This window comes from Kineococcus sp. NPDC059986 (genome assembly GCF_040702905.1).
GTDB lineage: Bacteria > Actinomycetota > Actinomycetes > Actinomycetales > Kineococcaceae > Kineococcus.
On record NZ_JBFBND010000036.1, the window covers coordinates 1 to 45,560 of the forward strand.

Annotated in this window: 45 protein-coding genes, 1 tRNA gene, 1 rRNA gene and 1 pseudogene; 5 read left to right on the forward strand and 43 right to left on the reverse strand. The window is 74.6% G+C overall.

Translation table 11 applies throughout. The features are described from left to right. Positions 1–521: 521 nt before the first annotated feature. A complete protein-coding gene (locus AB0637_RS20495) occupies positions 522–1,673 on the forward strand; it encodes an AAA family ATPase (protein ID WP_366174542.1) in 1,152 nt (383 codons plus the stop codon). A gap of 43 nt (positions 1,674–1,716) precedes the next feature. Here the strand turns inward: AB0637_RS20495 and AB0637_RS20500 are convergent, their stop codons facing one another. The 4 genes from AB0637_RS20500 to AB0637_RS20515 form a co-directional block, all read right to left on the reverse strand. Continuing rightward, positions 1,717–2,094, reverse strand: coding sequence for a hypothetical protein (locus AB0637_RS20500; RefSeq protein WP_366174543.1), 378 nt, complete (start codon positions 2,092–2,094; stop codon positions 1,717–1,719). Between the two features lie 9 nt (positions 2,095–2,103). Beyond that, positions 2,104–2,406, reverse strand: coding sequence for an AAA family ATPase (locus AB0637_RS20505; RefSeq protein ID WP_366174580.1), 303 nt, complete (start codon positions 2,404–2,406; stop codon positions 2,104–2,106). Next, positions 2,346–3,326, reverse strand: a complete 981-nt coding sequence (locus tag AB0637_RS20510; RefSeq protein WP_366174544.1) for an AAA family ATPase — start codon at positions 3,324–3,326, stop codon at positions 2,346–2,348. The genes AB0637_RS20505 and AB0637_RS20510 overlap by 61 nt, the downstream gene beginning before the upstream one ends. A gap of 453 nt (positions 3,327–3,779) precedes the next feature. Beyond that, complete coding sequence (locus AB0637_RS20515; protein WP_366174545.1) at positions 3,780–3,980, reverse strand: helix-turn-helix domain-containing protein; 201 nt, start codon at positions 3,978–3,980, stop codon at positions 3,780–3,782. A gap of 375 nt (positions 3,981–4,355) precedes the next feature. Here AB0637_RS20515 and AB0637_RS20520 point away from each other — a divergent pair, with 375 nt between their 5' ends. Then, positions 4,356–5,489 carry a site-specific integrase gene (locus AB0637_RS20520; RefSeq protein WP_366174546.1) on the forward strand — a complete coding sequence of 378 codons (1,134 nt, stop codon included), beginning with the start codon at positions 4,356–4,358 and terminating at the stop codon, positions 5,487–5,489. A gap of 495 nt (positions 5,490–5,984) precedes the next feature. Here the strand turns inward: AB0637_RS20520 and AB0637_RS20525 are convergent. The 25 genes and pseudogenes from AB0637_RS20525 to xerD all read right to left on the reverse strand — a co-directional run. Next, positions 5,985–6,380 (reverse strand): annotated as a pseudogene (locus AB0637_RS20525) (response regulator); the annotation flags it as partial. A gap of 514 nt (positions 6,381–6,894) precedes the next feature. Continuing rightward, positions 6,895–6,971: transfer RNA gene (locus tag AB0637_RS20530), tRNA-Pro, on the reverse strand. Positions 6,972–7,013: 42 nt separating this feature from the next. Continuing rightward, positions 7,014–8,507: a ribosome biogenesis GTPase Der gene (gene der / locus AB0637_RS20535; protein ID WP_366174547.1), complete on the reverse strand. Its 1,494-nt coding sequence runs from the start codon at positions 8,505–8,507 to the stop codon at positions 7,014–7,016. After that, positions 8,504–9,268 carry a lysophospholipid acyltransferase family protein gene (locus tag AB0637_RS20540; protein WP_366174548.1) on the reverse strand — a complete coding sequence of 255 codons (765 nt, stop codon included), beginning with the start codon at positions 9,266–9,268 and terminating at the stop codon, positions 8,504–8,506. Before AB0637_RS20540 ends, der begins: the two co-directional genes overlap by 4 nt. Next, positions 9,265–10,011: a (d)CMP kinase gene (gene cmk, locus AB0637_RS20545; protein WP_366174581.1), complete on the reverse strand. Its 747-nt coding sequence runs from the start codon at positions 10,009–10,011 to the stop codon at positions 9,265–9,267. Before cmk ends, AB0637_RS20540 begins: the two co-directional genes overlap by 4 nt. Positions 10,012–10,112: 101 nt before the next feature. Beyond that, the gene (locus AB0637_RS20550; protein ID WP_366174549.1) at positions 10,113–11,225 is read right to left on the reverse strand and encodes a prephenate dehydrogenase; all 1,113 of its coding nucleotides are present in this window, start codon (positions 11,223–11,225) and stop codon (positions 10,113–10,115) included. Between the two features lie 10 nt (positions 11,226–11,235). Beyond that, on the reverse strand, positions 11,236–11,598 hold the full coding sequence (aroH, locus tag AB0637_RS20555) for a chorismate mutase (RefSeq protein WP_366174550.1): 363 nt from the start codon (positions 11,596–11,598) through the stop codon (positions 11,236–11,238). A gap of 71 nt (positions 11,599–11,669) precedes the next feature. Continuing rightward, complete coding sequence (locus AB0637_RS20560) at positions 11,670–12,686, reverse strand: pseudouridine synthase (protein WP_366174551.1); 1,017 nt, start codon at positions 12,684–12,686, stop codon at positions 11,670–11,672. Further along, on the reverse strand, positions 12,683–13,366 hold the full coding sequence (scpB, locus tag AB0637_RS20565; RefSeq protein ID WP_366174582.1) for an SMC-Scp complex subunit ScpB: 684 nt from the start codon (positions 13,364–13,366) through the stop codon (positions 12,683–12,685). The genes AB0637_RS20560 and scpB overlap by 4 nt, the downstream gene beginning before the upstream one ends. Before the next feature lie 86 nt (positions 13,367–13,452). Further along, a complete protein-coding gene (locus AB0637_RS20570; protein WP_366174552.1) occupies positions 13,453–14,358 on the reverse strand; it encodes a ScpA family protein in 906 nt (301 codons plus the stop codon). A 42-nt stretch (positions 14,359–14,400) separates the two neighbouring features. Further along, positions 14,401–15,303 (reverse strand): hypothetical protein, encoded by a 903-nt coding sequence (locus AB0637_RS20575; protein WP_366174553.1) that lies wholly within the window; start codon positions 15,301–15,303, stop codon positions 14,401–14,403. After that, the gene (locus AB0637_RS20580; RefSeq protein ID WP_366174554.1) at positions 15,300–16,448 is read right to left on the reverse strand and encodes a hypothetical protein; all 1,149 of its coding nucleotides are present in this window, start codon (positions 16,446–16,448) and stop codon (positions 15,300–15,302) included. Before AB0637_RS20580 ends, AB0637_RS20575 begins: the two co-directional genes overlap by 4 nt. Further along, positions 16,448–17,047: a hypothetical protein gene (locus AB0637_RS20585; protein ID WP_366174555.1), complete on the reverse strand. Its 600-nt coding sequence runs from the start codon at positions 17,045–17,047 to the stop codon at positions 16,448–16,450. The genes AB0637_RS20580 and AB0637_RS20585 overlap by 1 nt, the downstream gene beginning before the upstream one ends. Continuing rightward, positions 17,044–17,508 (reverse strand): pilus assembly protein TadG-related protein, encoded by a 465-nt coding sequence (locus AB0637_RS20590; RefSeq protein ID WP_366174556.1) that lies wholly within the window; start codon positions 17,506–17,508, stop codon positions 17,044–17,046. Before AB0637_RS20590 ends, AB0637_RS20585 begins: the two co-directional genes overlap by 4 nt. Then, a complete protein-coding gene (locus AB0637_RS20595) occupies positions 17,505–17,912 on the reverse strand; it encodes a TadE/TadG family type IV pilus assembly protein (protein WP_366174557.1) in 408 nt (135 codons plus the stop codon). The genes AB0637_RS20590 and AB0637_RS20595 overlap by 4 nt, the downstream gene beginning before the upstream one ends. Next, positions 17,909–18,316 carry a TadE family protein gene (locus tag AB0637_RS20600; RefSeq protein ID WP_366174558.1) on the reverse strand — a complete coding sequence of 136 codons (408 nt, stop codon included), beginning with the start codon at positions 18,314–18,316 and terminating at the stop codon, positions 17,909–17,911. Before AB0637_RS20600 ends, AB0637_RS20595 begins: the two co-directional genes overlap by 4 nt. Then, positions 18,313–18,555, reverse strand: coding sequence for a hypothetical protein (locus tag AB0637_RS20605; protein WP_366174559.1), 243 nt, complete (start codon positions 18,553–18,555; stop codon positions 18,313–18,315). The genes AB0637_RS20600 and AB0637_RS20605 overlap by 4 nt, the downstream gene beginning before the upstream one ends. 63 nt (positions 18,556–18,618) lie before the next feature. Next, positions 18,619–19,581 carry a type II secretion system protein gene (locus AB0637_RS20610; protein ID WP_366174560.1) on the reverse strand — a complete coding sequence of 321 codons (963 nt, stop codon included), beginning with the start codon at positions 19,579–19,581 and terminating at the stop codon, positions 18,619–18,621. Then, positions 19,578–20,450 carry a type II secretion system F family protein gene (locus tag AB0637_RS20615; protein WP_366174561.1) on the reverse strand — a complete coding sequence of 291 codons (873 nt, stop codon included), beginning with the start codon at positions 20,448–20,450 and terminating at the stop codon, positions 19,578–19,580. Before AB0637_RS20615 ends, AB0637_RS20610 begins: the two co-directional genes overlap by 4 nt. After that, the gene (locus tag AB0637_RS20620) at positions 20,447–21,805 is read right to left on the reverse strand and encodes an ATPase, T2SS/T4P/T4SS family (RefSeq protein ID WP_366174562.1); all 1,359 of its coding nucleotides are present in this window, start codon (positions 21,803–21,805) and stop codon (positions 20,447–20,449) included. Before AB0637_RS20620 ends, AB0637_RS20615 begins: the two co-directional genes overlap by 4 nt. After that, entirely contained in the window at positions 21,802–22,641 is an 840-nt protein-coding gene (locus tag AB0637_RS20625; protein ID WP_366174563.1) for a hypothetical protein, read from the reverse strand. Before AB0637_RS20625 ends, AB0637_RS20620 begins: the two co-directional genes overlap by 4 nt. 2 nt (positions 22,642–22,643) lie before the next feature. Continuing rightward, positions 22,644–23,387: an SAF domain-containing protein gene (locus AB0637_RS20630; RefSeq protein WP_366174564.1), complete on the reverse strand. Its 744-nt coding sequence runs from the start codon at positions 23,385–23,387 to the stop codon at positions 22,644–22,646. A gap of 270 nt (positions 23,388–23,657) precedes the next feature. Next, a complete protein-coding gene (locus tag AB0637_RS20635; RefSeq protein WP_366174565.1) occupies positions 23,658–26,237 on the reverse strand; it encodes an AMP-binding protein in 2,580 nt (859 codons plus the stop codon). Positions 26,238–26,462: 225 nt separating this feature from the next. After that, on the reverse strand, positions 26,463–27,317 hold the full coding sequence (locus AB0637_RS20640; protein WP_366174583.1) for an AAA family ATPase: 855 nt from the start codon (positions 27,315–27,317) through the stop codon (positions 26,463–26,465). A 245-nt stretch (positions 27,318–27,562) separates the two neighbouring features. Beyond that, positions 27,563–28,573, reverse strand: coding sequence for a site-specific tyrosine recombinase XerD (gene xerD, locus AB0637_RS20645; protein WP_366174584.1), 1,011 nt, complete (start codon positions 28,571–28,573; stop codon positions 27,563–27,565). 175 nt (positions 28,574–28,748) lie between these two features. On the opposite strand from xerD, the gene AB0637_RS20650 reads away from it, so the two are divergent. Both AB0637_RS20650 and AB0637_RS20655 read left to right on the forward strand, forming a co-directional pair. Next, the gene (locus AB0637_RS20650; RefSeq protein WP_366174566.1) at positions 28,749–29,294 is read left to right on the forward strand and encodes a PAS domain-containing protein; all 546 of its coding nucleotides are present in this window, start codon (positions 28,749–28,751) and stop codon (positions 29,292–29,294) included. Beyond that, positions 29,291–30,217: a methyl-accepting chemotaxis protein gene (locus AB0637_RS20655; RefSeq protein WP_366174567.1), complete on the forward strand. Its 927-nt coding sequence runs from the start codon at positions 29,291–29,293 to the stop codon at positions 30,215–30,217. Before AB0637_RS20650 ends, AB0637_RS20655 begins: the two co-directional genes overlap by 4 nt. Before the next feature lie 106 nt (positions 30,218–30,323). On the opposite strand, the gene AB0637_RS20660 is transcribed toward AB0637_RS20655, so the two are convergent. The 13 genes from AB0637_RS20660 to AB0637_RS20720 form a co-directional block, all read right to left on the reverse strand. Further along, positions 30,324–30,998: an NUDIX hydrolase gene (locus AB0637_RS20660; protein WP_366174568.1), complete on the reverse strand. Its 675-nt coding sequence runs from the start codon at positions 30,996–30,998 to the stop codon at positions 30,324–30,326. Next, the gene (locus AB0637_RS20665; RefSeq protein ID WP_366174569.1) at positions 30,995–32,713 is read right to left on the reverse strand and encodes a CTP synthase; all 1,719 of its coding nucleotides are present in this window, start codon (positions 32,711–32,713) and stop codon (positions 30,995–30,997) included. The genes AB0637_RS20660 and AB0637_RS20665 overlap by 4 nt, the downstream gene beginning before the upstream one ends. Before the next feature lie 41 nt (positions 32,714–32,754). Continuing rightward, the gene (locus tag AB0637_RS20670) at positions 32,755–33,831 is read right to left on the reverse strand and encodes a glycosyltransferase family 4 protein (RefSeq protein ID WP_366174570.1); all 1,077 of its coding nucleotides are present in this window, start codon (positions 33,829–33,831) and stop codon (positions 32,755–32,757) included. 14 nt (positions 33,832–33,845) lie between these two features. Beyond that, the gene (locus AB0637_RS20675; RefSeq protein ID WP_366174571.1) at positions 33,846–35,474 is read right to left on the reverse strand and encodes a lipid II flippase MurJ; all 1,629 of its coding nucleotides are present in this window, start codon (positions 35,472–35,474) and stop codon (positions 33,846–33,848) included. Positions 35,475–35,489: 15 nt separating this feature from the next. Continuing rightward, positions 35,490–36,290 carry a hypothetical protein gene (locus tag AB0637_RS20680; protein WP_366174585.1) on the reverse strand — a complete coding sequence of 267 codons (801 nt, stop codon included), beginning with the start codon at positions 36,288–36,290 and terminating at the stop codon, positions 35,490–35,492. Between the two features lie 50 nt (positions 36,291–36,340). Then, positions 36,341–37,321, reverse strand: a complete 981-nt coding sequence (locus AB0637_RS20685; protein ID WP_366174572.1) for a copper transporter — start codon at positions 37,319–37,321, stop codon at positions 36,341–36,343. Positions 37,322–37,367: 46 nt separating this feature from the next. Beyond that, positions 37,368–38,513 carry a putative cytokinetic ring protein SteA gene (gene steA / locus AB0637_RS20690; RefSeq protein ID WP_366174573.1) on the reverse strand — a complete coding sequence of 382 codons (1,146 nt, stop codon included), beginning with the start codon at positions 38,511–38,513 and terminating at the stop codon, positions 37,368–37,370. An 88-nt stretch (positions 38,514–38,601) separates the two neighbouring features. Beyond that, entirely contained in the window at positions 38,602–40,422 is a 1,821-nt protein-coding gene (gene recN, locus AB0637_RS20695; protein ID WP_366174586.1) for a DNA repair protein RecN, read from the reverse strand. Between the two features lie 8 nt (positions 40,423–40,430). After that, entirely contained in the window at positions 40,431–41,405 is a 975-nt protein-coding gene (locus tag AB0637_RS20700) for an NAD kinase (protein ID WP_366174574.1), read from the reverse strand. Then, the gene (locus tag AB0637_RS20705; RefSeq protein WP_366174575.1) at positions 41,402–42,214 is read right to left on the reverse strand and encodes a TlyA family RNA methyltransferase; all 813 of its coding nucleotides are present in this window, start codon (positions 42,212–42,214) and stop codon (positions 41,402–41,404) included. The genes AB0637_RS20700 and AB0637_RS20705 overlap by 4 nt, the downstream gene beginning before the upstream one ends. A 1-nt stretch (position 42,215) precedes the next feature. Next, positions 42,216–42,404: a hypothetical protein gene (locus AB0637_RS20710; RefSeq protein WP_366174576.1), complete on the reverse strand. Its 189-nt coding sequence runs from the start codon at positions 42,402–42,404 to the stop codon at positions 42,216–42,218. Positions 42,405–42,521: 117 nt separating this feature from the next. After that, positions 42,522–43,640: an HAD-IIA family hydrolase gene (locus tag AB0637_RS20715; protein WP_366174577.1), complete on the reverse strand. Its 1,119-nt coding sequence runs from the start codon at positions 43,638–43,640 to the stop codon at positions 42,522–42,524. Further along, positions 43,637–44,053: a tetratricopeptide repeat protein gene (locus AB0637_RS20720; RefSeq protein WP_366174578.1), complete on the reverse strand. Its 417-nt coding sequence runs from the start codon at positions 44,051–44,053 to the stop codon at positions 43,637–43,639. Before AB0637_RS20720 ends, AB0637_RS20715 begins: the two co-directional genes overlap by 4 nt. Before the next feature lie 77 nt (positions 44,054–44,130). On the opposite strand from AB0637_RS20720, the gene AB0637_RS20725 reads away from it, so the two are divergent. Beyond that, positions 44,131–45,360, forward strand: a complete 1,230-nt coding sequence (locus AB0637_RS20725; protein WP_366174579.1) for a DUF1015 family protein — start codon at positions 44,131–44,133, stop codon at positions 45,358–45,360. Between the two features lie 112 nt (positions 45,361–45,472). Here the strand turns inward: AB0637_RS20725 and rrf are convergent. Next, positions 45,473–45,560: ribosomal RNA gene (rrf, locus tag AB0637_RS20730) — 5S ribosomal RNA — on the reverse strand; the annotation flags it as partial.

The following is a 45,560-nucleotide window of genomic DNA, read 5'->3' on the forward strand; positions in this document are numbered from 1 at the left end:
ACGCCACGTCAGCCTCTGCCCGTGGCGCATCACCGCGATCATCGCCACGGCCCTCGTCCTCAGCCAGATGGAGAACCGCTACTGACAAAGGCTCAGTGCGTGACAAAGCGATTCCAGCGCTCACCTCGGAACGAATTCACCGCACGGGTCACCGGCTCAGCGTGCAGCCACATGACGCATCGCCGGTGAAGACACGTCGCGCCGTAGTGTCTCCGACACCACAACGCAGTGTTGTGGCACGTGTGGTCGAGGTCGAGACCCTCCGGGATGTCTCTAACCATGAACTCATAGATCCACCGGTGCGCGAGCACCACCTTCTTGGCGGAGGGGACGTAGAAGTGTCCGTACCCCCTGCTGACGGCCCCCGTCCAGTGCCAGCAACCGTCGTTCGGACCGCCGACCACCACCTCGACGCGCCGGAAGAACGCTTCCTCGTCCGATCTGCCGACCCGACGGTCGGTACGACGTGGAACCTTCTGCGACTGGAACCGGGATTTGCACAGCGATGAGCAGAAGCGACGATGCCGTCCTCGACCGCTGTACACGATCTCGGCGCCACAGGAGCTGCAGTTCGTCATACCTCGCAGATCGACGGCTCCCGGCGTGAAACGAAGAACTGCATACCAGCCACGCGCTTGCAGGTGATCAAGCATTCGTACACACGATCTGGCGTCATCGTGCCCATCGGTGCGGCGAAGTCCGCGGCGCACGAGGCCATCGTCGCCCGCATCACCGGCGCGAGCCTCGTCGCCACCCAGATGCACGACGCGATGAAGACGGACGAACTCTTCGGCCAGATCGACATGCCCGACTACGACAAGGAGGGCCGGTGGGTGCGCAACACCACCGGCTACCTGCCCGACGCGCACCTGGCGATGGTCCAGGAGATCGACAAGGGCGAGCACATGCTCCGCTCCCTGCTGCGGGTGGCGAACGAGCGGCGCTGGCGCAACGGCGACGTCGAACTGGCGCTGCCGCTCATCACGATGGTGGCGTCGGCCAACGAGGTGCTCCCCGAACACCTCGCGCCCGTCTGGGACCGCTTCCTGATCCGCGAGACCGTCACCTACATCGCCGAGTTCGACAACTTCAAGGCCATGGTGACCGGCGCGGGCGTCCCCGAGCAGCCCACGACGATCACCTTGGCCGAGTTGCAGGGCGCCTCGAACTTCGTCTGCTCATCACCGTCCTCGACATCATCCTGGACATGCTGTTCGAGGTCCACGTCGAGCTCCACAGCCGTAGCGTCGTCGTCGCCAACCGCCGCAGGAAGGACAGCGTGGGCCTGCTCCGGGCCGGCGCGTCCTGGCCAGGTTTCGTCTCCGCATGTCTCAGGAATCTCCGCGTGGCACCCCGGGCGGTACTCATCCGTCTTGAGCCTCCTCACCGACAGGAAGGGGGAGTGTGCGGGAAGCGCCCTCTTCCACTCCTTCTACCCCAGGATCTGTTTGATGACGTGGAGCAACAACACCAGCATCTGCCCCGCCCTCCGTTTCCCTCCCAGTTCAGAGGGGGTCAGGACAGCTCTCTCCCTGCCAGGCCAAGCCGATGGAGGTGCACTTGCGATCACGACTGCTGACGAAGTTCACGATGATCATGACGAGAGTGGCCTTCACGGTTCTTGCGACCGGCGGGCGGCGGCAGCCCCCTCCGCCGCACCACGGCGTCGATGAAGGGGTTGAAGGGGGCGGTGTCACACACCGCCCCCTTGCGAACCTACTCGCCCTCTTCCTCCCCGAGCGTCCATTCCCAACCGCCGAGACCCATCTTCGCGGTGTCCACTCCCGCTCGGGCCCTGGCCCGCTTGACCGTGTCCTTCGAGAAGCCCAGCGCCTCACCAGCACGCAGGACGTCCTTCGCTCCTGCCCGCCCCCCGTTCTCCGTCAGGTAGTGGCGCAACCACTTCACGACCCTGTCGACGCGGGCGGTGCGCCCTTCCGAGAACGCCGTCCCCTCGAGGAGCTCGTCTGCCGTCATGTCGGTGGGTTCGGACTCCCACTGGATGCGCGCCACGTCGTGGGTCTCGGAGGTCACGATGCGGTACGCCATCGCGCGGGGTTTGGGGGCGATGTTCATCTTCTGGCAGACCATCACGCGGCGCTCCTAGTCTCGGGGGTCCGGTCCGATCAGGAAGGTAGCCCGAGCGGCTCCGATGATGCCGATGCTGCCACCGCCCCGGTACAAGGCGTTGTCGCCGGTCCGCTTGTTCAGGTGCCGGATGAGCACGATGAGGCACCCGGTCCGATCTGCGACGCCCGCGAGGGGCGTGAGCACGCTCCGCACGCCCTGGTCGCTGTTCCCGTTCACGGTCGGGTCCAGGTACGCCGCCAGGACGTCCACCACCATCATCTCGACGTTGAACTCTCGGATGCGTCGCTCGATGTTCCCGACGTCGCGCGGCAGGATGACCTCCCGCTGGCTACCTCCCCCGCGGACGCGATGTCGACCGACGTCAGGATCTTGACGTTCGCCTCGTCAGCCCCCGCGACGACGAACCGCGGTTTGATGGTGTCCCCCAGCCCGTCCTCGGCGGACAAGAGCATCACGACGCCAGGCGCAGTTCCCACCTGTCCGTCGGGCCAGGGGGCTCCCACCGTCACCCGAGCCATGAGGTCGATGAATCCGCTCGACTTGCTGGCAGAAGGGTCGCCTTCGACGACGACGAGCTTGCCGGCCGGCAGGTAGCCGGGCCACAGCCAGTGGACCGGTTCGACCTCGACGTCCGCGAGGCTGAGGATCCCGACCGGGTTCGAGTCCTCGGCCGTCAGGGGGCCCACGTCAGCACAGTCGTCCGTCAGGGCGACGGGTGCGAGCTCCTCGATGGCGTACCCGGCGTCGAGGTGGTCGCTGAGGTCCTTTCCGCTCCTGCTTTCCAGGATCTCGCAGGGGATGTTCGCCTTCACCAAGCGCTGGACGATGCTGGCGGCGTGGCCCTGCCCCGCCGCGTCTCGGTCCTGGACGACCCGCACGCGAGCCCCCTTCAGCTGCGCCGTGTACTCCGGACGCCACTTGCTGCTCGCTCCCGCCTTGGAAGCACCCTCGATGTTGCAGGTCGCGGTGTACCCCAGCGCGCGGGCGGCGTCGGCGTCCTTCTCCCCCTCGGTGACCAGCACGACTTCTCCGCGCGCGGCCGCCGCCAGGACTTCGGGCAGGCGGTACAAGTACTTCTCCCCCATCGCGCCCAGGACGCCCGCCGGCTCGATGGAGAAGGACTTGGGCGCGAAGCGCGTCTTCGTCACCACCACCTTCCCCTGCGCGTCGTGGTACGGGTACGTGGCGACCGGGGTCGCCGGCCCGCAGCTGTAGCTCCGCGTCGCCTCGTCCACGAACAGGTCGCTGACCGACAGACCCAGCTGGGCGACGACGTCCCGGAAGTCGCAACCAGCGTGACAGGTCCGCAGGATGCGCCTGCCGTCGGACTTGACGCTCAGGCTCGGGGTGCGGTCGTCGTGCGCGGGGCACCGGGCCCTCAGGGCGTTCCCACCCTGCTCTCGCGGCGCGCAGCCGCACGCGTCCAGCAGGTCGCGGATCTCCGACAACGTGGCCATCAGGCTGGCACCTCCCGGCTCCGGAGGAGCAGACTGTTCTCATCAGTGGCCACCAGCGTGCTGATACCGGCGGTGGCCCCCTGGTCCGGGGCCACCGTCACCTTCTCGTTCACGTGCACTCCTCGTCTCTTGATCGTCTGGATGACTGGGTCATCGAACGGGTCTGGACCTCAACGCTCGACGTCCGATCTCCTTCCGAGTCCCATGTCCTCAACTGCTTGTTCTTCGTCCTCATCCGCCCGTGGGGGCCGACACTCCCTGCTGCCGCAGCATCTCGACGAACGAGCGCAGGCTGGCCTGCGGCACGAGCGTCCGCCGTCCGACCTTCACCACCTCGATGTCGCCAGCGGCGACCAGCTCGTACAGCTGGGTCCGTCCCAGTCCGAGCTGACGCGCGGACTGCTCGATCGACAGCAACAGCGCTTCTTCCATCGAAACCTCCTCCAGATGTGGACGTCCGCACGAACCCGTGCGTCGCCGTGTTTGAAGGAAACCAGAGGGCGTCAGCGATGTCGCGTGAGATCGGGCAGCACTTCCGACATCATTTGTTCTCGTTGTCCTGCAACGGTTTGCACCAGCTACTTCCCTCGGTCCCCCAAGGTCGGCTACTACTGGTCGGAACGGTCTACTGGCGCCGGTCAATGGCGTGCCGCAGTAACACCCGTTAGACGAGCGGCAGGCGTTTCGCCCCGCGCGCCGGGCCCGGAAGCCCACACCCCTCCCCCGTCCGTTCGGGACCGGTGAGGGGACGAAGTACACGAAGAACTTGCTGTTCGTCGTGGTGATGATGACGAAGGAGTACAACTGATGGGCAGGCGCGCCAACGGTGAGGGGTCGCTGTACAGGAGGGCCGACGGCCGGTGGGCCGGGGCACTGACGTACGTGGACGACGAGGGCAAGACCGTGCGCAAGACGGTCTACGGCAAGACGCAGGCCGCGGCGCGCAGCAAGCTGCGTGAGGCCCGGGCCCGCGCGGAGGCCGGCCAGCCCGTGCGGGACAGCACCATGTCGGTGGCGACGTGGTTGACGGACTGGATGGCCGGCGCCCTCGAGGCGAGCGACCGCCAGCGGTCCACGAAGGACCTGTACGCCGCGATGACCCGAAAGCACCTCATCCCCGCCTTGGGCACCAAGACGCTGGCGGGCCTCCGGCCCACCGACGTCGAGGCGCTGGTGATGAAGAAGAAGATGTCGGGGCTGTCCGCTTCGAGCGTCAGGACGATGTACTCGGTCCTGAGGGCCGCCCTGGACATCGCGGTGCGCGACGGGCACCTGAACCGCAACGTCTGCGCAGCCGTTCCCCGTCCTCCCGTCGAGCGCAAGGAGGCGACCTACCTGGGTCGGTCCGACGTCGGGCGACTCTTCGAGGCGCTGAGAGGCGAGCGCATCGAACCGTACGTGCGGTTGCTGCTGGCGACCGGCCTGCGTCGCGGCGAGGGTCTGGGACTGCACTGGGAGGACGTCGACCTGGAGGCTCGCACCCTGCGCGTCAGGTGGACCCTCTCGCGCACGAGCGAGGGGTTGGTCCTCGGACCGCCGAAGACGGAGAAGTCCCGCCGGACGATCCCCCTGCCAACGGCCGCGGTGGACGCCCTGCGGACGCAGCGCCGGGCGCAGGCTGCTGAGCGTCTGGCCGCGGGGGAAGCGTGGTCGGACCAGGACCTGGTCTTCACGACCGAGGTCGGAGGTCCCTTGGAACCGCGCAACGTCCTCCGGCGGTTCGAGACCGTCGTGCGGGCTGCGGACCTGGAGGGTACACACCTGCACACGCTCCGACACTCGGCCGCGAGCTTCCTGCTGGCCATGGGGGCGCCGACCAAGGTTGCCCAGGTGCACCTCGGACACTCGTCCTACGGGGTGACGGCGGACGTCTACGGCCATGTTTCCAGCGAGCAGGCACGAGAAGCAGCAGACCTGTTGGACCAGGCCGTCGACTGGTGACGAGCAGCTCGATGGTCCGCGGGTCGACGTGGGTCCGAAAGGAACGCATGCCAAGTCCTCGAGGGGGCGTCGTAGGACAACTTCAACAACTTCTACGCCATCTCCACGTGGATGACGCCCTTGACCGGCGACGTGAGGCACCAGGACGGGGTCCGCGGGGCCGCCAGCCGAGATCCGTGCGCGAGCTGGGTACCGGCCACGGCAACCCCCGGCGGCTCGCGACCCACCGGGCCACGTCGATGAGCCGTCCTGCGGAGACGGAAATCATCTGTGGGAAGAGCCGGTGCACCAGGACGGCTACCGGCACGTCGTGGACAAGCATCCCGAGAGCGATCGACCGGCGTTTGACGGGAGATGAAGGCTGTGGGACCTCTCGTCCGGCGCCCGACCAGGCGGTCGCCGTCCGGGCCGGGCCGCAGGGGCGCCGTCCGGGCCGGGTCGCGGAGGCCGCCGCACACGGCGGCGCGGCGGCGCGGCGAGCCCGGGGACGAGCACCTTGATCTTGGGGATGAGCTGCTGGCGGACCGACTCCATCGACTCCTGGACGCTGCCGACGTTGGCCGGCTTCGTCACGTAGTCGGAGGCACCCGAGGACAGGGCCTCCAGGGTCGCCGTCGCACCGCGCTCGGTGAGCGTGGAGAACATGATGACCGGCAGCTTCCGGTCGAGCTTGCGGATCTCCTTGATCGTCTCGAGGCCGTCCACGACAGGCATCTCGATGTCCAGGGTCACCGCGTCGGGGTTGAGCTGGGCGATCTTCTCGAGCGCGATCTTCCCGTTGGCCGCCGTGCCGACGACCTCGATGGCCGGGTCCGAGGCCAGGACGTCGGTCACCAGCCGCCGGACGACGACGGAGTCGTCCACCGTGAGCACACGGACCTTCTGGCCCACCTCGCACCTGCCCCCCCGCCCCTTGCACTTGCCCGAGCTGACTCTCCTGGGCAAGAAGACGGCGCTTGGTGGCACTGGGGTTGTCGACCACCACAGCGTTCGTGGAGCCGAGCCCGCTCCCCCACCTGCCGACACAGGCGCCAGCTCGCACACCGTGTCCTGTCGTCGAACGTGCAGCCGCGTCGTCCTGGCGCCGACGATGACTGCTGGGCGGCGATCACCCGGGACTGGTCGAGGCCCCGGTGGGTGCGATGTAGATCACACCCCCTCGAGCCGACACGCTTGCCACGTACTGACCTGATGCTGCGGAGTCGTCTGGACGTTCGCCTACTGGCTGCCGTCCGCGTGCAGGGCGCTGTGGCCGACGCGTCACTCCCCGGCGAAGCCAACACGAGGAGACGACCTCACGGCGGGCCTTGAAGACCACCCGGGTCGCTGCTGTCAGCGTTGCTGTCACCACGACGAAGCGGGTGCCCACCCGAAGGTGGACACCCGCTCTGACCTGCGCGAACGCTGGTCGGGCTGACAGGATTTGAACCTGCGACCCCTTGACCCCCAGTCAAGTGCGCTACCAAGCTGCGCCACAGCCCGAATCGACCCGCCCTCAACGAGCGAGCCGGGTAGAACCTTACCTCATCGCTTGCGCTTCTCCCGCACCCGCACGCTCAGCTCGATCGGGGAGCCCACGAAGCCGAACTCCTCGCGCAACCGACGCTCGATGAACCGGCGGTACCCGGCCTCGAGGAACCCGCTGGCGAAGACGACGAACCGCGGCGGCCGCGTCGAGGCCTGGGTGCCGAACAGGATGCGCGGCTGCTTGCCCCCACGGACCGGGTGCGGGTGCGCGGCGACGATCTGCCCGAGGAACGCGTTGAGGCGGCCCGTGGGGATGCGGGTCTCCCACGACTCCAGCGCCGTGTCGATGGCCGGGACGAGCTTCTCCATGTGCCGGCCCGTCTGCGCCGACACGTTCACCCGGGGGGCCCAGGGGATCTGGACGAGCTCCTTCTCGATCTCGCGTTCGAGGTAGTGCCGGCGCTCCTCGTCGGTGAGGTCCCACTTGTTGTAGGCCACGACGAGCGCGCGGCCGGACTCCACGACGGTCGAGATGATGCGGATGTCCTGCTCGGCGATCGGGACGCTCGCGTCGACGAGCACGACGGCGACCTCGGCCTTCTCCAGCGCCGTCTGGGTCCGCAGCGAGGCGTAGAAGTCGGCGCCCTTGGTGAGGTGAACGCGGCGGCGGATGCCCGCGGTGTCGACGAAGCGCCACGTGCGGCCGCCGAGCTCGATGAGCTCGTCGACGGGGTCGCGCGTCGTGCCGGCCGTGGGGTGCACGACCACCCGTTCGGACCCGGCGAGCTTGTTGAGCATCGAGCTCTTGCCGACGTTGGGCCGGCCCAGCAGCGCCACGCGGCGCGGGCCGCCCTGCTGGGTGTAGCCACCGCCGACGGCGGAGACGGCGGGCAGCACCTTCACGGCGGCGTCCAGGACGTCACCCGTGCCGCGCCCGTGCAGGGCCGAGACGGGGTACGGCTCGCCCAGGCCCAGGGACCACAGCGCGGTCGCGTCGGCCTCCTGGCGGGGGCCGTCGACCTTGTTGGCCACGAGGACCACGGGACGACCCGAACGGCGCAGCAGCCGGACGACGTGCTCGTCGCTCGCGGTCGCACCGACGGTGCCGTCGACGACGAAGAGGACGGCGTCGGCCAGCTCGATGGCGAGTTCGGCCTGGTCGGCGACGGCGAGGTTCAGGCCCTCGGCCTTGGCCTCCCAGCCGCCGGTGTCGACGAGGGTGAACTCCCGGCCGGCCCAGTTCGCGGGGTACGCGACGCGGTCGCGGGTGACGCCGGGGACGTCCTCCACGACGGCCTCGCGGCGGCCGATGATGCGGTTGACGAGCGTCGACTTGCCCACGTTCGGGCGGCCGACCACGGCGAGCACGGGCAACGGCCCGGCCTGCTCCTCGTCCTCCAGCGGCAGGCCGTCGGCGTCGAGGAGCGCGACGTCCTCCTCGGACAGGTCGTACTCGTCGAGGCCGACGCGCAGCGCCTGCCCGACGTTCTCGTCGACGTTCTCGCCGGCCGTGGTCTCGAAGGGTTCCTGCGGGTCGTCGGTGGGGGTCACCGGGTGCCTCCTGGCACGTCGTCGGACGCCATGTCGCCGAGCCCGAGCTCGTCGTCGGCGTCGTCATCGGGGAGTTGGATACCGGTGCGCTGCAAGGAGTTCAGCACGTGACCGGAGAGCTTGACGCGAACCTGTTCGACCGCGGCGGCCAGGGCCACCCGGCCGGGGACGCCGGGTTCCTTGACGACCGTGAAGGGTTCGCCGAAGCAGAACGTCAGCCGGCGCCGCACGGGGGGCACCGACCGCCGGGGTTCCCCCGGCAGGTGCGCGCCGAGGCACGCGACGGGGACGACGGGAGCACCGGACTGCAACGCGATCCAGGCGATGCCGGAGCGCACGCTGGCCGCGTCGCCCCGCCCGCGGGTGCCCTCGGGGAACACGCCCGCCGCGCCACCGGCGGCGAGGACGGCGAGGACCGACTGCAGGGCGTCCCGGTCGCCGCGGGTGCGGTCGATGGGGATCTGGCCGGCCTGCAGCAGCGACCAGCCCACGAACCGGTTGAGCGGGGAGCCGGTGAACATCTCGCTCTTGACGAGGAAGTGCGCCGGCCGCGGGGTGACGCCGAACAGCAGCGGCCCGTCCATGATCGAGGCGTGGTTGGCGGCGAAGAGGACCGGCCCGGTCCGCGGCACGTTCTCGGCGCCCAGGACGCGGGAGTTCCAGACGCCGTGCGCGAAGACCTTGCCCACGCCGCGGGTCCAGGCGAAGGGTTCGCCCGGCAGGGACCCGCGCGTCGGGGCGGAGTGGGGACGCAGCTTCACGCAGGCCCCCCCGCCCGCCCCGCACGCACCTGGCGCTCGACGACGTCCAGCACGGCCGCCACGGTGCCGTCGAAGTCCAGCGCGGAGGAGTCCACGGTCACGACACCGTCGGCGGCCGTCGTGAAGGCCGTCGTCCGGGAGTCCACGCGGTCGCGTTCGACGACCCCGCGGCGGGTGGCCTCGAGGGCGTCGGAGTCGGCGGTGCCGAGGTCCTGCTGGGCGCGGCGGGCCAGGCGGACGGACTCGTCGGCGGTCAGCAGGATCCGGACGTCGGCGTCGGGCGCGACGACGGTCGTGATGTCACGGCCCTCGGCGACGATCCCGGGCTCGCGGCCCCGCTCGGGGTCGACGCAGGCGGCCTCAATGAGGGTGCGCTGGCGCAGGACGAGGTCGTGCCGGACGGCCTGGACGGCCGCGACCGCGCTGACGTTGGCCGTGACGCGGTCCGTGCGGACGGCCTCGGTGAGGTCGACCTCGGCGCCGTCGACGACGGCGGCCACGGTCGGTGCCTGCGGGTCGGTCCCCACCACGAGCGGGACGGTCCGCACGTGGGCGGCGACGGCCGCGGCGTCGGCCAGGTCGACCCCGGCCTCGAGGACGGCCCAGGTCACGGCGCGGTACATCGCCCCGGTGTCCAGGAAGGCCACGCGCAGCGCAGCGGCGGTCGCCCGGCTGACGCTGGACTTGCCGCTGCCGGAGGGACCGTCGACGGCGACGACGAGCGGGGTGGTCACCACGGACACCTCCTGGTCGGCCGTTGGGGACGCGACGGGACCACGGGCAGCGGGGGTGGAGGACACCGGACGAGGTTAGTCGACACGGGGCCCCGTTCCCGAACCGGAGTTCAGCGCGGGACCGTCCACCCGCGGGCCCGTAGGGCGTCCACGAGGGGCTGCGCCGACGCGGGCAGCACGTCGATGCTGGCGAGCGCGACGGCCTGCCCCTCGGAGTGCTCCAGCCGCAGGTCCTCCAGGTTCACGCCGGCCTCCCCGACGTCCGTGAGGAGCCGGCCCAGGGCGCCCGGGCGGTCGGGCACGACGACGACGACCGTGCGGTAGCGGGTCGGCGCGCTGCCGTGCTTGCCCGGGATGCGGTCGCGGCCGGCACCGCCGTCGGCGATCGCGCGGGCGAGGCGCGCACGGGCCCCGGGCGCCACGGGGTCCTGCGCGAGGGAGCGCAGCGCGCCGATGACCTCGTCGAGGTCGGCCCGCAGCGCGTCGAGCACGTCCGCGACGGGCGCGGCGTTGCCGGCGAGGATCTGGGCCCACAGGGCGGGGTCGCTGCCGGCGATCCGGGTGACGTCCCGCAACCCCTGCCCGGCCAGGCCCACGGCCGGTTCCGCCGCGTCGCGCAACCGCGCCGCGACGAGGCTGGCGGCGACCTGCGGGGCGTGCGAGACGAGGGCGACGGCCTCGTCGTGCTCGTGGGCGGGCATCGTCACCGGGACCCCGCCGCAGTCGGCCACGAGGTCGCGGACCGCTTGCAGCGCAGCCGGTCGCGTCTCCTCCGTCGCCGCGATGACCCAGGGCCGGCCGGCGAACAGGTCGGTGCGGGCCGCGACGGCACCCGACCGCTCCCGCCCCGCCATGGGGTGCGAGCCGACGTACCGGGACAGGTCGGCGCCGCGGGAGCGCAGGGTGGCCAGCGGCCCGCCCTTGACGCTCGCCACGTCGGTGACGACGGCGTCGGGGAACCGGGCGAGCTCGTCCGCGACGACGTCGGCGACCACGTCCGGGGGGCAGGCCACCAGGACGAGGGCGGGGGCGTCCCCCGGGGCGGCGAAGCGGCCGGCGCCCAGGTCGCGGGCCAACGCCACGGCCGTCGGCGAGGGGTCGGTGAGCACGACGTCCACGTGCCGCATGGTCAGCGCCAGGGCCGCCGACGTGCCGAGCAGGCCCGTCCCGACGACGCGGACGGTGCCGGTCGTGCGGGCGGGTGCCGCAGCGTCGAGAGTCACGGGGAGAGGGTCACTGCGCGATGTCGCGGCGCAGGGCCTGCGCCCCGTTGAGGTACACGTGCTTGACGTCCGCGCGGGCGCGCGTCGTCTCGACGTGCGCCATGAGGCGGATGACCCGCGGCATGGACCCCGCGATCTCCAGCTCCCGCGCGCACATGAGCGGGACGTCACCCATCCCCAGCTCGCGGGCGGCGACGGCCGGGAACTCCGAGACGAGGTCCGCCGTGGAGGTGAAGATCACGCTGATGAAGTCGTCGAGGGTGAGGTCGTTGGCGCGGATGACCTCGGACACGAGGTCCCGCGTGCGCGCCAGCACCTCCTCGCGCTCGTCGACGTCCACCTGCACCGCACCACGGACCGCCCTCACCGACACGCGCGGAAGAGTACCGACCGCGGGGTGGCCCGTGGGCGAGGAGGTCGTCGTGGAGGTGGTCGAGGAGGTCGTCACAGCCCCGCGACCGCCATGAGCTGCTGGACCTCGCCGCGCGTCAGGCGGCGGTTCTTCCCGGGCTTGAGGTCGCCCAGGACGATCGGGCCCATCTGCACGCGGACGAGCTTGAGGACGGGGTACCCCTCGGCCTCCAGCAGCCGGCGCACGACGTGCTTGCGGCCCTCGTGCAGGACGACCTCCACGAGCGCGTAGCCCGGCTTGGAGTCGACGAGCTTGAAGGAGTCGACCGCGACGGGGCCGTCGTCGAGCTCGATGCCGGCGCGCAGGTTGCGGCCCAGCTCGCGCTTGACCGGCCCGCGCACCTCGGCGAGGTACGTCTTCTGGACACCGAAGGACGGGTGCTGCAGGCGGTGCGTCAGGGCCCCGTCGTTGGTCAGCAGGATGAGGCCCTCGGTGTCGAGGTCGAGCCGGCCGACGTGGAAGAGGCGCTGCTCGCGCGGGCCGACCATGTCGGCGAGGTTCAGCCGGTCCTGCTCGTCGTACATGGTCGACACGACGCCCTTGGGCTTGTTGACCATGATGTAGACGAGCTCGTCGTCGATGGTGAAGCGCATCCCGTCGACGTGGACGACCTGGCGCGTGGGGTCGATGCGGACGCCGAGCTCGGTGACGACCTCGCCGTCGACCGTGACCCGGCCCGCGGCGATCATCTCCTCGCAGGCACGCCGGGACCCGGCCCCGGCCTGGGCGAGCACCTTCTGCAGGCGCACGCCCTCGGGGTCGTGGACGTCGGCCCCGGGGCGCCGGATGGGGGCCGGACCGCGGCGGGGCGGCTGCGGCGCGGGGGCGATCCGGTCCGTCATGCGCTGCGCGGCACCGCGACGGTTGGGTGCGCCGCCCGTGCGCGGCGCCCCGGCGCCCGAGCTGCCGCCGGAGCGCGCCTGAGGCTTGCCGGCCTGACCCTTCCCGGCCTGACCCTTGCCCGCCTGGGGGCCCTTGCCGCGCCCCGACGTGGGGCGCTGGGGGCGGCCCTGCCCTCGGCCGCCGCCGCGGGGTGCCTGCGGGGTCATGACTGGTCCTCCTGCTGCTGGGGTTCTGGGTGGTCGGTGGACGCCGTCGCATCGCTGGACGCTGCGTCCGCCGACCCTCCATCATCCCCCACCGCGGGCGTCCCCTCGACCACGTGCTCGCGGGCGGGCTCCGGGAGGGGGACGGGTTCGGCGAGCACCTCGGCCGGTTCGAGGTCCTCGAGGGAGACCTCGTCGGGCAGGAACGGCGCCAGCGGCGGCAGGTCGTCGAGGCTGTCGAGCCCCATCCGCTGCAGGAAATCCTCCGTCGTGCGGTACAGCGTCGCCCCGGACGTCGCCTCGACCCCGGCCTCGCTCACCAGGCCGCGCGTCAGCAGCGTCCGCATGACGCCGTCGACGCTCACGCCGCGGACGGCCGAGACGCGGGACCGGCTCACCGGCTGGCGGTACGCGACGATCGCGAGCGTCTCCAGCGCGGCCTGCGTCAGCTTCGCCGTCTGGCCGTCGAGCAGGAACGCCTCCACCACGTCGGCGTGCTCGGCGCGGGAGTACATGCGCCACCCGCCGGAGAGCTCGCGCAGCTCGAACCCCCGCCCCTGCTCGGCGTACTCCCCCGCGAGTTCGCGCAGCAGCAGGTCGACCTCGTCGGGCTGCTCCCCCGTCGCGCGGGCCAGGGCCGGGACCGCCACGGGTTCGTCGGCGACCATGAGGACGGCCTCGATCGCCGCGCGGACGCGGCGGCCCGGGTCCTCCTCCGGTGGTGTCCCGTCAGTCCCCGGCGTCTCGTGGGTCTCCTGCGTGACGTCGGTCACGACGCGCTCCCTTCCTGGGCCGTTCCCTCGAACTCGTCCAACCCCGACGGCACGGCCGCGGCCCCCGACCCCTGGTTCGCCTCGGCCTCGGGGTCCCAGCGCACGGTCAGCGCGCCGAGCGCCTCCGGTTGTTCCAGCCGCACCCGACGTTCGCGGAACAGTTCCAGGACGGCCAGGAACCGGGCGACGATGACGAGGGTTCCGAGTTCCCCCTCCCCCGCGTCGGCGACGAGTTCGGCGAACGTCGCCGTCCCCTTGCGGCGCAACCGGTCGACCATGAGCACGGCCTGTTCCCGGATGCTGACGGCACTGGCGTGCAGGTGGTCGAGCCCGACGACGGGAACGGGTTTGGGGGTGAGCGCGCGGGCGGCGACGGCCGCGAACTGCTCGGGGCTGACGGTGAGGACCAGTTCCGGCAGCAGCTTCTCGAAGTGGGGTTCGAGGGCGACGGCCCGCGGCACCCGTCGCGACGCCTCGGCGAACCGTTCCCCCAGCAGCGCCGCGACCTGCTTGTAGGCGCGGTACTGCAGCAGCCGGGCGAACAGCAGGTCGCGCGCCTCGAGCAGGGCCAGGTCCTCGGCGTCCTCCACCTCGGCCGCCGGCAGCAACCGGGCGGCCTTGAGGTCGAGCAGGGTGGCGGCGACGAGGAGGAACTCGCTGGCCTCGTCGAGGTCCCAGTCCGCTCCCCCCTCCTTGGCCGCCCGCTGCGCGGCGCGGATGTGGCCGATGAACTCGTCGGTGACGCGCGCGAGGGCGACCTCGGTGACGTCGAGCTGGTGCTTGGTGATGAGGCCGAGCAGCAGGTCGAAGGGGCCGGAGAAGTTCGGGAGCGACACGGTGAAGCCGCGACGGCCGGTCAGCGGGTTCACGTCCGCTGCGGGGGTCGGGGCGGGGGCGCTCACGCGGGACACGGTAGCGACCGCCGGCGCCCCCCGGCTCCGCCGCTACGCACCGCCGGGCGTCGCGGTGGCCGCGCCCACGACCGCGTCGGCCGGCAGCAGGAGCGTCCAGCCCGGGCGGACGAGGTCGGCGTCGGAGAACCGCGACCCGTCGGCCTGCACCCGGTCGCGGTTGAGCTCGAAGACCTCGCGGTGGCGCAGCGGGTCGCCGAGGGTGCGCTCGGCGATGTCCCAGAGGCAGTCGTGGTGGCGGCCGTTCGGCGGCTGGACGACGTAGACGACGAGGCCCCGCGCCTCCGGCGACGCGTCGTCCACCGTCGGCGTCACCGGGGTGGCCGACGGCACGGACCGGGCGGGGTCCGGCGTCGCGGTGGTCGCGGGACCGGCGTCACCGCCCACGACCGTGCGGGCCGCGCCGGCCTCGTGCCCCGCGGGCCAGCCGGCGTCGTGCCCGGCGGGCCAGCCGGCGTCGTGCCCAGCGGGCCAGCCGGCCTCGGGGGTCGCCGTCGCGACGGGGGCGTGCTCGAGCGCGAGGGCCGGTGCGGCGACCGGCACGGTCCCGGCGGCGACGAGCAGCACGGCCGCGACCAGCCGCCGGGCCAGCAGGGGCGCCGGTCCCCCCAGGACCGCGCGGGCGGACGGGGCCCCGGACGCCCAGGCGTGCAGCTCGAGCAGGACGCAGACGACGAAGTGCAGCCACAGGAGCCAGAGGACGACGGCGAGGACGTCGAGGACGGCCGTCGTCGACAGCTCGGCGTCGAGCCAGCTGCGGTCGGGGACGGTCGTGGGCAGCGGGTTCCCGACCAGCGTGGCGAGGGCCCACGGGACGCCGCCGAGCACCGCGAGGAGGACCGCCGCGGCGGCCAGCCCCCGCAGCACCTCCCCGGCCCGGGTGCGCCCGCTGAGGGCCGCGCGCGGCAGGCGGTCGCGGGTGGGGGTGCCGGTCACGGGTTCTCCTCCGGTCGGGTGGGGGTCAGGGGCACGACGAGCGTCTGGACCTCGGTGACGCGCAGGTCGACGCGGACCGAGCGGCGCACCTCGCGCAGGGCGGTCCAGGTGGCCCCGTCGTCGGCGCTGCTCTCGATGCGCCACGTCTCGGTGCCGGTCACGGCGTAGGTGTCCTGGTCGCCGGCACCGGCCGCCGAGGTCCGGCCGTAGCGGAACGAGCAGACGTCCGGACCGGTGCGGTCGGTCTCCCCCGCCCGCAGTTCCCGGCCGGGCCCCGCGCACGTGACGGGACGCCGGCCGGGTTCTCCCGGCAGGACCTCCAGGGACGTCAGGACGCCGCGCATCCGGCTGCGCCCCAGCGCGATCGTCGGGGCGGACGCGGCGACGGCGGAGAACGCGACCGCCTGCCCGATGCGGGGCGTGCGCGAGGGGGTGGTGACGAGGGTCCCCTCGACGACACCGCCGCGGGCCTCGGCGCGGGTGAGGTAGCGCCGTTGCCCGGTCGTGAGTTCCCACCAGAACCGCGGACGCTGCGGGTCGTGGCGCAGCAGCGTCACCGTCGAGGTCAGCAGCGTGGTGTCCCACGCCGGGGCGAGGGTCCGCGCGTCCGGAGCCGGACTCAGGCACACGCGCAGGAACTGCTCGGGCAGTTCGACGGGCGGGGCGACGGTGGGGGTCGGCATCGGAGCCGCCGTGGGAGTTCCCGTGGGGGTTCCCGTGGGGGTTCCCGTGGGGGTTCCCGGGGTGCTGCCGGGGTCCGGTTCCGGGGTGGACGGGACGACGGTCGCGGTCACCGCGGGAGGGGGCGGGACCAGGGTCGGCACGGGACCGAGGTCGACCGGGCGCGCGTCGGCCGGGGTGAGGTCGTGCTCGCTGCCCGCGGGCAGCAGCCAGCAGCCGGGGACGGGCGCCCCGGCGAGGAGTTCGGCGTAGCTGCGGGCCGTTCCGCCACCGGCGCAGCGCATCCCGTACGCACCCGCGGCGCTGGACCACAGCGCGCACGACCCTGCGGTCCCGTGGACGTCCCCGCCCGCGGACAGCAGCCGCGCCGCACCGGCCTCGGCGGCCTGCGCCGACGACGGCCCGGAGAGGACGGCCAGCGCCACCACGACCGCGCCCAGTACCGCGCCCACGGCGCGGCCCATCAGAACCGCTCCGCGGTGACGTCGGTGGCCGCGCACGTCCCGCCGTCGGCGGTGAGGTCGTCGACGAGCCAGCGCCCGTCGCGGCGGACGACGACGGCCGTCGCGGTCGCGTGGTGCGGGGCGTTGAGCGCGGCCCCGGTCCTGGCGTCGACCTGCCAACCGCGGTCCTGCAGGCACAGGGCGAGGTCCACCCGGTCCGGGCCCGCGGCGTGCCGCCCGAGCACGCCGGCGGGGTACGGCCCGGGCATCCGGTCCCCGAGGTTGGCCGCGAGCAGGGGCAGCGCCCAGGACAGCGCCTCCGGGGTGAGGGACGCCGTGAGACCCGGGACGGCCGCGGGGTCGGCCGTGCCCGCGTTGACGGCGAGCGCCTGCTGCCGCAGGTACTCCCGCACAGCGTCCTCGGGGCCCGTGGACGCCGGGACCGAGGGGACCGGGACCGAGGGGGCCGGGGTCGCGGACGCGGTGGTCGCCGCCGGGCTCGGTGGTGCCGGCGGCGCCGTGGGCGGGGCGAGGTGGGCCGGCTGCCCGCAGCCGGTCAGGACGACGGTCAGCACCCCCGCGGACGCGGCGGTGCGGCGGACGTGACGCGCACGGATCACCGGGCGTCCTCCTCTCGGGTTCCTTCGAAGGGCCGGGCGCTCCCGTCACCGGAGGCCCGCAGTTCACGGACGCCGACCAGGCCCAGCAGGGACGTCGGCAGGACGAGGTCGACGTGGGCGCGCACGACGGTGCGCCGCCCGGCGGGGTCGCCGACGCTGGTCGTCCCCCGGAAGCAGGACCCGGGGTCGACCAGCGGCGCCCCCGAGGCCGCGACGGCCCGGCAGTACGCCGTGACGCGGGCCGCGACCTGGTCCTCGGGCAGCAGCGCGAGGTCGTCCGCGTCGAGGTCCACGGCCGCGGCCCCGGCCCGTGCGGCCTCCTCGGCGTAGGCGACGGCCCGGGCGCGGGCGGTGAGCTGCCGGGCGGCGTCGACGACCAGCCCCGCGAGCAGCAGCAGGACGAGGGCGAGGACGGGCACGGCCGGGGCGATGGACCCCTCCTGTCCGCGCAGGTGGTTCACGACAGCTCCCGGTTGGGGTCCAGCGGCGAGGAGAACGCTCCGGTGACGTCGAGGGCGCCCGGGACCCCGGGCAGTCCCAGGTCACGCAGCGGCACGCGGCAGTGGGCGGTGACGGTCACGAGCCGACCGGCGGCGAACTCCGGCAGGGGGTCCACGACGAGGGTGTCGGCGCACGCGCCCGGTCCGACGGCACCCCGGACGACGTCGGCGGCGCGGCGCTGGGCGTCGACCGCCGACCGCGCCGTCGTCGCGGCCCGCGCCGCGTCGCGCACCCCGGCGTCCAGGGTGGCGCCCGCGGACGTGTACCGAGCGCAGCCCAGCAGGAACGCGACGAGCAGGAGCAGCGCGGGGGCCACGAGCACGAACTCCAGGGCGATCGACCCGTCGTCGCGACGGGCGGTCACCGGGCGCTCCCGAACCGTTCCACCGTGCCCGAGGCGCGCTGGGTCGTGCGCAGGTCCAGACCGGGGACGAGGCTCACGACGCGACCGCTCACCTCGACGGTGACCCGGTCGCGCGCCGGGGTCCACGCCGTGACGGCGTGGGGTTCCAGCAGGGACTCCCGACCCACCGTGGCGGCGAACTGCTCCACGTGGGCCCGCACGACGGGGTCGGCGGACGCCGCGGACTGCTCGTCGGGCAGGACCCGCAACTGGGCGACGCCCTCGCGGGCCGCGGCGAGCGCGACGGACCGCCCGTACGCCCACAACCCGGCCTGGATGCCGAAGAACACCAGCAGCAGGAACGCGGGGGCCACGAACGCCATCTCCAGCGCGGCGGACCCCCGGTCGGCGGCGGACCGGGTCACGACGTGCAGGAACTTCCGACCGCGACGGAGGCGCAGGTCTGCAGCTCCCTGCTCTTGTCCTGGACGATCTTGTAGACCGCCCCGCCGATGAGCGAGGCGGCCACCACGACGACCGCCGCGATGACGGCCCACTCCAGGGCTGAGGCACCGGCGTCCCGGCCGACGGCCGTTGCCCGGCGCCACCGCGCCACGAGGGTCTCCAGGAACACCGGCGAGCGGCGCGGGGTCGAGCGGGACATGGGGTTCTCCTCCGGTCGGTGGTGCGGTGGGGGTGGTGGTCGTGGGGTGGTGCGGGGCGCTGTTCACGCGGTGGCGAGCAGGTTGTGCACGGCCGGGAACGCGAGGAACACCATGAACGCGGTGCACAGGACGAGCTGGGCGACGAGCATCGACTGCGACTTCTCGCCCGCCTCCCCCTCGACCTCCGCCATGTCCTTGCGGCGCAACGTCGCCGCCCGTGCCGCGAGGGAGCCGCGGATCGTCGCGCCGTCGTCGGCCGCGAGCGCGAGGGCGCCGGCGAGGTCGACGAGCTCGGGGACGTCGAGTTCCTCCCCCAGCGCGCCGAGCGCCTGCCAGGGCGTCGCCCCCGCCAGCCGCGCCCCGGTGAGGGCCTGCCGGATCCGGACGAGGGCCCAGTAGTCGCTGACGGAGGCCGAACCCAGCAGCGCCTCGGGCAACCCGCGGCCGCCGGCGAGGTTCATCGCGACGAGGTCGGAGAACACGCCGACGACGCGCCGCAGGTCCCGCCGGCGCCGGGTGGCCTCCCCGCGCAGGGCGAGGTCGGGGACGGTGAAACCGGCCAGGCCGAGGACGAGCGCGAGGGCGAGCGGGACCCCGCCGGGCAGCGGAACCCCCCAGACCCGCAGGACGGCCCAGCACACCGGGGCCAGCAGCAGCAGGAGCACCCCCGCGACGACCTTGGTGGCCAGGAACTCCCCCGTGCCGCGGCCCAGGACGGCGAGGTCGGCGCGCGTGCGGCGTAACCGCCAGCCGCGGTCGGCGGCGAGCACCTCGAGCCGGTCGCCGAGCCGGGACACCGACCGGCTGAGGAGGGCCGACGGTCCGACGGGCCCCCGGGCCGGCGCGGTGGAGGCGGCGGCTTCGGCGTCGGACAGCACGCGACGGTGGACCGAGCGGCGGGCGCCGTCCAGCCGGGCGACCCGTGCACCCACCGACGGACGGGCGGGGACGAGTGCCGCGGTGAGGACGACGAGGCCGGTCGCCGTGAGGGCCCCCGTCGCGAGGGCCGTCTGGAACTCGCTCACGAACCCGCCGCCCGCACGGCGAGGAACCGGTCGTGCGGGTCGGCCTGGGCGAGGCGGCGCAACCAGGCCAACCCGGCGACGAGGAGGCCCGCCACGACGACGAGGGCCAGCTGCCCCGTGAGCGTGCCGTAGGGCGCGACGTAGTCCCGGTTGAACACCGCGAGCAGCCCCATGACCCCGAGGACGATGAGGAGCACGATCTGCACGCTGCGGCGGATGCTGCGGCGGCTGGCCTCGATGCGACGGCGGACGTCGAGCTCCTCGCGCGTCGAGGCCGCGAGCGCCGTGAGGACGTCCCGCAGGCCGGGGCCGCGCAGCCGCGCGTTGAGGACGAGGGCCGCGACGACGACGTCGGCGCTGGGGTCGTCGACGTCGTCGGCGAAGCGCAGGAGCGCCTCGGGGAGGGGTTCGCGGACGCGGAGCCGGTCGACGAGCAGGGTGAGCGCGGGGCGCAGCGCGGGCGCCGCCGTGGCCGCGGTGGCCGGGACGGCCTGCTCGAGCCCGATCGCGCCGGCGATGGTGTCGCGCAACGACTCCGTCCAGGTGGCGAGGGCTTCGATGCGGGCCGTGCCGCGTTGTTCGGCGGCGCTGCCGCCGAGGAGGCGGTGCCACCCGGCGACGAGGAGGCCGATGCCGATCCCCGCGACGACCCAGCGCGTGAGGACGAGGGCGAGGACGCCCGCGCCGACGGCGAGGAGCAACCGCCGGCCGGCGGCCCCTCCGTGGCGACCGGGACGGCGGGCCGGCCGGCCGGCGGCCCGGCCGCGCACCCCGAGGACGGTGAGGAGGACCCCGCCGCCGGCGACGGTCGCGGTGAGGGCGACGAGCAGTTCGGGCGCTAGGAGTTCGGGTGCGAGGAGTTCCGTCACGCGACCCACCCCTCGTGGGCCGGGGCGACGTACCCGGCGGCCGCGAGGTCGTCGGCGCACTGCAGCGGGGCGTGCGCGCGGGCCGTCCCGTCGGGTCCGGCGAGGAACACCTCGGAGCTGAGGACGCGACCGTCGACGCCCGTCACCTCCCGCACGCTGGCGACGACGCGGCGCATCCCGCCCCCGAGGTGGTGGGTGTTCTGCTTGTGCAGGAACACGACGAAGTCGACGGACCCGGCCACCAGCAGGTGCGTCGCCTCCACGGGGAGGCGTTCGGAGGCCTGCAGCGCGTAGGTCGCGATGCGGTTGAACACCTCGGCGGAGGAGTTCGCGTGGATGGTCGACAGGGACCCGTCGTTGCCCTGGCTCATGGCGTTGAGCATGGTGACGATCTCGTCGCCGAGGACCTCCCCGACGATGACGCGGCTGGGGTTCATGCGCAGGGACCGCCGCACGAGGTCGGCCATCGTCACGGCACCCTGACCCTCGGAGTTCGGCAACCGTTCCTCGAACGCGACGGCGTTGGGGTGCAACGGATCCAGGTCGAGTCCGAGTTCGAGTGCGCGTTCGACGGTGATGAGCCGCTCGTGCGGGCCGATCTCGGCCGCCAGGGCGCGCAGCAGCGTCGTCTTCCCCGAGTTCGTCGACCCGGCGATCATGACGTTCTTGCGGGCGCGGACCGCGGCGCGCAGGAACTGCGCGAGGTCGTCGGTCATGGTGCCGGCGGCGACGAGGTCGGCCAGGGTCGCGGTGGCCAGCCGCGCGCGGCGGATGCTGAGGGCGGGCCGGCGGCAGACACCCATGACGGCCGACAGGCGGGACCCGTCGGGGAGCCGGAGGTCCAGCTGCGGGTTCGCGGCGTCGAAGGGTCGGCTCGCGAGCCCGACGGTCCCGGCCAGGACCTGCACGAGTTCCACGAGGTCCTCGTCGGACTCCGCGACCGGGTCGTGCAGTTCCTCGCGGCCGTCGGCGTAGCTGACGAAGACGCGGTCGCACCCGTTGACGTCGACGTTCTCGACGTCGGGGTCCTCCAGCAGCGGCTGCAGGCGCCCGACGCCGAAGAGGGCGGCACCGACGGCCGCGGCGACCGCCTCCTCCCCGGCCGGGGTGAGCGGTTCCCGGCCCGCGGCGAGTTCGGCGCGGGCGTGGTCCTCCAGGACCTGCACGACGAGGGAGCGGGCGAACTGGCGTTCGTCGGCGGGGGTCAGGGGTGGCCGCCCGCCGGCCTCCTCCCGGCGGCGGAAGGACGTGAGCCGGTCCGCGACGGCCTGCCGCACGCGGCGGACGAGGTCGTGGTCGGGGCAGTGCGCGACGGCGCGGTCGGTAGCGGTGGTGCCGGTCGCGGTGGTGCTCACGCGGCGCTCCGGGGCGCGGGCAGGACGGTGACGGGCAGGAGGGCGGGGAGGGTGCCCACGAGGCCGGCGACGAGGGTGCGTCCCGCCCGGACGAGGGCCGTCCGCTCCGGCCGGGTCACGCGTCCACCGGTGAAGACGGAGGCGCCGACCGGGTCGAGCGGGAGGCGGCCCAGCTCCTCGACGCCGGGGACGGCCGACCGCAGGACGTCCACGGCCGACGTGACGTCACCGGAGCGCCGGGTGGTGTCCCCCACGACGACGACCCCCAGGCGGGGCCGCCACCCGTCGGGACGGCGCAGGGCGGTCTGCAGCAGCTGCACGCGGTCCCGCGCGTGCAGGACGGCCGCGGTCTCGGCCCGGACGAGGACGACGACGCAGTCGCTGCCGCGCAGCAGGTCCAGGTGCAGGGGCGCCGCGCCGACGCGACCGGCGTCGACGAGGACGTCGAGGGGTCCCGGCGCGTCCGGGTCGTCCCCGGACGGGCGACCGAGCTCCCCGACCGCGGCGGCCAGGGCCGCCCAGCCCCGGCCGGCCGCGAGGGCCTGACCGGGCCCGCCGACCCCGAGGACGACCTGCGTCCCCCCGGCGACGGGTTGCGCCTGGTCCAGGACGGCGGCGGCGTCCAGCCCGTGGCGGGCGGCGCTCAGCAGGGGCAGCAGACCGCGCCCGGTGTCGAGGACGCCCCCGTCGGGGGCGGACAGGCGGGCGGCCAGGTCACCACCCGCAGGGTCGGCCTCCAGGAACAGGGCGGGGCGCGGCCACAGGGCGGCGGCCAGCAGGGCGGTGGTCGTCACACCCGGGGACCCCTTGGCGGACAGGAAGGTCACGACGGCCACGGTCAGCTCCCCGCCAGGTCGACGGACGGGGTGGTCGCGCCGGCGAGCCGCACGAGGGCGACCTGCCCGGCCGCGGCGGCGGCGACGACGGTGGCGGCGTCGGCCTGCGGGACGAGCAGGGAGACGTCGCCCGCGCCCGAGGTGGCGGTGACGTCGCCCGGGCCCGTGACGTCCGGCGTGCCGCCGGCGACGACGCGCGCCGCGTCGAGGAGCACCGTGCCGGCGGGCTGACCGGTGACCGTGGTGGCCCCGTCGGCGGCCACGAGGTAGGCGCGCACGACGTCCCCGGCGGCCAGCGGTGCCGTCGGGCGCTGCTCGGCGCGCACGACCACCCCGACCACCGCCGCACCGGCGGGCACGGTCTCCCCCGCGAGGAACATCGTGCGGTTGACGAGGGTGTCCGCCGGGATGCGGGTCGTGGCGTGGGTGCCGACGAAGTTCTCCAGCGCCTGGGCCGGCACGACGGCGGCCCCGTCGGCGGCCACCCGGGCCGTCCGCAGGTCCGAGGCCTGGACGAGCTGGCCGGGGGCGATGTCGGTGCGGGCGACGAGGACGTCGACCCGCTCGCCCGTGCGGTGGACGACGAGCGCGCTGCCGAGCGCTCCCGCCACGACGAGGACGAGTCCGAAGGCCGTGAGCACCGGGCGGCGCTCGCGCACCGGACCCGGCACGCGGCCGGCGGCGGAGGTGGCACCGGGGACGACGGGCCCGCGGACGTGCGGGAGCGACGGGGAGGCGGTGGGCATGTCTCGACGGTGCCAGCGCCGGTCCGGCCGCCGGTGACGTTCGGCGGTCGTTGCGCCGTCCGGAACAGCCTGTTCACCCGGCCAGCGGACGCCGTGGGCACGCTGTGTGCTCAGATCGGGTGACTGCGCGCCGTCCGGCCGCGCGGCGCTCCGGGGACCGGCCAGGGCGGACGTCGCGTGGCGCGCGCCGGAACGCGGAAGCGGCGGCGGTGTCCGGGGACACCGCCGCCGCGGCCACCGACGGTCGTCGGTGGTGGAGGTCCAGGACCGTCAGCGGTCGGCGAGTTCCTCGCCGGCCCGGACCCCGGACCCGAGGCCGGAGACCTCGCGCGACAACTCCTCGGCGACGGCCTCGACCCGCGGATCGCGCAGGATCGACATGTGCTCGCCGGCCACCGGGACCACGACGAAGCTGCCGCTGAGGTGCGGGGCCCACTGCCGGCGGATCGAGGCGTCGACGTCGTCGGCGGCCACGACGACGAGCGTGCGGCCGGGGTAGACGTCGGTCGTGTACCGGCGCTGGAGGAAATTGCCCTGGCGGAAGAACCGGACGTAGTGCCCGAGACCGGGGTGCGCCTTGATGCCCGTGAGGGCGAGCGAGACCGCCTCCTTGGCCTTGGCGTAGAACCCGGGGTACTCCGGCGCCGGGATGACGGCGGGGTTCGGCGGGAAGGAGTCGAGGATCGCGAGGAGTTCGACCTCCTGGCCTGCGCGCCGCAACTGCTGGGCCATCTCGAGGGCGACGAGACCGCCCATCGAGTGCCCGGCGAGCCGGTACGGACCGTCCGGCTGCTGTTCGCGGACGGTCGCCACGTGCCGGCGCGCCATCTTCTGCACGGACCAGTCGGGCAGGGCCCGGTTCTCCAACCCGTTGGCCTGCAACCCCAGGACGGGGAAACCCGGGACGAGGCGCTGCGCGAGCGTGCGCAGGGCCAGGGCGGCCCCGCCGGCACCGGCGACGAGGAACAGCGGCCGGCCCTGGCCCTCGCTCCGCAGGGGGACGAGCGTGGGCCGCGTGCTGCGGGTCTGCGACCGGACGGCGATGGCGAAGGAGGCGACCGTCGGGGCGGCCGCGACGATCGAGGTCCCCCCCGTCGTGTTCACGCCGTCCGCACCGAGGGCCTCGACGCGGCTCACGAGGGCCTCGGCCGCGAGGGAGTCCCCGCCGAGTTCGAAGAAGTCGTCGTGGATCGAGAGGTCCTCGAGCTCCAGGACGGCGCAGAACTGCTCGTGGACGACCTCCTCCCAGCTCGAGCGCGGCACCTCGAACGGGGCGCTGCTGCGGGGCGGTTCGGGCAGCTGCGACCGGTCGAGCTTGCCGCGGTCGGTGCGCGGCAACGCGTCGAGGAACACGACGTGCTCGGGGACCATGTGCGAGGGCAGGTTCTCGCGCACCACGGCGCGGACGGCCGAGGCCTGGGGCCGGGACCCCTCGGGGACCACGTACGCCACGAGACCCGTGCGACCGGTCCGCGGGTTCGGCCGGCCCACGACGAGCGCCTCGCGCACGTCGGGCTGGGCGAACAGCAGCGCGTCGATCTCGCCCGGTTCGACGAGCAGACCGCGGATCTTCACGCTGTGGTCGCTGCGGCCGAGCAGCCTCAGGCACCCGTCGGGCCCGAGGCTGCCGACGTCGCTCGTGCGGAACGTGCGCGACCCGTCGGGGTTGTCGGAGAACACCTCAGCGGTCTTCTCGGGGTTGCCCCAGTAGCGGGCCCCGAGCCAGCGCGAGGTCAGGACGACGCGACCGGTCCCGGTGTCGGCGAAGGTGCCGTCCTCGAGCTCGACCTGCAGGCGCGCGCCGGGGACCGCCCAGCCGACGGGCGTGGCGCCCTCGGGGGCCTCGTCGTCGCCGCTGATCGCGTACTCGGTCATGAGCCAGGTCTCGGTCGAGCCGTAGCGGTTGCGCAGCACGCAGTCCGGGCCGACGGCGCGGCGGACGGCGGCGAGCTCGGCGCCGTGGACCGTCTCCCCCGCCATCGTCACGGTCTTCAGTCCGTCGAGACGGCCCTGGGGGCCCAGCGTCGTCACGACCCCGCGCAGGATGGCCGGGGACGCGAGGAGCACGTCCGCACCGACCTCGCGCAGGAACCCGGGCAGTTCGGTGACCGACCGGCGGCGGGGGTCGAACAGCTCCAGCCGCGACCCGGCGAGCAACCCGGCGAGCGTGGGCGTGGTGCCCGCGCTGAACGCCATCGGCAGCAGGTGCGCGACGACGCTGCCGGCGGGGTAGGCGCCGGTGGCCTCGGAGTTGACCCACGTGTCGTGCAGGATCGAGCGGTGGTCGCAGGCGACGCCCTTGGGTTGTCCCGTCGACCCCGACGTGTAGACGATGACGGCCACGTCGTCCGGGGAAGCGGTCCGCGTCAGCAGCGCCGAGGCGGCCGCGAGGTGGTCCGAGCCGTCCTGCGCACCGACGTGGGAGTCGGGGTCGACGACCGTGCCGGCGACCTGGGCCGCCGTCGCGCGCCGGTCGGCGTCGCTGACGACGAGGGTCGCGCCGGCGGCCTCGACGTAGTGCCGCAGCCGGACGGCGGGGGTGGTGGGGTCCAGGACGACGACGGGGTGACCGGCGGCGACGACGCCGACGACGGCCGCGACCGCCCCCGCGTCGTGGCCGCGCAGCACGGCCACGGGGACCTCCTGCGGGTCCCGCCCGTCGGCGCGGTGGTGGGCCAGGACGGCGTGCCGGACGAGGGCGGCGCGCTGCAGCAGACCGGCGCCGGTCAACCGCGTTCCGGGGTCGGCCACGACCACCTCGTCCGCCCGAGCGAGCGCGACGTCGACGATGCGCGGCAGCAGCTGGCCCTGCGCGTGTTCCTCGGAGAACCTCGTGAACCCAGCGCCCACGACGTCCGTCCCTGCGTGTTGCCCCACGGGTGAGCCCCCTCCCCCGACCGGCCCTGCAGACCGGTCTCGTGGGCCGCACACTAGCCCGTCGCTACCCCCTCGCACGGACGACTGCGGGGGTTCTGGGGAGATCAGGCCCGACCGGGGGACGAACCGCTACTCAGCGTCCCGGAGGTTGCACCGCGCGCCATCTCCGCGCTCCTGAACCCTTACGGACGGGAGGTTTCAGGCGGCGTCGCCGCGCGCGACGAGTTCACGTGCGAGCTGCCGGTAGGCCTCGGCCCCGGGGTGGTTCGACGCGTAGGACGTGATGGGTTCGGCGGCGACGGAGGCGTCCGGGAACTTGACCGTCCGGCCGATCACCGTGTGGAACACGTCGTCACCGAACGCGTCCACGACCCGGGTGACGACCTCCCGGCTGTGCAGCGTGCGGCCGTCGTACATCGTGGCGAGGATGCCGTCGATCTCCAGCGCGGGGTTGAGGCGCTCGCGCACCTTCTCGATCGTCTCCACGAGCAGCGCCACCCCGCGCAGGGCGAAGAACTCGCACTCCAGCGGGATGAGGACGCCGTGCGAGGCCGTGAGCGCGTTGACCGTCAGGAGCCCCAGCGACGGCTGGCAGTCGATGAGCACGACGTCGTAGTCGCCGAGGGCCGGACGCAGGGCCCGGGCCAGGACGCTCTCGCGCGCGACCTCGCCGACGAGCTGGACCTCGGCCGCGGACAGGTCGATGTTCGCCGGCAGCAGGTCCAGGCCGTCGACAGCCGTCTCACGGATGACCTCGCGCACGTCGGTGCCGCGCTCCATGAGGAGCTGGTAGACGGTCTTGTCGAGCTCGTGCGGGTTGATGCCCAGCCCCGCGGACAGCGCCCCCTGCGGGTCGAAGTCGACGAGCAGCACGCGTCGGCCGTACTCGGCGAGCGCAGCCCCGAGGTTGATGGTCGTCGTCGTCTTCCCGACCCCGCCCTTCTGGTTGCACATCGAGATGACGCGCGCGGGCCCGTGCTGCTCGAGGCGGGCGGGCACGGGGAAGGTCGGCACCGGCCTGCCCGTCGGCCCGTTCTGCGGACCGAGCTCCATCTCGGCCTGCACCGGGCGCGGCTCCGGGGCCGGCTGCTGCGTCGGCTGTGCGCTGGGCGCGGGAGTCTCCCGTGGCGGCTGCACCGGCTGCTGCGCCCGCTCACGGAACGCGTCGACGCCGGGACCGAAGACGGAGGATCCGGGGACGGGCGGCGTGGCGGGGGCGGACGACGGGAACTCGCTGGTCACGGGACGTGGCACTTCCTCGGGCGGTCGGAGGGACGGGCGGTCGGTCTGGCGTGACCTTAGTCGGCACCAGGGGCCGGTGGTGGCGACGGGTCGTGGCCGTCCGGCTCCGCTGCGGTGCCGACCGGACCCGTCAGCAGGGCCCGGGGGTGGGACTCGGCGTGCACCTCGCGCAGGTTGTCGGCCGTCACGAGCGTGTAGACCTGCGTCGTCGTCACCGAGGCGTGCCCCAGCAGCTCCTGCACGACGCGGACGTCGGCGCCGCCGCGCAGCAGGTGGGTCGCGAAGGAGTGCCGCAACGTGTGCGGCGACACGGCGCGGGTGATGCCCGCCCGCCCGGCCGCGGACTGCAGCACCGCCCAGGAGCTCTGCCGGGACAGCCGGCCGCCGCGGGTGTTGAGGAACACCGCAGGTGTGCCCCGGCCCTGGGCGGCCAGGTGCGGGCGCGCGCGGACGACGTAGCGCTCCAGGGCCGCCTGGGCGTAGGACCCCACGGGGACGACGCGTTCCTTGGACCCCTTGCCGCGCAACCGGACCACCCCCGTCTCCCCCAGCACCTCGGCGGAGACGTCGTCGACGTCGAGCCCCACGGCCTCGCTGATCCGCGCCCCGCAGCCGTAGAGCAGTTCGAGCAGCGCGCGGTCGCGCAGCGGCACGGCGGCCTGCGGTCCTTCCCCACCGAGGCCGGCCGTCTCCAGCAGCCGCTCCACCTCCTCGACGCTGAGGGCGGTGGGCAGGCGGCGGGGCGGCGTGGGCGGCCGGACGAGGACGGCCGGGTCCGCAGCGCTGCGGCCCTCGGCGTGCAGGAAGCGGTGCCAGCCGCGCACGGCCGAGGCGGTGCGCGCCGCCGAGCTCGCCGTCAGGACGGCACCGCCGTCCTCCCCCGAGCGCAGCGCCACGACGAACGCGCTCACGGTGGCCTCGTCGACCTCGCCAGGCTCGGTGACGCCGCGGGCCGTGAGGAACCGCACGTAGCGGGCCAGGTCGCGGCGGTAGGCGCCGAGGGTGTTCTCCGACAGGCCCCGCTCGACGTGCAGGTGACCGAGGTAGTCGCGCACCGCGTGCTGCAGGGCGGCCGGCTCCTCACCCGCGGGCGGGACCGGCCGCGCGTCGAGGGAGGCGGCGGACACGCCCTCGACCCTAGGGGACCGGTTGCTCCGTGCGGTCGGACCCACGCGGAGCAGGGCGGGGGCGCCGCCCTCACGCTGCGCTCAAGCGGACCGCCCGTCCGGCCGATGGGAGACCATGCGAGCTTCTAGAACCGCGCCCACGGGCGTCGAGCGCCGCTTCGGTGACGACGAGCTCATCGTCACCAAGACGGACCCGCGGGGTGTCATCACCTACGCCAACGAGGTCTTCCTCCGGGTCTCGGCGCTCACGGAGGCCGAAATCGTGGGGCAGCCGCACAACATCATCAGGCACCCGGGCATGCCCCGCGGGGTCTTCGACCTGCTGTGGGAGACCCTGCGCAGCGGGAGCGAGATGTTCGCCTACGTCGTCAACCTCGCCGCCGACGGCGCCCACTACTGGGTGCTGGCGCACGTCACGCCGAGCGTGGACGCGCACGGCAAGCTGCTCGGTTACCACTCCAACCGGCGGGTGCCCGAGCCGGCGGCCGTCGCGGCCGTGCGCCGGCTCTACGACGAGCTGCTGGCCGTCGAGGCCCGGCACTCCCGGCCCGCCGACGCCGTCAAGGCCTCCCGGGCCGCGCTGGCGGCCCAGCTGGCGGCCGCGGGCCAGACCTACGAGGAGTTCGTGTGGTCCCTGACCCCCGAAGGAGCCGCCGCGTGAACCTCCGCAGCCTGTTCCGCGCCCCCCAGGACACCGGCCGCGACCACGACGAGGTCCTGCGGGCCCTCGTCGAGGTGGCGAGCCGCGCCGCCGCGGGGGACCTCGAGGCGCGCGTGCCGCACCTCGGTGACGACGACCTCCTCGTCGACCTGCGCCGCGCGTTCAACCACCAGCTCGACATGACCGACGCCTTCGTGCGGGACGCCTCCGCCACCCTGGAGGCCGCCAGCGAGGGACGCTTCCACCGCCGCTTCCTGCTGGGCGGCACGCAGGGCGCCTTCCGCCACGGGGCCCGGGTCATCGACGCCGCCCGCCGGGCCAGCGCCACCGCCGGTGCCGAGCTCGACCAGGCGACGGCCGCCCGGCTGGCCCTCGCGGACGAGCTCGAGAGCACCGTGCTGTCCGCCTCGGAGCAGGTGAGCGCGGGCGCCACCAGCGCCGGGTCGGGCGCTGCCGAACTGGCGCGCACGGCCCGCGACGCCGTGACCGAGGTCCAGCGCGCCGTGGCGACCGTGGAGTCGCTGCGCAGCGCCTCGGCCCGCATCGAGGAGGCCGTGCAGCTCATCGAGAAGGTCGCCGCCCAGACGCGGCTGCTCTCGCTCAACGCGACCATCGAGGCCGAACGCGCCGGCGAGGCCGGCCGCGGGTTCGCCGTCGTGGCCGAGGAGGTCAAGAGCCTCGCCGAGCAGGCCGCCCAGTCCAACGCCGTCATCGCGGCGCAGGTCGCGGCGAGCATGCAGGCCACCGAGGAGGCCGTCGCCGTCATCGAGGGCGTCGCGCGGCGCATCGAGGGGATGGACGCCGAGGTCGGCGCCATCTCCGACGCCGTCTCCGGCGGCTACGGCTCCGTCGGCCTGTCCGAGGTCGCCGGCCTCCTGCAGCAGCAGGTGACCGGCTTCGTCGCGACCGTCCGGGGGTCCTGACCCAGGACGCGGGGGTTCAGGCCGCAGGGGGTCAGGACGTGGGGGGTCAGGACGTGGGGGGTCAGGACGTGGGGGGTCAGGACGTGGGGGGTCAGGACGTGGGGGGTCAGGACGTGGGGCTGGTCAGCCCGGTCGGCCACGGCGTGCCGGCCGGGCGCAGGTCCGCCCAGCCGTTCGCCTTGGCGGCCTGCAGGGCCAGGACGCCGACGACGCTGCCCGGGTTCGCGAGCCGCCCCTCCAGCACCGCGCGGACCGCCTGGTCCAGCGGGACCCGGACGGGGACGAGGTCCTTCTCCTCGTCCTCGCGCACGTGCCGCTCGGCCTCGGGAACCGCGGACAGACCGCGGGCCAGGTAGATGCGGTTGGCCTCGCTCGAGCCGCCCGGGGAGTTGAACCAGTCCGCCACGACGGCCCAGTCGGCCGCCACGAGGTCGGCCTCCTCGGCCAGTTCCCGCTGGGCCGCGAGCAGGGGTTCCTCGCCCGCGACGTCGAGGAGCCCGGCGGGCAGTTCCCACAGCTCCCGGCGCACCGGGTGGCGGTACTGCCGGATGAACAGGACGTTCTCGTCGTCGTCGAGGGCGAGGACGGTCACCGCGCCGGGGTGGCGCTGCAGGTCGCGGACGACCGTCCCACCGTCGGGCAGTTCGACCCGTTCGCGCACGACGTCCCAGACGCGGCCGTGGAACACGGTCTCGCTCTCGGACACCGTCCGCTGCACCGGCGCGTCGGCCAGCTCGGCCCCGTCGACGACGGGGACGCCGAGTTCGGCGGGGAAGCTCACGCGGTCACGTCCGAGAGTTCCTCACCGGTCACGTCGGCGGGTTCGGGCTCCACGTCGATGAGCTGCCCCTCGCGCTGGCGGCGCAGGGCGGCGGCGACGAGCCCGGAGAACAGCGGGTGCGAGCGCGTGGGCCGCGACTTGAACTCCGGGTGGGCCTGCGTCCCGACGTAGTACGGGTGCACGTCGGCGGGCAGCTCCACGAACTCGACGAGTTCGCGGTCCGGGGACGTGCCCGAGAACACCAGGCCCTGCGCCGTCAGCTGCTCGCGGTAGGAGTTGTTGACCTCGTAGCGGTGGCGGTGGCGCTCGGAGATCCGCTCGCTGCCGTACGTGGTGGCCACGACGGAACCACTGCTCAGGACGGCCTCGTAGGACCCCAGGCGCATCGTGCCGCCCATGTCACCCTCACCGGAGACGATCTCGCGCTGCTCGGCCATCGTGGCGATGACGGGGTGCTGCGCGTCGGGTTCGAACTCCGTGGAACTCGCGTCGGTCAGGCCCGCGACGTTGCGCGCGTACTCGATGACCATGCACTGCAGGCCGAGGCACAGGCCCAGGGTCGGCACACCGTTCTCGCGGGTCCAGCGCAGCGCGCCCAGCTTGCCCTCGATGCCGCGCACCCCGAAACCACCGGGGACGCAGACCGCGTCGACGCCGTGCAACTGCTTCTGCGCGCCTTCGGGGGTCGCGCACTCGTCCGAGGGCACCCAGCGGATGTCCACCTTGGCGTCCTCGGCGAAACCGCCGGCCCGCAGGGCCTCCGTCACCGACAGGTAGGCGTCGGGGAGGTCGATGTACTTGCCGACGAGGGCGATCTCGACGCGGCGGCGGGGGTTGTGCACGCGGCGCAGCAGGTCGTCCCAGGTCGACCAGTCCACGTCGCGGAAGCTGAGGTTCAGCTTGCGGACGAGGTAGGCGTCCAGGCCCTCGCGGTGGATGACCTTCGGGATGTCGTAGATCGAGGGGGCGTCGACGCAGGCGATGACGGCCTCGTCGTCGACGTCGCACATCGAGGCGATCTTGCGCTTGACGCCCTCGGGGATCTCCCGGTCGGCCCGGCAGACGATCGCGTCGGGCTGGATGCCGATGTTGCGCAACTGGGCGACGGAGTGCTGCGTCGGCTTCGTCTTGAGCTCACCGCTGGGGCCGATGTACGGCACGAGCGAGACGTGGACGAAGAACACGTTGTCCCGGCCGAGGCGCTGGCGCACCTGGCGCGCGGCCTCGAGGAACGGCAGCGACTCGATGTCGCCGACGGTGCCGCCGACCTCGGTGATGATGACGTCGATGTCCTCGCGGGCCTGGGCCCGCATGCGGTCGACGATCTCGTTGGTGATGTGCGGGATGACCTGCACGGTGTCGCCGAGGTACTCCCCGCGCCGTTCCTTGGCGATGACCGCCGAGTACACCTGACCGGTGGTGACGTTCGCGGAGGCGTCGAAGCGGACGTCGAGGAACCGTTCGTAGTGCCCGATGTCGAGGTCGGTCTCGGCGCCGTCGTCGGTGACGAACACCTCGCCGTGCTGGAACGGGTTCATCGTCCCGGGGTCCACGTTGAGGTAAGGGTCGAGCTTCTGCATGGCCACGCGGAGACCGCGGGCGCGGAGCAGGCGACCGAGGCTGGAGGCCGTCAAACCCTTCCCGAGGGAGCTGGCCACCCCCCCGGTGACGAAGACGTGCTGGGTCTGGGACTCGGGGGTGCTGCGGTTCGCCACGGGGTTCGATCGTACCCGACGCGGCGACGGGGCGGGGCGCCTCAGCCGCGGGCGGCCCGGTGGACCCTGCGGACCTGGGCGACCGCGTGGTCCTCGGTGGGCAGCTGCGTCGCGCGCTGCCGCGCCCTCTCGGCCCGCACGGCGTGTTCCGTGCGGTCCTGCACCAGCCGCCGCACGGCGGCCGCGAGACCGGCCGCGTCCCCGACGGGCACGAGCAGCGCGGCGTCGCCGGTCACCTCGCGGGTCCCGCCCGCGTCGGTGGCCACGAGCGGGACCCCGGCGCGCAGCGCCTCCTGGACGAAGACGGGCTGTCCCTCCCAGACGCTCGTGCTGACGGCGACGTCGGCGGCCGCGAGCAGGTCCGCGACGTCGGAGCGCGACCCCAGGAAGCGCACGGGCAGGTCCTGCGCCCGGACGCGGTCCTCGAGCGCGGAGCGCAGCGGACCGTCGCCGGCGACCACGACGCGGGCCCCGGCGTCCGCAGCGGCGTCCAGCAGCGTCCCCAGGCCCTTCTGCGGCGCCAGCCGGGCCACGGCGAGGACCACCGGACCGGGGCCGAGCACCTCCCGACCACGGGCGGCCTCCCCCCGCGGCAGGGCGGGGGCCGGCACGAGCGCGCGGTCGGCCACGGAGGCGCCGAGGCGGTGGGCCTGCGCCACGAGGTCGCCGGAGACGCCGAGGACGACGTCCGCCCGCCGGCACACGGCCCGCAGCACCGCGGTGCCGAGGCGCGCTCTGGCCCCGGACCCCAGGACGGCGTTGTGCACCGTGACGACGAAGGGGGTGCGCCGCGGCGTGGTCGCCAGGGCCAGCGTGGCCACGAACCCCGCGCGGACCCCGTGCGCGTGGACGAGGACCCCCGGCACGGCCGTCACGGCGCGGCGCAGCGCGGCCGCGGCCCGCAGGTCGCGCACCGGGTCCAGGGACGCGCCGATCTCGACGACCGTCGTCGGCACGGACGCCCCGAGGCGCGCGAGGGTCTCGGCGGGACCGGCGACGCGGACGTCGACGCCGTCCGCGTGCAACCGCCGGGCCAGGGCCGTCACGTGGCGGACGACGCCCCCGGCGCTGCTGCCGAGGACGAACAGGACCGGGCCGTCGGGCGCCGCTGGGGGCACGTCTCCTCCTCGGGTCACCGGCGGACCACCCGCCGGGCGGTGCCGGACAGGGTCCGCAGGTCGGTGGGGACGGCCAGGCGCGCCACGACGAACCACACGAGGCCCGCGAGGGCGGCGAGCGCGAGGCCCTGGCCGACGGCGGCCACGACGTGGGTCGTGCGCCACACCAGGCCCGGGACCGCCCCCACGGCTCCCCCGACGGCACCGGCGAGGACCGCGGCGACGACGACGCGCCCGACTCCCCCGAGGGCACCGGGGACCGCCCGGTGCACCTCGCGCAGCAGCAGCACGCCCGCGACCGTGAGACCGGCCGTGTGCGCGAGCGCGAGCGCCGACACGACGTGGTCGGCGGGCAGGGCGAGCGGCAGCAGCAGCACCCCCACCAGGACGACGGCCCAGCCGGAGACGACGGCGACGGCGGCGCTGCGTCCGGCACCGAGGGTGTAGAGCGCCCGGGTGAGCAGCGCGACGAGCCCGTAGCCGAGCAGCCCGGGGGCGAAGAGGACCAGTGCCAGGCCGAGGTCGCCGGAGCGGCCCGACCCGACCCGGCCGTGGACGAAGACGACGGCGACGGGCACGGCGACGGCCACGAGGACGGCCGCGCCGAGGGAGCTGACGAGCAGCACCGCCCGCACGGCGGGGGCGAGGACGCCGCCGAGCTCGGCCCGGCCGCTGTCGGCGGCCCGGGCCAGCCGGGGGAAGACGGCCGTCGCCACCGGGACCGCGAGCACGGCGTACGGCAGCAGGAAGAGCGCCCAGGCGTAGCTCCAGCGGTTGACCGCGCCGGCCGAGGCGTCGTTGGAGACCGCCGTGACGGCGACCGTCACGACCTGCTGGGCCACGAGCACCGCGAGACCGGACAGGGCCAGGGACCGCAACCGGGCGCCGTCGCCGGGAGCCGGCCGCAGGGCCGGCCGCCAGCGCACGGGACCGCGCAGCGCGGGCAGGTGCGTCAGCGCGAGGGCGAGCACGCCCAGGGTCGTGCCGCCGGCCAGCACGGCGATCCCGGTGCGCGGGACGTCGGCCAGGTCCCCCTCGACGACGGAGGCGGGGACGAGGGCCCCGAAGAGCAGGTAGGTCGCCCCGACGACGAGGCTGGAGACGAGCGGCGCGGCGGCAGGCGCGGTGAACCGCTGCTGGGCCTGCAGCACGCCCGCGAAGACGACGGCGACCGCGTAGAGCGGGACCTGGGGCAGGAAGACCCAGAGCATCACCGTCGCCAGCCGCAGCAGCGACCCGCCGCACTCGGCGTCGGAGCCGTCGGCCAGCAGGAGGGACATGACGGGGCGGGCGACCAGCGCGGTGACGGCCCCGACGACGACGAGCGCGAGCACGCTGACCGTCAGCGCGGCCGACGCGGTCCGGGACGCGGCCGCCCGCTCGGCGGGGTCGTCGGAGGCCAGGCGGGAGGACAGCAGGGGGACGAGGACACCCGCGAGGGCACCTCCGGCGACGACCTCGAAGAGGACGTTCGGCACCTGGTTCGCCGTCGTGTACGCCGTGCCGAGGCAGTTGTCGCCGACGGTCTGGCTGAAGGCGAAGATGCGGCCGAACCCCGCCACCCGCGCCGCGACGGTCAGCAGCGCCACCGAGGCCGCGGCCGCGGCGACGGACCCCGCCCCGAGGCGGGGGGGCCTCACCACCGGCTCACGGACGGCTCACGGACGACCCAGCCGGTCCAGCTCGCGCAGCAGGGGTTGCGCCTCGATGAGCCGGCTGAAGCTCACCTTCTCCGACGCCAGCGTGAGGGCGACGACGACCCCGAGGGCGACGGCGCGGCCGGTGCGGTCCCAGCGGGCGAGGGCCGCGACGCCCACGACGGCACCGAGCGCGTTCGCCCCCGTGTCCCCCAGCATGCTGCGCCCGGCGAGGTCGTCGCCCAGGACGGCGGCGGACGTCCCCAGGACCGCCCCCGCCAGGGGGCGGGCGTCCCCGGCGCCGGGACCGGCCGACAGCGACAGGGCGGTCACCGCGGCCACCTTCACGGCCCGGCCGGGGCGCAGGTCGAAGAGGTTCACGAGGTTGGCGGCACCCGCGACGAGCGCGCCGCCCACGAGGACGTCGAGCACCCGGACCGGCCCCGCCCCGGTGCCATGCGACCGTTCGGCGACGGCGGCGGCCACCAGACCGGTGGCCCCGATGCCGAGCACCTTCCAGGCACCCGTGGTGAGCCGGCCCCGGCGCAGGGCGTCGAGGTGGCCGCGCAGCCCGCGCGCGCCGCCGGAGCGGTCGTCGGGGCGTTCGGCGAGGTCGTCGACGGCGCCGAGCCCGGCGGCACCCGCGGCCGCGAGCAGGCCGGCGGCCCGCCAACCGGGCCGCGCGGCGAGGCAGCCCGCCCCGACGGCGAGGGCCGCGGTGGGGCCCTCCAGCAGGGTCAGCGGACGCCCGGCGTGGTTGGTCCGCTCCCAGCGGTCGGCCCCACCGGGCGGGGTGCGGCGCAACAGCTCGCCCGCCCGCACCCCGGCTCCGAAGGCCCCGCCCACGGCGACCACGGCCCGCAGCAGCCCGCTCACGACGCGCTCGCGGCCGCCGGCAGCGGCGGGCTGACCTCGGTCGCGGAGTCGGCGGTGCCGTACTGGCCGGCGCCACCGGTGAGCTGCTGACGCAGGGCGAGCACGACGTTGATGCGCCCGATCGGGGAGTCCAGGTCGTCGACGCTGCTGACGTCGGCGGCCAGGTCACCGTCGGCGCGCAGCACGGCCACCGGTCCCCCGTCGGCCGCGGCGTCCGGCGGACCGGCCAGCACCGCACCGGCGCTGGCGCCGTCCAGCTCGCGCAGCAGCGCCGTCCACGCGGCCGCCGTGGACCGGCGCACGGCGTCGGTCGCGTCGGCGTCCCCGGCACCGCCCACGACGACGACGAGGGTCGCCCGGGCCGGTGCCGTGCCGGTGCCGCCCTGGACGTCGACGAGCCCGGCGTCCGACAGCGTGGTGAGCACCGTGCGGGCGCCGTCGTCGGGCCCCTCGGCCTGCGCGAGCTCGGAGGTGACGAGCGCGCGGGACAGCTCGGCCGCGAGGAGGTCCTCGGTGCCGGCGGCGGTCGCCGGCGCCGCCGTCAACTGCCCGGTGAGCGAGGAGGCCGCCTTCTGCCGGTCGGCCGTGGCGGTCTGGCTGCTGTCGAACCACTTGTCCTGCAGGGTGACCTGCGAGGACACGGTCGCGCCCGCGGCCTGCAGCTCCTCCGTGGTGGCGTCGACCTGGCTGGAGTCGGCCCCGGGGAGCTCCACGACCGCCACGCTGCGGCCGCCGAGCTGACGGGCCACGAGGGCCGGCCCGACCGCCTCGGCCCAGGCGTCCTGCTGGTCGACCGTCGAGAGCGCCTGGTCGCGTTCGGTGCGCAGGGTGTTCTTCTCGGTCGTCAGCTGGCGGACCTGGTCGGTGATGCCCGTCGAGATCCCCTCGTTGAGCGGCCCCGCGCCCAGCACGATGCCGACGGCGAGGGCGAGGAACACCGACACCAGCGAGACCACGTGGTAGCGGAAGTCGATCACTGCTCATCCTGTCGGTCGGTGGTGCGGGTGGGGACGGTCGCGGCCCTCACGGACCTTCACCGGGCAGCACGCCCACGACGACCGCCCACGCGTCCTCGAGCCGGGCCCCCGTCACGGCGAGGATCGCCTGTCCGGTGGGTGTCACGAGCAGGGCGGCGACGAGGGCCAGCACCCCGGCCAGCACGAGCACGAGGACCTGGACGTCGGACACGCGCGAGCGGTAGAGCCGGGAGACACCCTTGGCGTCGACGAGCTTGCCGCCGACGCGCAGGCGGGTGAGGAAGGTGCTGGCCATGCCGGCGCGGCCCTTGTCGAGGAACTCCACGAGGGTGACGTGGGTGCCGACGGCCGCGATGAGCGTCGCGCCCTTGTCGTCGGCCAGCAGCATCGCGACGTCCTCGCTCGTGCCGGTGGCCGGGAAGACGACGGCGTCGATGCCCAGGGAGCGCACGCGCTCCAGCCCGGGGGCGCGCCCGTCGCGGTAGGCGTGGACGACGATCTCGGCGCCGCAGCGCAGGGCCGCGTCGGACACCGAGTCCATGTCGCCGACGATGAGGTCGGGCTTGTACCCGGCCTCGAGGATGGCGTCCGCGCCGCCGTCGACGCCGATGAGGACGGGCTTGTACTCGCGCACGTAGGGGCGCAGCGTGACGAGGTCCTCCTTGTAGTGGTACCCGCGCACCACGATGAGGACGTACCGGCCGTCGAGGTCGGTGCGGATGTCGGGCACGCCGACGCCGTCGAGCAGCAGTTCCCGCTCGCGGCGCAGGTACTCCATCGTGTTGGCCGCGAACGCCTCCAGCTGCAGCGACAGGCCGGCGCGGGCGACCTCCATGTCGGCGGCCACCACGTCGGCCGTGAGGCGGCGCCCGGTGGCGACGTCGACGCCGTCGACCTGCAGCCGGTCACCGACGAGGAGGGCCTTGGTGCCCTCGGACAGCTCGGCCACGAGGTCGGTGCCGACGTCGTCGAGGACGGGGATGCCGGCCTCGACGAGGATGCCGGGCCCGAGGTTGGGGTAGCGCCCCGAGGTGCTGCGGGAGGCGTTGACGACGGCGGCCGGCGCGCAGGCCACGAGGGCCTCGGCCGACACGCGGTCGAGGTCGAGGTGGTCGATGACGGCGATGTCACCGGGTTTGAGCCGCTTGGTCAGGCGCTTCGTCCGGCGGTCGACGCGGACGGTGCCGTGCACGGCACCGGTGCCGACCGACCCTGCACCGGCGGATCCGGGCGCACTGGCGCCACGGTCGCGTCGACGCCTCACCACTCGCCCGATCTCCTCAGCTGCGTGCCTTCCGCGCCCCGCCGGTTCCCGGGGCGGACGCCGATCGTCCCACGCGGGCGGCACCGCCCCGCGCCGCACGCGCCGTGCCCGCCCGTCCGCCACGACGTGTCGACGGTTCCGCCACGGCCTCCGCGCGGCTGGAGCGCAGGAGCTCCTCGGCGTGGGCGCGTTCGGTGCCCGAGCCGCGCCCGGACAGCATCCGGGCCAGTTCGCTCACCCGGCCGTCGTCGTCGAGGCGCACGACACCGGACTCGGTCACGCTGCCGTCGTCGGTCTTCACGACCGTCAGGTGCGTGTCGGCGAAGGCCGCGACCTGGGCGAGGTGGGTGACGACGACGACCTGCGTGCTGCGGGCGAGCCGGGCCAGCCGGCGCCCGATCTCGACCGCCGCGCGCCCACCGACCCCCGCGTCGACCTCGTCGAAGACCATGGTGGGCACCGGGTCCGCACCCGCCAGGACCACCTCGAGCGCCAGCATGACGCGGGACAGCTCACCCCCGGAGGCGCCGCGGGCGAGCGGTCGCGGCGCAGCGCCGGAGTGCGCCGCGAGCAGCAGTTCGACGCTGTCGCAGCCCCAGGGACCGAGGTCGTGCCCCGTGTGGACGGCGACCTCGAGCCGCGCGCTCGGCATCGCCAGGGCGGCCAGCTCGGCGGCGACGCGCTCCTGCAGGTCACCGGCCGCGGTGCGGCGGGCCGCCGTGAGGCGCCCCGCGAGCCGGCGCAGCTCGTCCTCCAGCTCGTCCCGTTCCTTGGCCAGCGTCTCGAGGCGGCCGTCGTCGTCGAGGTCGAGCAGCCGGTCGGAGGCCTCCCGGGCCCAGGCCAGGACCCCGGCGACGCCCTCGCCCGGGTCGACGGCGTGCCGTCGCACCAGGGCGCTCAGCTGCGCCCGGCGCTCCTGCACGACCTGCAACCGCAGCGGGTCGGCCTCGAGGGACCCCGCGTAGGCGGCGACGTCCGTCGCGAGGTCGGCGAGCAGGTAGGAGACCTCCTCGGCGCGGGCAGCCAGGGCCGCCAGCGCGGTGTCGTGGTCCCCGGCCTGGGCCAGCGCGCGGCGGGCCGCGTCGACGCGGGCGTCGGCTCCGCCCTCACCGACGCCGTCGTCGGCTCCCTGGCCGGTGAGCGCCTCGTGCGCAGTGGCCGCCGCCGTCCGGAGCACCTCGACGTGGGCCAGCCGTTCGGACTCCTCGCGCAGGGCGGTGTCCTCGTCCGGCTGCGGGTCGACGCGTTCGACCTCGTCGAGGCCCAGGCGCAGCAGCTCGGCCTCGCGCGCGCGTTCGGCGGTGTGGCCGGCGACGTGGTCGTGCTCGGCGCTCACGGCCCGCCAGCGCGTGTGCACGCGCTGGTAGGCGGCGAGGTCGTCGGCGACGACGGTGCCCGCGAAGGCGTCCAGCACCCGCAACTGCTGGGCACCGGACCGCAGCCGGAGCTGGTCGGTCTGCCCGTGCACGGCGATGAGGTGCTCGGAGATCTCGGCGAGCACCCCGACGGGCGCGCTGCGGCCGCCCACGTGGGCCCGGCTGCGTCCGCCCGCGGACAGGGTGCGGGCCAGGACCAGTTCGCCCTGGTCGACCTCGCCGCCGGCCTCGCGCGTGCGGGCCGCGACGGGCCCGTCCTCGGGGACCTGCACCCGGCCCTCGACGACGGCGGACTCGTCACCGGCCCGGACGGCACCGGCGTCGGCCCGTTCGCCCATGAGCAGGCCGAGGCCCGTGACGACCATCGTCTTGCCCGCCCCGGTCTCCCCCGTGATGACGGTCAGGCCGGGCCCGAGCGGCAGCCGCGCGTCGCGGATGACGCCGAGGGAGCGGATGTGCATCTCCTCGATCACGGTCGCGGCCCCCCCGCCCCACGCGGTCCCTGCGGTTCGCGCGGGCCCCGCCAGCCGGTGACGGGCAGTCCGAACTTGGCGACCAGCCGGTCGGTGAAGATGCCGCTGCTCAGCCGCGCCAGCCGGATCGTCTGGGCCGAGCGACGGACCTCGACCCGGGACCCGGCCGGGGCCGCGAACGTCCGGCGGCCGTCGCACCAGAGCACTCCGCCGTCACCTGTGCCGGGCAGCACCTCCACACCGACGACCGACGTCGGGGCGATCACGAGCGGTCGGGCGAAGAGGGCGTGGGCGCTGATCGGCACGACGAGCAGGGCCTCGACCTCGGGCCAGACGACGGGCCCGCCGGCGGAGAACGCGTAGGCCGTCGAGCCGGTGGGGGTGGCCGCGATGACGCCGTCGCCCCCGAAACTGCTGAGGGGCCGGCCGTCGACGTCGACGACGAGTTCGAGCATGCGCTCGCGGTTGGCCTTCTCGACCGACACCTCGTTGACCGCCCAGGAGGACGCCAGGACGGCTCCGTCGTGGACGACCTGGACGTCGAGGGTCATGCGCTCCTCGACGCGGTAGTCGCCGGCGGCGACGCGCGCGACGGTCCCGACGATCTCCTCGCGCTCGGCCTCGGCGAGGAAGCCGACGTGGCCCAGGTTCACACCGAGCAGCGGGGTGTCGCTGCCCCGGACGATCTCGGCGGCCCGCAGGATCGTCCCGTCGCCGCCGAGGACGATGACGAGTTCGGCCGTGTCGACGGCTCCTTCGAGCTCGCACTGCACGACGCGGTCGCGGTCCTCCGCGGCGAGTGCGGACGCCTCCTCGGGCGTCATGACGGTCTGGATGCCCGCCTCCTCGAAGCGGTGCACCACCTTCGTCAGGGCCGTCACGGCCTCGGGCCGACCGGTGTGCGCGAGGACGAGGACGCTGCGCGCGGCCTGCGGGACGACGCACCCCACGGGTGCCTCCTCGGCGCTCACGCGAGCCCCGCCTGCGGTCCCTCGGCGATCGCGCGCGCCAGCGCGTCCTCGTCGAGCGGCGGAGCGCCGGCGGCGAGGTGCAGGAAGTACTCGACGTTGCCGCTGGGACCGGGCAGGGGGCTGGCCGCGACACCGCGGACGCCCAGGCCCGTCGCCACCGCGGCCGTCGCGACGTGCCGGACCGCGCCGGCGCGCAGCTCGGCGCTGCGGACGACACCGCCCGCGCCGAGCGCCTCGCGACCGACCTCGAACTGGGGTTTGACCATGAGCACGTGCTCCGCCTCGGGGGTCACGCAACGGACGATCGCCGGCAGGACGAGCGTCAGGGAGATGAAGGAAAGGTCCGCGACGACGAGGGAGGGGGCGGGCGCGACGGCCTGCGGCTCCAGCGTGCGGACGTTGGTGCGCTCCAGGACGGTCACGCGGTCGTCCGTGCGCAGGGACCAGGCGATCTGCCCGTAGCCGACGTCGACGGCGACGACGTGGCCCGCCCCCCGCCGGAGGAGGACGTCGGTGAAGCCGCCCGTGCTGGCCCCGGCGTCCAGGCAGCGCCGGCCCGTGACGTCGACGCCGAACGCGTCGAGGGCCCCGACGAGCTTGTGCGCGCCGCGGGAGACGTACTCGTCCTGCTCACCGGCGTCCTCGACGACGATCGCGGCGGCCAGGTCGACCTGGGTGGCGGGCTTCGCCGCCGTGGCCCCGCCGACGCGGACGCGGCCGGCGCTCACGAGCTCACCGGCGTGCTCGCGGGACCGGGCCAGCCCCCGGCGGACCAGCTCGGCGTCGAGCCGGAGCCTGCGGACGGCCACGTCAGGACTCCGCGCCGGCCAGTCGTTCCCGCAGGGCGCGGTCGACGGCGGCGTAGACCTCGACGTGGTCGTGGACACCGAGCGCGTCCAGGCCGTCGAGCCGGTCCAGGACGTCCTGCAGCGCACGGTCCTGCTCCGGGGAGGCGGCGGCCTCCGACCGGGCCGGCCCGGGACGAGGAGGAGTGGGCACGGGAGACCTCTGGCCCACGGATTCAGTCACGGGCGTCACGCTACAAGCCGCCCCCGACATCGCCTTGCAGGCTGTCCACACCCCGCGTGTTCGACCCGGTGTTCGAGGGGTCCGACGTCAGCCGACGGACCGTGCGCCGGGTCCGTCCGGGACGCCGACGGTCGGCTCCACCGCCGTGACCGCCCCGGTCAGGGCCTCACCCGTGAGCGCGTTCCCGGCGTCCGCGACGGCCCACACGGCGGCCGCGGCCGCGCGCAGGACGTCGAGCCCGTCCGGACCCGCGGCGTCCGCCGCGACGGCGCAGCGGCCCCCGGCGACGCGGACGACGGCGTCGCGGCAGGTCGCAGTGACCTCCCCGTCACCGGCGACGTCACCGGCGACGTCACCGGCGACGACGTCGACACCCGGGTGGGCGTCCTGCAGGGACCGCAGGTCGTGCCCGACGTGGGTCGGCCGCTCGTGCGGCTCGGCCGCGAGCAGCTCCCGCACCCCGGTCACCCCGGTGAGGACGAGCAGCCCGTCGAGCCCGGCGGTGCGGGCGCCCTGCAGGTCCGTGTCCAGCCGGTCCCCCACGACCAGCGCACGGGCGGCCCCCAGCCGGGCGACCGCGGCGTCGAAGAGCGCCCGTTCCGGCTTGCCGCACACGACGTCGGGGCCGCGTCCGGCGGCCCGCGCCACGAGGTCGACGAGGAGGCCGTTGCCCGGGGCCGGACCCCCCGGGGTCGGCACGGTGGCGTCGAGGTTGGTGGCGACCCACGGCAGACCGGACCGGACGGCGTGCGTGGCCTCGGCGAGCTGCTGCCAGCCCAGGTCCGGCGAGAAGCCCTGCACGACCGCGACGGCCTCGTGGCGGTCCTCCGTCGGCCGCAGGCCCACGTCGGTGAGGGCCTCCCGCAGACCGGTCGTGCCGACGAGCAGGACGCGCGAGCCCGCCGGCAGCTCCCGGGCGAGGTGGTCGGCGGCGGCCTGGGCGGAGTTGACGACGTCCTCGTCGGCCGCGGGCACGTCGAGGTCGCGCAGGTGCGCGGCCACGGTCGACGGCGACCGGGAGGCGTTGTTGGTGATGTAGCCGAGCCGGTGCCCGGCCTCAGCGGCGGCGCGCAGCGCTTCCGGTGCGTGCGGCACGGCGTCGGGCCCCACGTAGACGACGCCGTCGAGGTCGAGCAGGAGGACGTCGTGGTCCTCCAGCAACGTGCCACGGGTGGGGAGGAAGGGGGCGGACGCGCGGGGGGTCACGGGTTCTCCGGGCTCTGCCGCGCCCGGATGGTGGCGCGGACCTGTCGCAGGCGGTCGGCGTACTCCGGCCGGTCCGGGCGCATGGCGTGGGCCATGGCCAGGTGCTCGACCGCCAGGCCGAACCGTCCGAGCCGGCTGAGGCTCAGCCCCAGACCGAAGTGAGCGTAGTCGTCGGCCGGTCGAGCGGCCGCCAGGTCCCGGAAGGCCTCCACCGCCCCGGGGATGTCCCCCGAGTCGTAGCGAGCCCGGGTCAAGGCCTCCAGGACGACGGTGGACCCCGGTTCCTGGGCGTGGGCCCGCGTCAGGAGCGTCGCCGCCGCGGCCGCCTCCCCCGCGGCCAGCAGCGCCAGCCCGCGCTGCAGCCACTCGTAGGGTCCTCCGGACGGTCGGCCGGGCTCTTCCGGGCCGGGCACGGTGCCTCCTCGTGGATCGGGGACGGGGTTCGGCGGGCGGGCGGGCCGCGGGCACTCCCGACCGTAGGATGCGACGGGTGGACTCAGCACGCACGGGGGCGCGCGCCCCGGTGGGCGGGCTGCCGGGCCTCACCCCCTCCGACCAGCTCGCGGGCACCGTCGCACCCACCGGTGATGCGCTCCTGCGGCCGTTCCCCGGGCTGCGCTACGACCCGGACGTCGCGGGTCCACCCGCGGGGTTGCTCGCCCCACCTCACACGGAACTCGACAAGTCGCGCCGCGCCGCCTTCCTCGCGTCTTCGCCGTACGTCGTCACCCACCTGGAACGGCCCGAGTACGGGACGGGATCGACCGGCCCGCTGGTCCTCGACTGGCTGGACCACGGGGTGCTCCTGCAGGACCCGGCGTCCTTCTACGTGGTGCGGCAGCGCGAGGCGACCGCGAACGAGGCGAGGGTCCGGCACTTCCTGCTCGCCAACCTGACCGTGGTCCCGGACGACCCTCGCGTCCACCCGCACGAGGGGGTCTTCGAGCAGGCCGTCGCGGCTCGGCTGCACCGTCTCGAGGCGACGCGCGTCGACTCGGAACCCGTCCTCGTCGTCGACAGCGCCCCCTGGCCCGTCCGTTGGACGCACCCCGAGGGTCTGGGAGAGCGCGTGCTCCGGTCCGAGGGAGCCGGTGTCGAGGTGTGGCGGGTGCGCGACCCCGACGTGGTGACCGCCCTGGTCGACGCCTCCCGTACGCACCGGTTCCTCATCGCCGACGGGCACCACCGCTACGCCGCCGCGCTGTCGGCGGCACGTGCGGCGGGCCGGCCGGCGGATCTCCTCGTGGCCGTCGCCGACGACGCGACCGAACCGGTCGATCTGCGTGCGCTGCACCGGATCCTTCCCCAGCGGGCGGCAGCCTCGGTGCTCGACGGTGCCCAGCGGCGGCGCCGACTCGTGGACGCGTCACCCGAGACGCTGGGCCGGGTCCAGCAGGCTCTGGGGTCGCAGCAGGCGGTCGTCGTGCTCCCCTCCGGCGCCCACGTCGTGGAACAGGACCGCGTTCCGCACGCGGCCAGTGGATCGGGGGCGTGGGTGGACGCGCTGATCCGTGCCGGGGGGACGCCTTCCGACGCCGTCCGGTACCAGGGTGACCTCACCGTCGTCCTCGCCGCTGTGGGCGGATCTGCAGCGGTCCTCCTGCCGCACCCCACGGTGGCCGGTCTCACGCGCCTCGCGCGGGACGGCGGTCTCATGGGACGCAAGACGACGTCCTTCCGACCCAAGCCCCTCGCCGGCAGCGTGATGCGGCTGCGCTGACGCCGGCGCCGACGTCGCGGGTCGGACTCGCGCACCCGCCCGGGAACGCAGAAGAGGGGAGCAGCACCGCCGTAGCGGTGCCACTCCCCTCCACTTCTCACCAAAAGTGAGTGGCCGGCGGTGACCTACTCTCCCACCCAGTCTCCCGAGCAGTACCATCGGCGCTGGTGGGCTTAGCTTCCGGGTTCGGAATGAGACCG

Bases quoted from the DNA above. Each gene is read 5' to 3' on its own strand.
- AB0637_RS20495 (WP_366174542.1), top strand. From the start codon at position 522: ATGCCGTCCTCGACCGCTGTACACGATCTCGGCGCCACAGGAGCTGCA.
- AB0637_RS20560 (WP_366174551.1), bottom strand. From the start codon at position 12,686: ATGACCCCGCAGGCACCCCGCGGCGGCGGCCGAGGGCAGGGCCGCCCC.
- AB0637_RS20630 (WP_366174564.1), bottom strand. From the start codon at position 23,387: ATGCCCACCGCCTCCCCGTCGCTCCCGCACGTCCGCGGGCCCGTCGTC.
- AB0637_RS20650 (WP_366174566.1), top strand. From the start codon at position 28,749: ATGCGAGCTTCTAGAACCGCGCCCACGGGCGTCGAGCGCCGCTTCGGT.
- AB0637_RS20515 (WP_366174545.1), bottom strand. From the start codon at position 3,980: ATGGAAGAAGCGCTGTTGCTGTCGATCGAGCAGTCCGCGCGTCAGCTC.
- AB0637_RS20605 (WP_366174559.1), bottom strand. From the start codon at position 18,555: ATGTCCCGCTCGACCCCGCGCCGCTCGCCGGTGTTCCTGGAGACCCTC.
- AB0637_RS20580 (WP_366174554.1), bottom strand. From the start codon at position 16,448: ATGGGCCGCGCCGTGGGCGCGGTACTGGGCGCGGTCGTGGTGGCGCTG.
- AB0637_RS20640 (WP_366174583.1), bottom strand. From the start codon at position 27,317: ATGGAGCTCGGTCCGCAGAACGGGCCGACGGGCAGGCCGGTGCCGACC.
- AB0637_RS20520 (WP_366174546.1), top strand. From the start codon at position 4,356: ATGGGCAGGCGCGCCAACGGTGAGGGGTCGCTGTACAGGAGGGCCGAC.
- recN (WP_366174586.1), bottom strand. From the start codon at position 40,422: ATGCACATCCGCTCCCTCGGCGTCATCCGCGACGCGCGGCTGCCGCTC.